We start from the raw sequence: 57,671 nt of genomic DNA, 5'->3' as shown, positions 1-57,671 counted from the left end.
GCGGGAGTATGTCGGCACGGTTCAGGCTGGCCAGCAGGCCAACCTCGGCCTAGAACTCGGTGGAAAGATTTCACAGCTTCTTGTCGATGTCGGCGACAAAGTAATAGCAGGCGATCCGCTGATCATCCTCGACAAGCAGCTCCTTCAGACCCAGGCTGACGAGCTCCGCGCCCAGCAAGCACAAATTACAGCCCAGCTGGAGTTAATAGAAGCCAACCTTAAACGACAAAAAGCACTGAAGAAGAAAGGCTTTAGTGCCGAATCTGAAATCGATAATCTGAACAGCCAAAGAAATGCCCTGCGGGCAAATTTCCGCCAGCTCGCAGCCTCTGCGGCAGCCAATCAGCTACAACAGCAAAAATCGACAGTGTTTGCACCGTACGACGGCACTATCAGTGCCCGCTTTGTCTCAAAGGGCGATGTCGTCAATACCGGCGCTCCAACACTGACTTTGCTTGCCAGTACCAATAAAGAAGCGCACATAGGCATTCCGGCTAAACAGCTGGCCAAGATGAGCGAAGAGGCGGACTGGACCTTACGGATCGGCAACCGCTCCTACCAAGCCAGCTTGCTCAATCCCGGTGCACGGGTAGACACCGGATCCCGTACCGTGAAGCTGCGATTTGGCCTGCCGCAGAATGCTAACGTTATTGATGGCGAACTCGCCTATCTGCTATTTAGTGACATCCGGGAAAAACCTGGCTACTGGATCCCACTGTCTGCAATGACTGATGGCATACGTGGTGTTTGGAATGTCTTTGCCCTCAACGAAAATAATCAGGAACTGCGCATTGAGCGTCGCTCGGTTCAGGTACTCTATGCCAATAACGATCACGCTTTCGTTACCGGAGCGATCAGCAATGGCGAGCGTCTGGTTTCCGACGGACTTCATCGCCTGGTACCGGGACAGGCAGTGATGCCGGTAAAGAAGCTTCCTTTGCCTCTAAATGATACGGATGACGAGGCGTAACCCATGAAGATAAACCACATTATCAGCAACACGCGGCTACTGGTATTGGCGGTGGCACTGCTTATTGTCAGTGGTCTTTCCGCCATCAATACTCTGCCCCGCGCAGAGGATCCGGTGATCCACAACCGTTTTGCCAGTGTGATCACCCATTTCCCCGGAGCAACAGCCGAGCGAGTCGAAGCGCTGGTGACGGAAAAGATTGAAACTAGCCTGCGCCAGCTTGATGAAGTGAAGCTGCTCGCTTCTGTTTCGCGGCCGGGGATCTCCGTTGTCAGGGTTGAGCTGAAAGATGAAGTAAACAACGCCGAGCCCGTTTGGTCACGGGCAAGAGACAAACTGGCCGATGCACAGCCGTTACTGCCACAAGGCGCATCTGTGCCCGAGCTGGATGATGACCATGGCTATGCCTTTACGGTGATCACTGCCCTGAGATGGCAAGGACCGACCGAGCCCGATTTGCTGACTCTGCGTCGCTATGCCATCGAGCTGGGTAACCGCCTGCGGGTATTAAATGGTACTGAGTTCGTCGATCTGTACGGGCTACCGGACGAGGAGATCCTGGTGACCATGGATCCGAGCGTCACCAGTGCCCTGGGACGCTCAGCGATTTCCCTGTCCAATGCAATCAACAATGCCGATGCCAAAAACTCCGCGGGTGAGCTGGTCAACGGTGCCAATCGCTTTACGCTGGAAGTGTCAGATTCGCTGGATTCACTCGACAGAGTAAGACGAGTGCCGGTAGCCATTGACGAAAGTGGCTATATGATCCGTTTGGAAGATATCGCCGAAGTCGAGCGCACACACGCCTCACCACCTGCTGAGTTAGCCGTCATTGACGGAAAGCCTGCCATTCTTGTTGCGGCCAGAATGCAGCCGACACTTCGTGTTGATCAATGGACCCAGCGGGTCAAAATACTACTTGATAGCTATCAGCAAGAGGTTCCTTCCAATATCAGCGTTGACCTTGTTTTTGAACAGCAAAGCTATACCGAGACTCGTCTATCAGAGCTCAATGAAAGCCTGTTGCTCGGGTTCTCCATTATTCTGGTTGTTCTGCTGCTGACGCTGGGAATACGCTCAGCCATCATTGTTGCGCTCTCTCTGCCGCTTACCAGTCTGGTTACCCTGACAATGATGAAATTTACCGGAATGCCGATTAACCAGATGTCGGTGACCGGACTGATTGTGGCACTCGGGATCATGGTGGACAACGCGATCGTCATGGTCGATACCATCCAGCACTATCGCCAGCAAGGCGTTGCCAAACTCAGTGCAGCCGTAAAAGCGGTGAACCACCTCTGGATCCCACTGTTGGGCTCGACGCTGACCACTGTACTGGCATTTGCACCAATCTTCCTGATGCCCGGCCCGGCAGGAGAATTTGTTGGCGCCATCGCCATCACCGTCTGCTTCTCGCTGATCGGTTCATACCTGATATCCCACACAATCGTGGCAGGATTCGCCTCCCGTTGGCTGCCCGCACAAAAAAGCGCACAGCGTTGGTACCACACTGGCATCTCGTTCCCGGCACTCAGTGCCCGGTTTGAAAAGTCAGTAAAGTTCGCGATTAAGCATCCAGCGATTACCGCGTTACTTGTCTGTGTTTTACCGTTTACCGGCTTCTGGAGTACATCTCAGCTCACCGAACAATTCTTCCCGCCTTCGGATCGTGACATGTTCGAAATACAGGTCTTCTTACCACCTCAGGCCAGTATTTATGCGACAGTCGATGCCACCAGACAGGTTGATCAGATCATGGCGGAATATGACACCGTCGAGCAAGTTAGCTGGTTGGCAGGCGGCAATTTCCCATCATTCTATTACAACCTTGTTAGCGGTCAGCAAGGTGCGCCCTACTTCGCCCAGGCAATGGTAAAAGCCACCGATTTCAAGGCCGCCAACAGCTTGATCCCGGAACTACAAACCAAACTTGATCAAGCCATGCCTCAGGCCCAGATCTTGGTCAGAAAGCTTGAACAAGGGCCTCCATTCAATGCGCCGCTTGAAGTACGTTTGTATGGCCCGAATCTGGATCGGTTAAAGTCGATTGGTGAAGATATTCGCCTGATCATGGCTGAAACACCAGATGTCACCCATACCCGCGAGACCTTGCAACCCGGCACACCTAAGGTCTGGATCAATGTTAATGAAGAAGCCAGCCAGCTTAGCGGTCTTTCCCTGAGTGAATTGGCAGACTTGCTACATGCCTCGCTTACCGGGCGCATCAGCGGCAATGTGATTGAAGCGACAGAGTCAATTCCTGTTCGTGTCCGAGTGAAAGACGAAAACCGCGAAAACATGGCCAACCTGAGTAGCCTGCGTCTGCCGGTTCGTTCCAGCGAAGGGCTGACAGGACTTCCGGTATTTGCCTTGGCAGATCTGGAGCTGACGCCGACCCGTGGGGCAATTCCACGCCGTAACGGACAACGGGTGAACGTTATCGAAGGGTATATCCGGGCTGGTGTTTTGCCACAAACGGCACTCGATCACTTCCAGGAAAATCTGGAGGCCTACGCCCAGACACTTCCGTCGGGCTACACCATCGAATTTGGCGGTGAGTCGGCAGAACGAAATGAGTCTGTCGGTAACCTGATGGCGAACCTCACCATGGTAGTAGCATTATTGGTGATGGTGGTTGTGATCTCGTTTAACTCGTTCCGACTAAGCCTGATCATTTTCTCCGTCGGCATTTTAGCGGCGGGACTGGGCATACTGTCGGTATGGGTATTCGGCTATCCGTTTGGCTTTACCGTGATCATCGGCCTGCTTGGCCTTGTCGGGTTGGCAATCAATGCCGCAATCGTGATTCTTGCCGAGCTCAAAGCCAGCCCGAAAGCCTTGCAAGGTGATACCGATGCTATTCTGATCGCAGTGATGAGTTGTACCCGCCATATCACCTCAACCACCATTACCACAATCGGTGGCTTTATGCCGTTGATTCTGGCGGGGGGTGGATTCTGGCCACCGTTTGCAGTCACCATTGCGGGCGGTACGCTACTAACAACCATCGTCTCGTTCTATTTCGTTCCGGCAGCCTACCGGCTTGCAGTCATCAAGAAACCACTGGGTGACGGAAAGCTGGTAGAGGCCTAATCGCTCACAGCGATAAGCCGATACACGAAAGCATCCACGTCAGAAAACAATAAAAAAGGCACATAAAGTGCCTTTTTTACTATCTCTATTTTAATATCGCATACATAGCATCTCGAGCTCTTGGTATGCCGCGGAAAACCCTTCATTCGGAAAGTACTCACCGTTTATCAGCAAGCTTTTGCTTTCTGCCCAGTTCCCGGCGAAGGAACCATTACCGTAAGGGATGTTGTAGACGAGGAAGTGGCGCTCCTTCCTGTCAAAAATCAGGTTTGCTGCCATTCTGCCTGAACGCAAATTCGAATTGCGGTAATACTGGAATTTAGCATCACAGCCTCTGACGATATAGGATCCCTTTTCACTTCGAACAGCGATGTAAGGACGGTTATTCTCTTCAAAATAACGTAGCTGCCATACCCCAACCGCTCTTTCCAACTGGATACGTGGGACAGGTACAGGCTTTGCTGGAGCAGCGCTAGTCGTCGTCACCGCAAGTTGATCCTGTAACTGAAGATCATCGGCTGGGTTACTATTGATAATCGTCACCTTCACTTCCGGCTCCGGCTGAGGCTCTTCAAACAGTGCCATCATCGCCAGCAAAGGCTCTTTGCCCAACGTAAACAGCAGGCCAGCAATAACCAGAGGCATCATCAGCATTAACCCGAAGCGGCGGAAATTAAAGTGGCCTAACGCCTTGATTTGGCTAATCACCTTGGGAGATATTTCGCTCAGGGGAGATGGCGATGACTCGGCCTTCATTCTCGGCGGCACGGTTGTTACCGTCCGGTTTGTATCACTGAGTTTCCGGCGAGCTTCTTCAAGCTGACTGTTCAGGCGTTTGTTTTCCCGTCGCAGCCATTTCAGTTCGTCCTCCGAAGCGCTCATATAGCGCTCGCTTTCCTTGGACAGCAATTGGCTCTTCTGCTGCTCGAGCTTAAGCTGACGGTCAAGCTCTTCATTAATTCGTTTAAGAGCCTGACAGTCTCGTTCAAGTTGCTGGAATTTCTGCTTGTCTGCTTCCGACGTCCCATTCTTGGTATAGATCGTTCGGACCGCTTCCTCGTGCCCCTTACCCTGACCTATTTTTTCGTAAGCTTGAACAAGCAATTGCATAATTGCTTTTGAGCCGCCTTTATCGGGATGGAGGCGGCTAGAAAGTAACTTGTAACGTCGCTTTACGTCAGCACTTGGAGTCTTGCTGTCTGTACCTAATATATCGTGAAAAGATGTCATTCTATCTGCAGATGCCGTTAACTACTGATTGTCTACGCGATACTGCGCATGTCCTGTAAAATGTGCAGCTTGCCTAAGTCCATATGCAATCAATATAGTCGAATATTATTCTCATGCGAGCTGATAATATACAGGCATGAAAACCGTATGTAGTCTGTTATCGGCAGATTTCTGCTAACTTGATACCTCCAGCACAAATTTAAAGGAAAACACAGCGATGCTTCCCTCATTGAGCCTCTTTAGGTATTCAAGTTGTGCTTTCTCATTCTGAACTCTCCCGGTGAGCACCCCATATGCTTCTTAAAAACACGGGAAAAATAGGAGACATCCTTAAAGCCAGCCGAGTTGGCAACCTGAGAGATTTTTTCCCGGTCCGAGCTCAACAACCCACAGGCCAGATCAAGCCGCTTTTTGATGATGTATTGCTTGAGCGTGACACCCATTATGCTATGGAACAATCGTGAAAAGTACGTTGGCGAATAATGGCAGGCATTCGCCAGATCTTCTTCTCGCAGCGGTGCACTAATATTTTCATCAATGATCTTGAGTGCAGGCCGTATCGATAACTCCCGGTGCTCGAACCCCGTATCGGCATCCGCTTCTACCTGATGGGTATGCAAACGACTGAAGCACTCGTCAAGCTCCTGTCTTGTTGCACTGGCTTCAATCACATCTTCGCCACCGGCCCGAAGTACATTCAGTGCCAGATTGGCATCCAGGCTGTGATAAACAATCACAACCTTTGCCAACGGAAAACGGTTCTTGATAGATCGCAATAACTCAAAACCTTCCGATGTGGAATCTACAACCTCAAGGAAAATCAATTCCTGTCCGGTCATTGTCGAAAGTAACTCAAAAGGCGAAACATCAACGACGTTATGTGATAGCTTAAGATTTTCTCTGGCGTCTGCCATTTTGTCGTAATGACTGCAACTAACCCAAATCACAAATTCACCTTACTACTAGTGTCATAAGTACATACAAAAAAACTGTATGCTGCGGTGAAACACTCCTTGTCGATGAATACCTGAATCTTTATAAGAATTGTTATGACCGCAACGTCAAAAAATTGACTTGCTATGAATAATTAACGTTCAGAAACCTAAATAATTCCAGCTGGCTGCTTTTGTTTCAAATTTAAGCAACAACGATCAGATTCTATGCTAGCTTTGTCACATCAATGGGTTAGCTGATAAAGTAGGCAGGAAACACTTTTCTAATATTTCTTTTAGCAATTAAAATCAATTTTTAATTTCAATTTATTCTATATTTTCTCCGTCACCAGCTGCCTACAAAATAGTATAGGTGAGCATAAAAAAATAACACTGCAACATTTTCCCCTCCGAGCTGGGTGCAAATTGAACGTTAAATAGCGTATTCAAATGCGGCTCCATACACCCAAAAAATGATTTAGCTGCATTGCTAAGAAAATTTTATCGTTTTGTGCGATTTTTTTGCAGACAATCACATTTTTATCATTTAGTATGTCGCCCGAAAATGAGTTCCGATGAAGACAGCAGGAGAGTGGCAAGATACGTTATTGTATCCGCCCGCCGAAGAAGTAAGCAGTTTAACTAACCAGAATCTTTCTGTTATTAAGTTGTAAATCTTTCAGGCACCGCAATGTTAATTCCTTGAGTTGATATTATGGTATGGACTGTTGTTGGAGGAGCCTCTGGAGAGATCCGTTAAATCGGACGCCGAAGGAGCAAGCTTCCACCCTCTGCCTTGCAGGAGTGGTTAGTGAAACTCTCAGGCAAAAGGACAGAGGAGATAAGATCAACAGCTTAGAAAAAAACTGAAAACAGCTTTTCTGTAACACCACCTTTCTGTTGTTTTTTATCTCTTCCTTTGATGTTTAAGGGGAGAAGAATAATGAATCCGCTACACAATTTACTACAAACTATTGATAACTTCGTCTGGGGTCCGCCTCTACTTATTCTATTGGTTGGTACCGGTCTATACCTGACTATCCGCCTTGGTTTTATCCAGATTCGCCACCTGCCTCTCGCGCTTAGCTATGTTTTCTCAAACAAGAAAAATCGCAATGGCAGCGGGGATGTTTCCAGCTTTGCCGCCTTGTGTACAGCGCTATCTGCCACAATAGGTACCGGTAACATTGTCGGTGTTGCGACAGCGATCAAGCTGGGTGGCCCGGGCGCGCTTTTCTGGATGTGGCTTGCGGCGCTGTTTGGTATGGCAACCAAGTACGCCGAGTGTCTGCTAGCAGTTAAATACCGCGATACGGACTCTAACGGCCAGATGATTGGTGGTCCAATGTACTACCTGGAAAAAGGTGTCGGAAGTAAATGGCTGGCCAAACTCTTTGCAATCTTTGCGCTTGGTGTTGCCTGTTTCGGTATCGGCACATTTCCGCAGGCCAATGCTATTGTAGATGCTGCCTACCTGTCGTTTGAAATGCCGCGAGAAATCACAGTCATCGTTCTTACGGTTCTTGTCGCGACAGTAACCCTTGGTGGGATCAAGTCGATTGCAAGTGTTGCCAGTAAAGTTGTACCTGTTATGGCCGCGTTCTACATTGTGGCTTGTATCACAGTACTGACCTCTCAGGCTGATGCACTGCCGGCCGCCGTCGAGCTGGTCATTACCTCAGCCTTTACCGGTCATGCTGCCGCTGGTGGTTTTGTCGGTGCCGGCATTATGCTTGCCATCCAGTCTGGTATTGCCCGCGGTGTTTTCTCGAATGAATCAGGTCTGGGTAGCGCACCTATGGCGGCAGCGGCAGCCAAGACTGACTCATGCGTGAAGCAAGGCCTGACATCGATGACTGGTACCTTCTTCGACACCATTATCATTTGTACCATGACAGGTCTGACTCTGGTTGTAACCGGTGCGTGGCAAAGCGATTACGCCGGTGCCGAGATGACAACTTTCGCATTTGCAAGCGGCCTGGATTCTGCCTACTGGGGGCCGTTGATGGTATCTGTCGGCCTGATGTTCTTCGCCTTTACCACTATCCTTGGCTGGAACTACTATGGTGAACGCTGTGTTACTTACCTATTTGGTGTAAAAGCGATTCTTCCATACAAACTGTTCTTCCTTGTCCTTGTTGCAGGCGGTGCTTTCATCAAGCTGGATATGATCTGGTTAATCGCAGACATCGTTAATGGTCTGATGGCTGTTCCGAACCTGATTGGCCTGATCCTGCTGAGAGAAGTGATTGTTAGCGAGACAAAGCAGTTCTTCGAACAACTTAAGCTCTCTCAGGACCAAAACGTCCAGACAGCCTAATATAGCTCGAAGCAAATTCCTTAAAAAAGGCGGTATCGGTAGATATCGCCTTTCTTTTTGCTAATCGCTTGCCTAGTCAAGATATCGCGTTAACTGCTGGTACAAATCAAAGCTACTGTCTTCAAGCCAACAATCGGTGATCATCCCCTCCTCCCGCTTGAAAAACACCATGCCTGTCATCTCTACATGCTGCTTTCTGGCCGGAATCCTCGCCCAGCCACCATTATAGGTCGCACTGCAATGGTACAGAGCTACGGTCTTCGTTTCGTCGTTTATCACATCTTTAATGGTAAAGTTGACGTTCTTGAACCGCTGGCACCAGATGGATATAAAGTTCAGGTAATCGACATGGCTAAGAGTAAGTACCCTGCCGCCGGGCAAATGAAAGTTAAAAGGATCAGTAGCATATTCTGCGAGTAAGCCGCCATCTGCCCTGCTCCAAACATCCGTAAACCAGCGAACTACCCATTCATTATCATTCATCATGCGCGATATCACTCCAACTGCTTTTTCTTGCGCTTCCATAAGCAAGACTAGACAAAAAAATGACACTTTGCTCATATCTTGACACTTTTGCCCTTCATACTGTTGGCAAAAATACCGCGACAATGTTTCAACATTAATGCTGGTGGAGGAGTAGGATCCCCAGGCATATTGCCAAAGGGGATCCGGCGATGAAAGGCTTTGCTGTTCGAGGTTGCCGTTAGGGATTACTGTAAGGCCAACTGGGAAAATGCCGCCTGGTAGTGGACAAGGTTCGGAATGTGATGATGATGCTGACCTTTATCGCCGACCTCGACAAAGTCATACCCTAGCTCTTGCGAGGCATGCTTGTTCCATGTCCCATGTCCGAACAAAACCCGGCGCTGGAACGTCGCACCTGAATCTTGCTTGGCCCTGAATGCTGCCAGCGCCATGATCTCAGTCCGGCTCATTGCGTCTGAAGAAGAAGCAAACGTCATGTTGGCGATATCAATACCCGCAGCACGCAGCTTCAGCTTGGCTGCTGATTCCCATCCGCCGGTGGCAATCGCCACATGGGTATCTTCTCTCTCTCGCATCTGATCGATGAAATCTTTGGCTCCCTGAATTTGGCTGACTTCTGACGGATTCTTGGCCAGGTAGTCCTGGATCAATTGTAGATATCTCGCTTCAACTTGTCGGTGGATCAGTGAACGGCTGTCAGTGATCTTATGCTTGGTTATGATCTCATCCAGTACACCAGAATCAGTCACATTCCGGTAGTGGCTCCAATCTTCCTCAATATGAATTCCCAACACATCCTGCACGGCCTGGGTGTAACACTTCATATCAACACTTTCTGAATCAACCAGCGCGCCATCAATATCAATAAGGAATAAGTTCATTTTCTCTACCTTTGTTCTTTTCGTCTTTGGTAAGGCGGTCATAGCATGCGCTTGTAAAGGAAATGTTGCAACAGTGGGGTTGCTAAATTTTGTGTTTTTTTGCTCAGACTCAAACCTTTGCTAGTCAAACACTTATTCTTGACAGGGCGACACGATTTTTATTAAAAATTTGTTAATAGATGTAATCCATTGCATACCTACTAGGTGATCGAGTCCTCTATATTCGCTCTTATTGCTAACTAATTAAGCACTTTCGCAAAAAGGAAAATGACGCCCGGCTATTTGCCTTCCAAACTTATCTAGCCAGCTTTGCTTGGTATCTAAATACAGGTGCCCGTCGCCTCATAATAAAAACGAGAAGCAATGTCGAAAAGCACAAGAAGGAAGTCACAATGAATGATCAATCGAATCGAAGAAGATTTTTAAAATTCACCCTCGCCGGTGTCATCGGAGTTACGCTGGGAGGGAAAAACCTAATCAAGCCGGCTCAGGCTTCTGACCTGCCCCACCTAGATGAAAGCGATGCACAAGCATCAGCACTCAAGTACACGCATAAGTCACCGTACGAGGACAGAAACTGTTCGAACTGTGTATTGCTTCAAGGTGAGGCGGGTGATGAATGGCGTCCGTGTCAACTCTTCCCTGGTAAGCTAGTTTCTTCAAGCGGCTGGTGTTCAGCCTGGGCTGGCTGATCAACACCTCTGATGAATCGTGTTTAGAGCATTCGAACATAATAAGCCCGACATTAGCGGGCTTTCTAGCGACAGCGCTTAGGCAAAACAGCGCTCTGCCCACCTTGCCAGGCCGGCAGTCACTGAGCCAAAATAGCTTCCGCTGACAACAGGGACATCAGGCAATTGTTGCTCGATACAGGCTCTGAGGATCGGCGAACGGGCCGTCCCTCCCGTCATGTAGACGACATCGGGCTTTTTAGCACTTTGCTGTATTGCTTCCGTTACCAGTTGGCTCATCTTAACCCTTGGCGACTCAATGGCAGCAGCCATATCTTGCTGCGTGACAGAAACATCAAGCAATTCCGACAACCCTTCAAGCTCAACACGGCAGGATGCCGCATCCGATAGAGCAATTTTGCACTCTTCCGCCTTTCTGACCAATTGATAGCCCAGTGTTTCGTGATAAACACGCAGCAAGTGAAGCAGCTTCTCCGGCTCAGCAGCATCACGTCGCAGCTGATCCAATACCGTTAGGTTAGACGCACTGTAGAACTCGGTCTGGGCAACAATGTTATTGATTGCTATCGGGTTCCAAAACTGGCTGATCGGCATATCAATCCCATTGCGGGTTTTGCTGCCGAGGCCGAGCATCGGCATCAACTGGCGAAATGCAAGGTGGATATCCAGATCATTACCGCCGACCCGAAGGCCGCTGTGCGCCAGCAGGCTTTCCTGACGGTCGGCCTTTCCTTGCCAATCCGGGCCCATCTCGATCATAGAGCAGTCTGTTGTACCACCACCGATATCGACCACCAGCACGGTTTTGTTTTCCGTCAGTGTACTTTCATATTCCAGTCCTGCTGCTACAGGCTCATACTGGAACTCAATGTGCTTGAACCCGGCACGCTTGGCAGCCTGGCTCAGGATCATTTCAGCCTGCTGATTGGCTCGTTCGCCTCCGGTTCCCTGAAAGTTCACCGGTCTCCCAATCACAGTGCTCTCGATAGAGCTATCGAGCGACAGCTCCGACTGCATCTTGATATTGCTCATCATGGCGCAGACCAGATCTTCAAAGAAACTGATTTGCACATCGCGCAGGCCATTTGCACCGAGGAAAGATTTGGGTGATTTTACGTAATACACCTCTTCGGGATCATCGAGGTACAAATCAAGCGCCGCTTGTCCGAAAAGCAGATCGCCCTTCTCGACAATAATGTCTTCATCACGGTTAAGAGCGATAGCCCGGCGAAGCACTTGCTCGCCAACCTTATCTCCCGGCTCCACACCCATATGGCGATAAAGGCATTCGCTGACCGCCTCCCGGGTTGGTGCGCACAGTGTGGAAGGTATGTACTTGTTGCCACTTTCAAGCGATAGCAGCTGCGGTTTTCCCTGTGCCATCATAGCGACAGAGCAATTTGCTGTTCCGTAATCAAAACCTATGTACATGCCGTACCTCCACACAGAAAAAAGCCGCTTATCATACAGAAATTTAAAAATTCTACAATCACTTAAGTGAACAATTGGCCTTGGCCCAGTATTTAGCCCTAATAGGTAAAACTATGTAAGTTTTGATGTATTACCACGTATTTTCCCCAGGATTCAGCCATAATTAATGATTACTTTTAACTAGTTAGTATCTTAACAATGCTTAAATCCATAATTCCTCTGTTTGTCGCCCTTCTTGCTCTGGCTGGCTGTAATGATGCTGCAACACCGAAAGAAGGTGTTAAATACAAAATCATTGCAGAAACGGTAGAGAATGCTGCGCCTGTTATCGAAGTCTTCTCGCTGGCTTGCGGGCACTGCCGTAGCATGGAGACAATGCTACCTGAGATCGAAAAACTAGCAGGCGTCGATATCGACAAAGTTCACGTCACGTTCAATAAAAGTGCTCAGATCGCAGCTTATATCTACTATACGGTCGCTATTCAGAACGATGGGGCACCTGATGCTGCGCTAATGGAATCATTGTTCGCCTACGTACAGGACACAGGTGACACTGTCACTGAAGGTGAGCGAAAAACACTACTGACCAAAATTTTCGCCACTCATAATCTGACTAGCCCTTTTGAACTGACCGAAGAACAGCACAAACAAGTGTATCAGAAGCTAACTGAAGCAGAGCAAGTCGTCACGAACGCCGAAATTGCCTCTGTCCCGGCCTTCCTTGTTCAGGGCAAGTATCTCGTTGAAAGCAGCGCACATGAAAGCCTGGAAGACATGGCCAATACAATTAGCTATCTTGCTAAGCTAGACGGCAAGTAAGCATCCCGGGGTAACACCTGGCAACCAACAAACAGCCTCATTCGGGGCTGTTTTTGTATCTCAGACTAAAATTAAAATCTCATAGCCTACCGGCACCTACATCTACACCTACAGACATTCAAACAATAAGATAACGGATTGATCAGATGATAAATTAATCGATGGTGAAAAGGGTGAAACTAAGATAACGGGGAATGAATACTGATTGGTGAGTTTAACGCGAGAAGATGGAGGCGCGTCCCGGAGTCGAACCGAGGTCCACGGATTTGCAATCCGCTGCATAGCCACTCTGCCAACGCGCCATATTTTGTTTCAAGGAAACAAGATAGAAAGTGAGGACTGGCCACTCTCTGAAGACGAGGCGAATTATCCATATCCTGACGTTGAGCACAAGCGTTTTCTTATACTCTTGACTCCCTTAAGCGCTGAACGATCAAGATTTACGCTATCTGTTTTCATATCCCCCACCCCAAGCTTGCAAAAGTGATTTCAATACCAATGCAAAACAATTTTTACACTTGTTGATCTTTGTACTTAACAGTCGGATCACATGGGTAGATAATATGGCTGTCAAGACTTGAAGATCATCATATATAGTGGTTTGATCTGCCACCTTGCCACAACATATTACGTTCAGGCTCAACGAACGTCATATGGATATAAAGCAGTTTTTTATGATTCTGAGTTATATCAATCGTGCAGGAATAAATGACAAACATTAAGGTGCATTCATAATGGCGAAAACCCCAACAGCTTCTGAAGTATCTCAAGCAATCGATATTGCATACCAATCTACCTCGATGGAGATCTGGGACAGCAAGTATCGTCTTAAGTCAAAGCATGGAAAAGCTATTGATGTCACGCTTGACGATACCTTCAAACGTGTTGCTCGCGCGTTAGCTGATTTAGAAGAAGATAAAGTCAAAGAACACTGGTACAACGAATTCCTGTGGGCACTTCGTAACGGCGCTATCCCGGCAGGCCGGATTACCTCCAATGCCGGCGCATTTGAACACAAACCAGCTACGTCGACGATCAACTGCACCGTTTCCGGCACTATTCAGGATTCGATGGATGATATTCTCGGTAAGGTACACGAGGCCGGGCTTACGCTAAAAGCTGGCTGTGGTATTGGCTACGACTTCTCTACCCTGCGTCCGCGCGGTGCGTTTGTCTCGGGTGCTGGTGCTTATACCTCCGGTCCGTTGTCATTCATGGATATCTACGACAAAATGTGTTTCACCGTTTCGTCGGCCGGTGGTCGCCGCGGTGCGCAAATGGGCACCATGGACATCCGCCACCCGGATATCATCGACTTTATCCGCGCCAAGCGAGAAGATGGTCGCCTGCGCCAGTTCAACTTGTCTCTGCTGATCACCGAACAATTTATCGAAGCCGTTAAGAACGATCGCGAGTGGCAGTTGATGTTCCCTGTTACGGCCAAAGAAGCCAAACAAGACGGACTGGATCTGCAAAATGATGAGTCTATCGTCTGGACTGACTGGCCGACAAAAGAAGATCTTGTCGAAGATAGCGAAGGTCGAGTTGCATGTAAGGTATTCCGCACCATGCCTGCCCGCAACCTGTGGAACGTTATCATGACGTCAACCTATGACTACGCCGAGCCGGGTTTCATCCTGATCGACAAGGTCAACCAAATGAACAACAACTGGTTCTGCGAAGAGATCCGCGCTACCAACCCATGCGGTGAGCAACCGCTGCCGCCTTACGGCGCATGCCTGCTGGGCTCGGTTAACCTGACTAAATTTGTTCGTGAACCATTTACTGACAACGCCCACTTCGACTGGGATGCCTACCGTCGTGTTGTGACTATTTTCACCCGTATGCTAGACAACGTGGTCGAAATCAACAAGCTGCCACTTGAAAAGCAACGCCATGAGATCGAGCATAAACGCCGCCACGGTATGGGCTTTTTGGGCCTTGGTTCGACAACGACCATGCTGAAGCACAAATACGGCAGCGCAGCCTCTGTAGCCTTTACCGAGCAAATTGCCCAGGAAATGGCGATCACCGGCTGGAAAGAAGCCCTTAGCCTTGCCAAAGAAAAAGGCGTGGCACCAGTAATGAATGAAGAGTTTGAAATCACTGCCAAGATGATGCGTCTGCGCCCTGAGATGGCAAAGGACGGTATCAAGGTCGGCGACAAGCTCAAAGGTAAAGTGCTGCATGCCAAATACAGCCGCTACATGCAGCAAGTCGCTGAAGTCGAACCAGCCCTTGTCGAGGAGCTAGCCAAGCACGGTGCGCGTTTTACCCACCACAGCTCCATCGCCCCGACAGGCACTATCTCGCTGTCGCTGGCAAACAACGCCAGTAACGGTATCGAGCCAAGCTTTGCCCACCACTACACACGAAACGTGATTGTGACGGGCAAGAAAACGAAAGAAAGTGTTGATGTGTACAGCTTTGAGCTGCTTGCCTACCGCGAGCTGATCAATGACAAAGCCATGCCATACAGCACCGAAGAAGAAGCAAAACTACCGGAGTACTTCATCACCGCCGATGATATTACCCCAAGCCAGCATGTCGAAGTTCAGGCCGCGGCACAACGCTGGATTGACTCGTCTATCTCTAAAACCGCCAACGTACCGACAGACTTCCCGTTCGAGGATTTCAAGGACATCTACATGGATGCCTATGACAAAGGTCTGAAAGGCTGTACGACGTTCCGCTTCAATCCTGAAGTGTTCCAGGGCGTACTGGTCAAAGAGCAGGATCTTGAGAACACCACCTATGTGTTCAACCTTGAAGACGGCTCCACCTTCGAAGCCAAAGGCAACGAAGAAATCGAATATGACGGCGAAACCCACACTGCAGCGAACCTTTATGATGCGCTGAAAGAAGGTTACTACGGTAAATTTTAAGGTTAGAGAATCATGGTCAAAAAAATTGACAGCAAAATTGTTGGTTTCAAAGTAAAGAGCCAGGAGCAAGACGCTCAGCCAGAGGCACCAGCAAAACCAGAAATTGAAGTTGTGCACATGCATGAAGATATGCCACGGCCAGAAAAGCTGTTGGGCACAACCTACAAACTAAAGACTCCGGAGCATATCTCTGAGCACTCCCTGTTCATTACCATCAATGATGTTGTACTGAATGAAGGCACAGAATATGAAGTGCGCCGTCCGTTCGAAGTGTTTATCAACTCGAAGAGCCTAGAGCACTATCAGTGGATTGTTGCACTGACGCGTATAATGTCGGCTGTATTCCGTAAAGGCGGCGACTGTACCTTCCTGGTTGAAGAGCTACGCTCGGTATTCGACCCTCGCGGCGGTTACTGGAACAAAGGCAAATATGTCCCGTCTCTGATAGCAGAGATTGGCAATGTCATCGAGCAGCACCTGACAGAAATCGGCATGCTGGGCAAGCCTGAGGTAGACGAACACCAGCAGGCTTTTCTTGATGCAAAAAAAGCTGAACTAGCAGCACAGGATGAAAAAGAAGAAGACAAGGGTAACTTCCCGCCAAGCGCGACCCTTTGCTATAAATGCCACACCAAAGCGGTAATCGTCAAAGACGGCTGCCAAACTTGCCTCAACTGTGGCGATTCCAAGTGCGGTTAAGTTATATAATTAATTAGACGCGATAATCTCGCTCTTTTTACTGAATTGATATTAAAGAGCCGATAGAACAGCCATACTTTTCGAATACTGGCGCTCAGACAAATCGTGCGGTCTGCGTCTGGAAAGCAAGCCGTTCGGTCAGGAGAAAAACAGGGGAAATATCGTTACCGACATAAACCCCAAAAAGGGCTGACACTTGGCCAGCCCTTCTCTACATTTCATCTATTACTCATAGTCAGAAGAATATGTCTCTTCATATGTGTGAGAGTACAGCTCAAAAAGGTTGCCAAACGGGTCTTCCAAGTACACCATTTTCGCAGGTTTGCTATCATCCTCCGGGTGGTAGCGCATAATATCCATGCGTACTTTTCCGCCAAACTTTTCAGTACGCTCGATAGCACCCTGGAAGTCATCAGTCTGAAGGCAAAAATGGAAGATGCCGATACGAGAGAAATCAACGTTATGGCGCTCCTGGCGCTCCTTCATTTCAAACAACTCAACGCCAATACCGTCAGTCGTGACAAGGTGAGCAATGTTAAATCCTTTAAAGCCCTCGCCAAAAACGGCCACACACATTCTGCCGATTGCGGTTTCACGCTCTTCTTCAACTTTGGTATTGCCCATAACGACTTCAAGGCCAAGTGCATTGGTATAAAACTCAACAGCTTTATCCATATCGCCGACCATAATACCCACATGATTCATTTTCATAACATACCCCAAACTCGGTTGATTAAATCGTCACTTGTTTTGATGGGGTCATTATATGGCGCCACTAACATAATTTAAAATTATCAATAATTATTAAAATAATAACTTGAATTTATTATCAACAATGGAGACTGGAAGCACCTCGGCAACGTCATTGTCCAGCTGTGCCAGCACGCTGTTGTAACCATAGCGAGGCTGCCATCCGAGCACCTGTTGTGCCATCGATGAGTCGTATACCCGATCGAGCGTTTTGGGCAATGTCCATCCCCGGCGCTGAAACGCCGCGGCGAGTTCAGGCTCGTACTGGCTGATCACGGCATCAGCCTGCTGGTATAGCGATGAACAGTCCTGGCGGCGGAACGGTGTTTTTGCCGACAGGATATAGCGGTTAAAACCCTCAGGACGTGTATTAATGGCACATCCATGGGCCGAGGCGACATCTCTGGCATCGATACCACGGGTCAGGCGGTAGACGGCCATCATATCGGCGGGTTCGGGAAAGCACCGCGACATCTGTAAGACGGTAACAGGCAGTGAGGTCTCCCTTGAGATACGCTGTAGCAGGTTCTCAGCCTGGATTTTGGTACGATGGTAGACGGTTCTTGGCTGCGGTGTCACTGTTTCGGTGATCCAACCGGTTCGGCCATTTGGCGTCGACGCATAACCGTATAGTGCGGTCGTACTAGTATAAATAAAGTGGCTGATGCCAAGCTCGATCCCCATTGCGACTAATTGCTCTGTCGCCTCTATGTTGATCTCGGCAAACTCTTGATCAGAGCGTAAGCCGACATGGGGCGCATGCAAAGATGCCGCATGCACAATGACATCAACCCCTTGCAGTGCCGAGCGAACAAAGTCGCGATCCCGAAGATCGCCAACAAAGTCGGCCGTTGAGCAGGGGACCATATCCAGTCCCACTACCTGGTGATGACGCATTAAGTGGATATAGATATGACGTCCAATCCGACCGGCAGAGCCGGTAACTAAAATTTTCATAAATGACTAGGGCGTGTTGATAGACAGGAATGGCGGCAATTATCGAATAACGAGATAGGCACCGGCAAATAAAAGTGCGATACCAAGCATCCGATACATCTCTAGCCCTCGTGCAATCGTGCCGAAAGCACCCAGATAATCAATAACGACCCCCGCAAGAAGCTGGCCGACAATGATTAAGGTGATGGCAGAAACGGCACCAAGTTTCGGGATGGTGTGGCTAATAGACAGATACAATACCAGGCCAAAGGCTCCGCAGCCCAACATATACCATGGCAATTCACGCCATTGGGCGATATCTTCTCCCCGTCGGGAGAGCAGGAGGATCAGCGAGGCGATTAATCCGCCCAGATGGACGATAAAGCTACTTGCTGCGCCACCGACACGTTGTGACATGGCACCTGCAATCGGAGCCTGGGTGCCAACCGCGATCCCGCCGAGCAAACCGATACCAATCGTTAATGCCAGTTCAAACATAATTCCTCCTTTAGGGTAGCTCTGTGCTCAGCGTGTACTGAGGTAATTTTATTCATGATACGTGGACGATGTTTGTCGTCATTAGAAGTGTAGAAAAATAGATGTATGAACAAAAATGATTTAAATTCACCATATGTATTCCCAATAAGAATAGATAAGGGATTAATAAGATGTCTTTTGAGAAATTAGCGAGACTCGATCTAAATCTGCTGGTTTGCCTGCATGTTCTGCTGGAGCATAACAATGTCAGCAAGGCATCCGAGCATCTGAATCTGAGCCAGTCTGCGATCAGCAAAAGCCTGGCCAGGCTCAGAGAGTTGTTTGATGACCCGTTGCTGCAACGAGCCGGTTACGGTATGGAACCAACACCCCGGGCCAAAGAGCTGAAGCCTATGCTGGCAAAGCTATTGTTTGACATCGAAAAGATGACAGCACCCACGACGTTTGAGCCGTCGCAAAGTACACGAAGCTTTCAGATGGCAGTAGTCGAAAGTATCTATACCCTGCTGTTTCCCCATTTTATTGGTGAAGTATTCTCAACCGCTCCCCATCTCACTATTGATACCTGTAGCTGGGGCTCTGACACGTTTGGGCAACTTCAAAGAGGCGAGCTGGATTTTGCCATTACAGGCAAGGATCTAAATCCGGAAGATGCAGAGCGAACACTCACCCCGCCAAAAGGAATACTTTCTGCCGAGCTGTATCAGGATAGACTGTGCTGCATCGTCAACTCGCGTCACCCGGTACTGTCAGAAAAATGGGATTTAGAGGCCTACATCGCCCAGCGGCATATAGTGACTAAATACTATAAAAATGAACGCTGGTTGTTAGATGTCAAACTAGCAGAAAGCCAGCTGGAGCGGGATGTTGCCCTGTTCGTGCCCGATTTTAATAGCGCGGCGGAATTGTGCAGCCACACCGATTTGATCCTGACCGCGCCCAGTCTATATGCCAGCCATATTGCCACCCAGTTGGATTTGACGGTGATCCCTCTGCCCTATTCACTCCCCCCACTCTCCTATACGCTTTTCTGGCATGAAAACAGGGAGAATGATCTGGCCCACCTCTGGTTACAGAAACTCTTGATATCCCGTTGCCAGAAACTGGCGACAGACCCGGAGTCAACAGTATCACCTTGACCAAAGCCATCTTTAATCACATCGACAGCCGCATTAGAGCGTATTTGTGACAACCTATAATCGGTTAAAAGAGTTTCGGCCCCATAAACACCCCACCCACATTCAGGCTTGCGACGATTTTGGTAAGCACATTGCGTTGCTCAGCCAAAGGTATATGCCAGATACTGTCCCATGCCGTGATAAAATCGTACTTTTCATCCAGTGAATACTCGCAAATATCTGCCTGAACAAAATTGATGTTCGGGTGTCGCTGACGAGCAATGTCCAACATGTCTGCTGATACATCTATACCAGAGGGGCTAAAGCCCTCGTCTAACAGCAACTCGATAAAACGCCCCGTACAACCACAGCCGATATCCAGCGCATGTCCACGCCCCTTTGCAAAAGTAACCGCTCTCTTGTGCTGTTCAATACCATTGTTGATATCGAAGTCATTACTCTCCCAAAGATGCGTTATTTGATTGTAGGCTTTTCCTATCTCTGTTGGTTTCACTTAAAAATCTCCTTGAGGCCTAACGCCGAACATCAGTTGTGCGACAGTGAGCGAACCAGGTACACCGTACTTTATTCCCAAACCGACGAGTGTAGAGAGTTACCGTTATTGCTTTGTTAGCTGAATTTTTCCATAACAAAATTGCAGAGCTTTTGGCCTCTAACTTCAACGAGTTGTTCTTGAACAACAGAAAAGCCAAAACGCTCGTAAAATGGTCTCGCAGTTATACTGACTTCTGAATAGAATCGCGTGATGCCTACTTGCTTGCCAAAGGCAAACACATGCTCCATTAATGCGCTTCCAACACCTTGCCCCTGGTATTTATGATGACAGAAGAAATGGTCAATGAGTCCGTTGCTTTGTAGGTCCGTATAACCGACGAGTGTCATGGGACACCTGAAGTGCTTAGCGCCTATTCAACATGCTTATTAACAAAGTCGTTTAATTCTGAAACTGTCTGAACTATGTATACCGTTTTGCTGTTCGACTTTTCTCTTAGCCTACGCATGAAGTCATCGTTCCAGAATTTCGGGCATAGCCTTAATACTTTGTAGCTTTCCATAGAACCTTTCAACACTGAGCTACCATCAGGCCAACCTTCAGGTTTTACGACTAGCCCTTTTAGAAGTCGCTTGGTCACAAACCAATAGCTAGTCAGGTATGGCAGATCAATGTAAACCAAGGTGTCCGCTGCTTCCAAACGCTTATTAAATGAATCCATTGGGCCGAACCCATCAATTATCCAACTGTCAGAAGACAAGATGTTTTGGTGTGCTTCATCGAATGCCTTGCGTTCTACTTGTTCACCATTCTTCTTATACACTATTGAATCTAGTTGGTATAACTGTATCCCAGTCGCCGACGCAAGCGCTTTGCTCATGGTGGATTTTCCGCTGCCGGGCTTACCGAAAACTGCAATTTTCTTCATGATATCTCCTTCCAATGAGAGTAATCCCATGAGGCAGATACAGAAAACCCACCTCTTCTGGGTGGGTTCGACAAATAAAACACATCAACAATCCCACCATTCCTATGGAATGATGATAATTCGTACTTGGTAGTGCGTAATATTCGTTTTCATGCAATCATCGTCATATATGGAAATCTGATTGTCAATCACAAATTCTAATTGGCTTACACTGTAACCTTTCTAATTCAAACTCCAGAGTGATGTCCATATTGGTCCCGATAGTGTTATCACTATATTCAACGCACTTCGTTCACACACTCTTCCACATCGGCAGATAAGTAAATAGAAATAGCGAGCTAAGCGCGTATAATTTTCTATCTGCCAACTTATTGCGAGCCGGAAAGCCTTTTGCATAGAGTAACAGCATCGGCCCCGTCGGATCTTTTATGATATTCCATGCCAACCGATATGTACCCAGACTTTAGCAATAAACAGAGCATGCCGGTGTTATCGGCAAAGACCAAGGCCTTGATATCGTGAAATCCGAGTCCCCTTGCCACTCGTGCAGCATGCTCAACGAGCTGTATGCCGACACCATTTCCCTTATGAGCTGGTAGAACTCCGAGGCCATAGAGTTCAAAGCCTTCTTTTGTGTTGACCTTCACCACCATGACGCCAAGAATATTATCCTGTTCGTCCAGCGCGCAGAAATACCGGCCGCCCAAGGCTTTGTGGTTATCGAACCAACCCTCAACCTGCTCGGACTCAAATGGGATCAATGTTGAAGACAGGTACTTGAGGTTTTCCGGGGCATTCCAGATCGAGAGAAACACCGGCAATAATGCCCCCTTGTCCTCGATGCTATCTTCAGGTGCAAACTCTCTAATTTTCAGGGTTAGCATCACTATACCCAAGCTACCTCAAGATGCAGGATTCAGAGTGAGACCAGCGGGTTCAGTTCAAGGAAAGTAACGGTAGGAATGGTAGTCCCTTTCAACGTTATTTGACACAGAAATGGGCACGCTGGCTCACTCACTCCCAATGGGCGAGTTTACTTGGCTTCTATGCGTTGTTACCGATTATTAATTTAGAGCCACTAGATTTTCTAATCGGTGCCTAGCCTACAAGCCAAGTAATTCTCGCTGAAACGAGCATCTTGAGGTAGCTTGGGTATATATCCTTATCTTACTGACATGAGTATAGATTGACTGCCTCAATTAACATCCTATCCTTCGATCAGCCTAATACAGCTTGAGCAAAATATGTAAAGCTATCGTAAAACGAGATGCCGAGCATCAGTGATGACTTGAATGGCTTCATTAAGCACAACATCTTGTTCTGATTTTAAGTGCTCTGGCATTCGTTCAATGAGTATATTAGGGCTGATACCGAAACCAACGAAATCTCTTCCGTCAGGGTAAGTATCTCGTTTGGTACACACTCTGAAAGAGCCCCCTCCGGGCAAATCAACGAAAATGGGTTGGCCTGTACTGCCATAAGTTCGCTCGCCGATCGTCGTGAAGTGCTGCAATTTATCGGCGTAGATCAAAAAGTCCTCTGCAGCAGACGCTGTGTGTCTGCCAATCAGCACCACGGTAGGTACTATGTGACTATCACTCTTGGCTTTAAGCATCGACATTGAGCCAGACTCCCACGCGTTGTCTTGAGCATACTCTTTATAACCCCATGCCTTGTAGGCCGCGATATGTTTCCTTGTTTTCCAAGCCGACCCAGATAAATATTGATTGGCAAAGTAGGATAATATCTCGGCACCTATACCAGAATTACCACCACCGTTGAACCTGATGTCAATAATGAGACCTTCAGATTGTTTTATATCTTTGTAAGCTAACTTAAAGTCATGCAAAATCTGTCTATCGCTGAAACTATTTAACGCCACGTAAGCAACTTGATTATCCAACCACCGAAACTCAAACAACTGACCATTAGAAGCTGGCAAGTTAAGTGCAACTGTCTCAGTTTTAATGTGTCGTGAGTTTCGCTTAAGTGTGATTGCTTTTTGCTCTCCCGAGGAGGATTGGATAATGAAATGAACTTGACTGCCAGGCGAGCCTTTTAACATATCCCTTACTGAATGACTCCACAAAGCTTGCTCTGTTGAACTTGAAAGGTAAGGCATAATATTAGTTTTTAGATGGGTATCTAAATCAACACCTTCGACTGATATGATCGTTGAGCCAAGAGGAATCTCAGCTAGTAATCTCTTATCTATTTCTGTGATTACTGCTTGGTGGTTAGCTTCCGTGACCTTTATTGCTGGCCAGTCAACATACCTATCAGAAAGTCCTTTGGGTAAATAAATATTGGTATGTCCATCATGCAATAATGCACTAAATTTCATCAATTCACGGTAATACTCATAAGTATTTTCAGTTGCTAATACCTTTGGTATAAATTCTCTGTAAGCGTTATCAAAATCTAGCTCAGGCACTTGATCAAAATAAGCAAAGTTGTAGCTGGCCTCTTTCCAAAACAAAGACAGGCCATACAACTTATCCTCATCAGATAGATTCTCAGGAGTATCCAACGCTTCTTTAGCACATACAGATGTGGATGCTATACCCAAGGCGATTAGCATTGGTAATAACACTTTTCTCATCATTTCAACCAATCCTTAGTTGTGTCGTGTTTTAAAGTACATCGCAGTGTTATGACGCCGGATGGTGCGCGTTAACTTGATGTTTTAGTAGTTATTGTTAGCGTGGTGATACTGTTAACTTCACCTTACGTACTTTTTCATAATCAGCAGATGATAGCTCAAGCAATTGTTCATCTGGGAAAGACTTGTTAACGGCATTGATGACTGAATAATCAAACCTTTCATCCCCACTGCTTTCGATGATTTCTGTTTTAATGATCTCTGTATCATCATTTAACAAAAATCGTAGCGTAACTGTCTTACCAATATCTGCGTTGCTAATGACCAAATGGGATTGAATATTATTGTGTATATGAGCGCCGCAAGACTGAATATCAACACATTGTTTGACATCTTGCGAAGAGCACGATGCTAACAGTAATGGTAAGAATGCATATAGGTACTTCATCAATTCCTCTTTGAGTAAAGCGTGTAATCTTGACTGCTCTGTTATGTCGATCAATGGTGTTAGGCTATTTCAACTGAATCTTACCTATCTCATTGGCATCTCCAGTCCGGTATTTGGGAAAATAGACCCAATACGCTTTACTGTCTATCGAGTCCCGAGCTAACTCCAAATATATAACGTCCTTAGCCGTTTGAAGTTCAAAACCAAACCTCTCAAGAGGGTGTGATTTTCTTCCTTCAGCATAGGTGATGTCTTTTAGTGCTGAGATAACTGCACTGTTATCTACAGGTCTTTCTGATGTTGTACTGATTACTTCCTGAGTGAGTCTATCCCGTAGTTCAGTGCGAGCAACGTTTGGAAACACATAGGCAGTTGCAACTGTAATGAGGATGATGGAAGCTACCCCTTTGGCAAATCTACGACTCAACTTTTTAAAAACTGCCATCACGATAGTGATTAAGGCTAAAACTAAAATGCTTGTACTACCTATTGTGTACATAGCGTCTAAGATGCTCAGATACACCTTTTATCCTTATAATCCAAACTGCACGGCCTGCATAATAACATAATCGGGCATAGCGCTTGTCGTTTTGAGTCAGTGAAGTACATCGAATCCATCAAATTCACCGGATTATACGTGTAACCCTGATTGCACTGTCAGAGCGCTTTAGCTTTAAGTGATTCTATGTATGCTTTTGATTCTGTCAGGCTTACTTCTGGCTTCATGTTTGATAGCAAGATTGCTGAATCAGTTGTGCATTGCCATAAAGAACAGAAACTGCTGGTTTTGGCGCCATGCTTTAATAAGGTTACCGCTATTTCATCATTGTTAAATAAAAGAGCTATTTGGATAGGTGTCATGCCATCTTCAGTAAAAATATTAATTCTAAAACCACGCTCTATCATTAATTCAATAATGTCTGGTGATGCCTTAGATGCTGCTACATGTAAGGCTGATGCACCGGTTGAAGTTCTATAGTTAACAACCGTTTTATCTCTTAGCAGTTCTTTAACCAAGTTAAACTTTTTCCATTCGAGAGCCACCAATAGCTTTTCACCGTTTGAGATACTTAAGGGCTCAATATCAGGTGTAAAGTCGACTATCTTACGTTCGTCTCCGGGGGCATAGCCAAGGATCAAGTTATCCTTATCATAGTAATGTGGTGGTACTAATAAGTGGTAAAACTCTTGAGCGTTTGACTGAACTATCCGGCCATCAGCGCGATACTCCGCCTTTGAGCAGGGATCGATAAACAGCTCTCTTTCGGGGAGATAATCTACGGCGCAGCCAAAGGTGGAAGAAATTCCCATTACAACAAGTACATCTGGGCGGATAGAACGTGTCGCTTCGCTTTCTAGGGGCAAGGTTCCCTTTAACAGAGCTGAGGCATATTCATTTCCACTTCTTCGCGCCGTATACTGAAGAATATGTTCTAAGAGTGGTAAGTTGGTACTGACTGAACCAAGGTTATTGAGCTCTTTGATACTCTTCTCGGATCGCTTATGAACGACAACCGGCGCCCCATCCCAAGACTCTATTCGAACTTCTCCTGGTTGCATTTCACCAACATTAACGGCCGCTTTACAGAAAACACTAAAAGTAAAGATGGTTAATGTCGTGACTAGTCTCCGAAGCATTTATTATCCTTTATAGCTCTAACGCCGAACATAAGTTGCGCCCCGCAAAACCAACAAAGCACACCGAACTTCGAACCTAAGGCGCCGAGTATAACATTGGTATGGTTCACATCACTGAACCATACTATTTAATTACAACATACTCTTTTAAACATACCCTAACTAAACAATCAAAGTTTTCATAATCAGTGTTCAAAACACAACTAATAACGATTTGCTTATGACAGGAATAATCATCATCACTTACACAGCTTGTTCATTTCAATAAGCGTTATAAAATACTGGTTGTAGCCATTGTTTGACGTTGATTTATATCAAATGATGGCCAGACTAAATAATAACTTTATAGGTAATTAAATTTCAGAGATGCATCACAAATATATTTATCAAACTGTAATTAACAACATTAATAATTGGACTTAGTTCAAACCTGATTAATTAATCATCACTGGCATAAATATAGAAAATCAAAGTCAGATTATTGATAGAACTATTCCCACTATCAATTTGTCACACAATTGCAATCCTTAATTAACAAAGACTTATCCTATCAAAATTAGAATCAGGCGCACTGCACACTTTGGCATACTGGCTATTAAATCCTTATATCTTTTAGGGTATTACTATTTATCAAGTTAAGGCGACATCCCAAATGGGCATACTACATCGACAACTCTGATAGCACTGTTACACGCAATTCGATTTTTCAATGTGGTATGAAGCAATGAATACAATGAGATTCCACCAGCTGTAGACAAAACTCCCTAACCACTCCTTTCGTTATCCATGCGAAATCAGTCTTTACTGAGTTCATAAGCCTACCCCTGGCGTCACAATACCGTCCCGTCGGATTGTTGCCACACACCTGCAATCATAAAAAATTTGCGGTGAACAGAATTTTTATTAACCAGGAGACTCACCATGAGTGACATTGCGCTCTCTATCAGCATTCTTGCGCTGGTAGCGGTGCTTGGGCTTTGGATTGGGAATTGGCGTATCTATGGCGTAGGTTTAGGGATAGGCGGAGTGCTGTTCGGCGGCATTTTCGTCGGTCACTTCACCGGCACCTGGGGCATCGCTCTCGATTCAAATACCCTGCACTTTATACAAGAGTTTGGCCTCATTCTCTTTGTTTATACAATAGGGATACAGGTAGGCCCAGGGTTCTTTGCTTCCTTGAGAAGCTCGGGGCTAAAACTAAATGGCTTTGCAGCACTGATTGTCTTGCTTGGCTGTCTCGTGACCATCGCACTGCACCAGCTGTTCGATGTGCCTTTGCCCGTTATTCTCGGGGTCTTTTCCGGTGCCGTCACCAATACGCCATCGCTAGGTGCTGGTCAGCAAATTCTCTCTGAGCTTGGCGCACAGGAGGGTATGCTCGATCTTACTGGTATGGGCTACGCCGTTGCTTACCCGTTCGGGATCTGCGGCATCTTGCTGACTATGTGGACCCTCCGCCTCGCCTTTCGCGTCAATGTCAACAAAGAAGCCGATGAGTTTGAAATTCATAATGGCCATAAGAAAGAGAGCCTTCACACCATTAACGTCGCGGTCAAGAACCCCAACCTAAACGGGCTGATGCTGATGAATGTCCCAGCACTAACCGAGGGTGATATTGTTTGCTCGCGTCTCAAGCGCGAAGACCACCTCTATGTTCCTAAACAAAACACGCATATCGAAACCAATGATTTACTGCACTTGGTGGGTGACAAGACTGCACTTGAAAAAGCACGCCTGGTTATTGGGGAAGAAGTTGACGCCTCGCTCTCAACCCGCGGCACAGAATTGCGTGTTCAGCGACTGGTTGTCACCAACGAGATCGTACTCGGCAAAAAGATCCGCGATTTGGATCTGAAAGAAAAATACGATGTCGTTGTGTCGCGTCTCAACCGTGCCGGCGTCGAGTTAGTGCCAACCAGCCAGTCAACCTTGCAGTTTGGTGACATTCTCAACCTGGTCGGCAAACAGGAAGCCATTGAAGCTGTCAGCGGTATTGTGGGCAACGCTCACCAAAAGCTTCAGCAAGTTCAGATGCTCCCTGTTTTCGTCGGTATCGGGCTCGGGGTATTGCTGGGATCAATTCCGTTCTATCTGCCCGGCTTTCCGGCAGCTATCAAGCTTGGCTTGGCAGGCGGACCGCTGATCGTCGCTCTAATCCTTGCTCGAATTGGCAGTATCGGCAAGATGTACTGGTTTATGCCGCCAAGTGCCAACCTTGCGCTGCGAGAGATCGGTATCGTGCTCTTTCTGGCTGTTGTCGGACTTAAATCCGGCGGCGGGTTTATCGACACCCTCGTCAATGGCGACGGGCTAAGCTGGATGGGATACGGCATTTTGATCACTGCGATCCCGCTAATCACAGTCGGCTTCATTGCACGCATCTTTGGCCAGCTTAACTACTTAACAATCTGCGGCATGTTGGCCGGTTCGATGACCGATCCACCGGCTCTGGCCTTTGCCAACGGCCTGCACCCAACGAGTGGCGCATCGGCACTGTCCTATGCCACGGTCTACCCGCTTGTTATGTGTTTACGAATATTATCCCCTCAGTTGCTCGCTATTCTGCTCTGGGCAATGTAAACCACCAGCGAGCTATCACAAATGTGGTAGCTCGCTGACAGCATCTTTTTTGCGATTACTGACCAGGCCAATTACCCGGAGCTATCGGTAAGGTATATCCACGACTGGCAATTTTTTCCTCAATAGTCGCGGTTCCATCTAAATCAGTATCCACTGGCTGCATCAAATCAGAAGTAACAGCGGCATGTGTTTCATCACTCAGATCGCCATCAGCATCTACATCATAAATAAAACTCCCGCTACCACCATAGTCACAGCTGTTCGTTGGTGCATAGGTAATATCGGCAGAACCTGCACCAATTGACGCATCAAACAAGCCAGTGGTTGGGTCTTGAGTTATAAACTGGCGCTGAGCAAGTTCTTGCAAAGAGTGACTATTACCTGGACCCGCCCAGTTACAAATCAGACCTTGTACTTCACCGACACTGCTGCCTACCCGCTCCCCATAACCTGCGTATGACTCACCATCTAGCGGTGAGTGGGCATTTATCCCTACATTAAATACCCTACTGTGGCTATCTCCTGCACCTGCTTGCCATACATAGGCGTATTGACCAGACAGTTGTGACGGGTCAAAGTTAGCGACAAAAATATTGAAGTTTTCGCTCCACCCATTCGGTGCACTACCAGCATCGTAATACAGTGAGGCATCGACCATATTATCGGTGTCATCGCCTGCTCCACTGGTTAACCCATTAACACCGCTACCGCAAAAAATCCCGGTTCGGCTTTGTATACTCATATCAGTCAAGCTATTACGGTCATAGCGTAATGAACCATTAAGGGTACGATCTGATGAAGTACAATTCCCTCCGGGGAAATCACTTTGATCACCATCAACTCTGTAAAATAGCACTCCACTGTATTGATTCCTGGTGCCACTGCTAGTGTGCTCTAAACCAATGATAATGTTATCGGCTACACCACTACGTGTATAAGTGAGATCAACTTCATAACTCCACTCATTCGTTGATGTTTGGCTAAGTGTCACGCTGTTAAAAGTTACATTGAGAACAGATAACGCGTTCATTTCTGATGTTAATGTAATACTCGCTCCCGCTGCGGGCAATGCGATACTATTGGCATTCGCGGTAGCGACCATGCTGGCAATCACCATTAAGGCCCCCATCGACTGATCTCTCGTTCCAGCAAGGCGCGAGTTCATTTGAGCTGCAGCACAGGCGTGACCAGTAGTATCTTCCTCTAACCACATGAGTAAATCACCACCAGGAAGCTCACCACTACCGCCGGCTCCATCAGGATGGTCTTGATATAGGAGATTTGGTCCATAACATGCTGCATTAGTACCCTGGCGATAGAAAAGGTTGGCAGTAAAAGTATTTCTTAACGGAGTCGAGCCATTTAAAATTGCATCAATACGTGCTGTTGCCCAAGAGTAAGTAGGTGAAGCTTTGGTTGATACCGCGCTGACTCGCTTTAACATCTGGGTAGTAGATTTAGGATTGGCATCATCTTGAGTCACATCAAACGGTGATACTACTACCGCTTCAGAAGGAACTAATGACAAGGTAATAGTAGAATTTGTAGCTGTATCGCCTGAATCAGAACCATTACATGCTGTGAGCAATAATATTGAGCCGAGTACTACAGTATTTTTGACCATTTTAGTTCTCTCTGTAGATATTAATATTTAGTGATTAACCTGGTTCGGAGTGAAAATTGAATTAATGTTCACCAGCTAACCATAACAATGATGTTTTTAAGTTTGTTTTTCTAACTGCCTTGATAATTCTCTAAGACTTATAATCCATTTTATAAATTAATGCTCAATTCTTACTGAGTTATTAGAGCGCCAAATTTAACTTGGTGGAATTATTTTAAATAAGATACCATTACCTAATAATTAAAGTCAGTGATATTGATTTAGCCAAGAGGAACTATTAAATTTGTGCTCTATCTGACGAAAGTTCCGTAATAACCGTTACAATTTTCAGATTAAATCTGCTCATAGCCATGATATATACCCAAGCAGCCTCTCGATGCTCGTTTCAGCGAGAATTACTTGGGTATATATAATTATTGTTATCTCCTCTGGAAAAAAAGCACTTAAGGTTTTGTCCTTAAGTGCTTTCAATTAGTAAGAGAACTGTCATTTATCAGACATCCAGTTCTACTACTGTGCGAGCAAGCGGATCCTGTCACCGTCATTCACCTGCAGGGCATCTGCCATTTCAGGTGAAATTCGCGCTTTAGCAAGTGTCCTGTTCACATCGACCTTGCCTGCAACAGCCCTGAAATGCTGAAACTCAGTATTACTGACCAAATAATCTGACTGGCTGCTATGTTTACTTATTTCGACATTACAATGAAAGGCCTGGTAGACAGAACGTATATTTACCATATCGCATTCTACTGTGGGCCCGGCATCAAAAATCGCCGCATAACCACGGTTAGTAAATCCTTCTTTCTCCAACAAACGCAACGCCGGGCGTGTTTTTTCGTGAACCTGACCTATTACCTCCTGCGCCTCGTCACTGAGTAAACTGACATAAATCGGCAATTTAGGCATAAGATCGGCAATAAACCCTTTTTGACCCACCCCGACCAAATAATCCGCATGGGTAAACTCAATGGAAAAGAAATGATCTCTCAGCCACTCCCAGAAAGGAGAGTGCCCCTCTTCGTCGGATACACCACGCATTTCGGCAAACACGGTTTTAGAAAAACGCTGCGGGTGCTCACCCATCATTAAAAACCGGCACTTAGATAACAGACGACCGTTGAGCCCTTCGCGCCACTGAGGGCGTAAAAACAAGGTACATATTTCACTGCATCCCGTGTAGTTATTGCCGAAGGTTAACAGCTCGACAATATTATGCACTCCCAACTTGCGTGAAGAATGCACCACTTTGCTTATATGGTAACTGTAAAAAGGTACGTCAAGCCCGACTGCGGCCTCGATACCTGTGGTGCCAACAACTTCTCCGGTATCAGTGTCTTCGGCTACCATCAGGTAACCTTCAATCCCCGGCGAGATCACCTCTTTAGAAAAGCTCTCTAGTGAGTGTTCAATTTTGCCCCGGAGCAACTCTTCATTTACCGGAAGCGAGGTGAACCCATGGCCTGACTCTTCCGCACAACGCATAAGCGCCGGAAAATCGGCCTCAGTAATCGGACGAATTACTAGCATCGAACATCCCTCCTGATGCAGAAAGTGGCCTCCTGGCCACTTGTTACTATAAGATCGCTAAGAAGATAGCTGACAGCATGACTGCTGAATTGATAATCGAAAAGAATACCAAGGAAGCGTAACAAATCTTACACGGAATAACTGTTATACCCCTTGCATATTTATAACAATCAAATCACTTTTGCGCATAAAGCGAACAGACTCGGATCTTTGCCTGCCTTTCTTTGCCTGTGGAAGCAAAATAGCGCTTCATTTGTGAGCTGTAGCCCATTTTTTTACTGACAGCTGTATAAATAACACAACATCCTGTAAAGAATTAAACGTCAAGGCCGACATACTTTATTGGGAAGTTCATAACCCCCCAAAATTATAATTATGAATGTAGAAGAGTCCGAGTCGCTATGAATAAATTACAGTTAAAAAGCAAACTATTGCTGCTAAGCATATTACCGGTTTTCATCATAATGAGTGTTGCGATTGGGATCATCGTGACACTTGAGAATAAAGCTGTAGATGAAGAGGTTACCCTTTACAAAGAACGTCTTATCCTCGAACGCAAAAGCCAGCTAAAAGATGCGACAACCATCGCCCAGCACGCTGTTGACGGCGTTCTTGCCGACAACACCAACTCTAGCGTTGCACTAGAGAAAGTCCGTGCCCTGCTTACTCCCCTTCGTTTTGCCAATGACCGCTCTGGTTACTTTTTCATTTATGATATGAAAGGCACCAACGTAGCGCATGCGACCGCTCCTGCCAATCACAACCAAAACCGACTAAACAACACTGATGTTAACGGTGTTGCCTACATCAAGGGATTGATCAAAGCCGCTCAGAGTGGCGGTGGGTTTGTTGCCTATAGCTACCCGAAAAGCAGCGGCGGCCAGCCACAGCCGAAGTTAAGCTACTCGACAGCGGTTAATAACGGACAGTGGTTCATCGGTACCGGTCTTTATATTGATGATATCGACACCCAGGTCGAAGCCTACCATACCCAGGCTTCTGCAAGCATGGCCGAGCGCTTTGAACTTGTCTTAATCAGCTCGCTAGTGCTTGGTGCGCTGAGTGTGCTTTGTATTCTGTTCATTGCCAACCGTATGACCCGCCCGGTTCAGAATATGGCCAAGACACTCAACGAGATCGCCGATGGTGAGGGTGATTTGACACGCCGTCTGGAAGTTCAGGGCCATGACGAAATTGCCGAACTCGGTAATGCCTTTAACCGCTTTGTAGCCAAGCTGCAAGGGATCATTACCCAGGTTTCTGATGTAACAGATAACGTTAGCGGCGCTGCCAACAATATCCATGATCAGACTATTCGTCTGACGCAGCAGCTTCAAGAGCACAACAACGAAACAGAGCAAATCGTCACAGCGGTCACTGAAATGAGCTCGGCAGCAAGCGAAGTGGCAATGAATGCCAACGAAGTATCGAATGCCACCAGCAATGCCAGCGAAGATTCCCATGTTGCCCAGCAACGTGTCGATACTTCTGTTGTTTCCATCAGCGCGCTCGTCGACGAAGTCGATCAGGCCGCCCAGCACATCCACTCTCTGAACCAGCAATCACAAAAGATTGATAACGTTCTGAAAGTCATCGGTGAAATTGCCGAGCAGACTAACCTACTGGCACTAAACGCCGCCATTGAGGCAGCACGTGCAGGTGAACAAGGACGAGGCTTCGCCGTTGTTGCCGACGAAGTTCGCGGACTGGCAAGCCGTACCCAGTCGAGTACCCAGGAAATCAAAGAGATGCTTGATGAGCTTCATGCCCTGGTTTCTCAGGCCGTATCATCAATGAGCAACAGCCAGTCAACATGTACCGAAGCGGTAGGTGCAGCAAACTCTATCACCGAAAGCCTGTCATCCGTTACCGGTGCAGTTGAAGCGATTAATGACATGACCAGCCAGATAGCAACAGCAGCTACCGAGCAGAGCTCAGTGACCGACGAAATCAACCGCAATATGGTAGCCATTCAAGATATCGTTACTGACCTTATCCATTCGAGCAGCAGCTCAGAGCAAGTAGTCAGCGAGCTGAACCATGCAGGTACCGAGCTTAAACAGCTGGTAGGTCAGTTCAAGACAAGCTAGATTTTCAACTCGGCTCTAGCATTACCTCAACAGCGGCTACCTTGAAAAAGGTAGCCGCTTTACGTTCCAGTTACTGTTATTGCGCAGTAAACCCAAACTTGCCGTTATTGTTCTTCCACTGATCTTTGGCCGGAATAGATTCGATCGTATCCCAGTGTTCGACGATCTTACCTTCATCGATGCGGAACAAATCGTAGTAAGAAACATGTTCACCACCCAGGCTGCCTTCGCTGATGCTCAGGACAAAGTTGCCCTCTCCTAGCACCAGGTGATTCTTGTCATACACCATCTTGATACCTTGTGCTGCCATCTGCTCCAGTGCCTGCCCCAAGCCACTCAGGCCATCGGCTATCACCGAGTTATGCTGCAGATAATCTTGCTCACCGCTATCAATAAAGCGTCCGAGCTGAGAATAGTCGCCCTTCATTAAGATCGTACTAACAAAGTCTTCCACCAGCACTTTATTCTGCTCGGTCTTTTCGAGATCCGTTACTTGTGTCTGGCCGTCAAGCTGCGTTCTGCCGCTTGGGTTTGGTTGAGTTTTCTCAGCCAGGTTATCCCAGTGCTCAACAATCAGGCCGTCTTCAAACCTAAACACATCAAAACCGACTTTAGGGCCGAAGAAGTTATAGTCGGCATGCGTAAAGACGTAATCACCATCCAGGAAGGCGCGTTTAACATCAACCTTTGCGCTGCCTTTAGGAAGCGCCTGGAGTACAGCACCAAACCCAGCCAGTCCATCACCTACCGCAAGATTATGCTGGGTGTAATTATCAGAATTCACATAGCTAATAGCTTGGTGATCCCCCGTTTCGATACTATTAAGCAGCGCAACAGCTTTGTCTTTATTTGAAAGTTTCATTTCCGCCTCTTCAGCTGAAATCTGACTGGTACAGGCACTACATAGGATGGCTGCGGTAACCAGTACGGCAGATAGACCTTTTTTCATTTTGTTCACCTCTTGTTGGAATGAGGAAATAGTAATGAAAACAAGGAAGGGGCACACGGTCAGTACCCGCTGAAAAATGGTCAATATCGAACTTCTATACCGAATCCAAAAACAGCTTCAAAACACAAGGTAAACCAGACTCCGCAGAAGGTTCAATTTGAAGTCACTTGGCTGAATACTGCTTCTGAAAGCGAGAGGGCGTTAGCAACGTATGCTTTTTAAAGTACTTTACAAAGTTACTGGCATCTTCAAAACCCAGATCGTAGGCCAGTTGCTGGGTTGGCAAACCATCTAGCACCAAGCGTCGTTTTGCCTCCAGAATCGTGTAAGCATCAATAAGTTGCTTGGCTGTCTGGTTTGTTGCCAGTTTACATATCTGATTGAGTGTCTTGTAGGTGGTATGTATTTGCTCTGCGTAATACGTTGCATCACGGGTACGATGAAAGCTTTTCTCCAGCAATTCAATAAAGCGGGAAAACTTACTTAGCTGATCTTTGCTCAACCTATCATGGCGGCTTTCAGGCATAGCGCGGCGAAGTATTAACGACAGTGAGGAAAATAGGAACATTGCAATGAGGGGATCCGCATTCTGATAACTCAGCTCTTTGACGATCTCTGCCAGAATACTTTGGCTGCTGCTCAACACGTCAGAGTCCGGCGTAAAAACTGGTTGATAAGCATGTTCGAGGTGGATGGGAGTAAATTCAGGCAGTCGCATATTAGCCAGCGCCTGATCGATAAAAGCCTGGGTAAACAACAGCACTTTTCCTTTGGGCCTGTGGCTAAAATCAAATGCATGAACCTGATTCTTCTGAATCGAAATAAAAGCCCCGGATTGATAAGGATAGTTTACAAAATCAATCAAATGGCTTCCCTCTCCTTCTTCAATATGAATGAGGAGATAGAAGTTAACACGGTGTGGCAGGGTTGGCGTATGGTTAAGGCCATGAGTGCGCTGGTATATTTCCTCCAGATCAATAACCTCGATCTCTCGGTTTGCCGTTTTTGCGTGGTTGAAGCCTACTTCAGGGATATTCATACAACTCTAATTATCTTCTTGTTTGTCATGAGCTTCTCCGACCACTATCGCATACTCTATACTCAAACGACCATACCAAGCATCTATGCTGCCTATGTAAAGTATTAGGCACTTAGTCCGACCACCAGATAAAATGCCAGTGACAATAAGGCCACTGCCAGCGTATAGGGCAGCTGTGTCGCGAAGTGTTTTTCCGGAGGACAGTCTGCAGCCGACGACGCAACAATCACCGAGTCGGAAATTGGCGAGCTTTGATCTCCAAATACCGCCCCGGAGATCATTGCCGCAATGCACAGCGGCACAGACGAACCAGTACTCACCGCCAGTGAAATCACTATTGGCGTCATTATACTGACCGTCGCCCCCGAACTGCCCGTTGAAAATGAAATCAGTATACACAACACAAAGATTGCAACAGGAACAAGCCCTAGAGGCAGCTCACCGGCGAACAAACTTGCCAGGTATTTTCCGGTTCCCAACTCGCCAGATACCCTGCTTAAGGAGAAAGCCAAGACCAGAATAATCGCAGCAGGCAGCATATTTTTCATACCTTGTAGGCACCAATCTATATATTGTTCAACGCTTACCTTATTGGCACGAAAATAAACACCTGAACCGATAAGCGAAATAAAGCCACTCAAATAGACTGCCGAGCTAATATCATCCGTCATGTAAGTTATTAAGCCAATCGGTGTTATTAACAGAGCAATGGGCACTAGCAGATAAAATGCAGTCGCTGATGAATGAGCAGCAGCCCGGTTGTTCATATTTTCATTATCGACGTTGACGGTTTCGCCTGTATTCGCAACAAGTCTCTCTTTCTTCAATAGTGCCAGCAACGGCACTAGAGCCAATATCACAATCGTATAGAACTGATAAGGCAAAGCGCTTAGTACATAGCTCACCGGTTGCTCAGACAACGTTCCCCTTTCAACTTCTGAAGTAATCAGGCTGGTCAGAAACACTCCGGCACCACTAAAAGGGACAAGCCAGGCCAGAGGTGCACCAGTGCAGTTGGCTACCAGTGCCAGCCTTTCATTAGAGATCTCGAACTTCTTGAACAAGGGTCTGCCAACCACACCAACCAACATCATTGAGCCAACACCTTCCAGACACATTAAGAACCCAAAGCCGAAAGTAACTAGCTGCGCACTAACTTTTGTTTTTACCGGGCCTCGTTGCCTGGAGAGCTGGTGAATAAGTGCTTCTACTCCGCCAGATTGTTGCATCACATTAATAATGGCACCAATCATCACAATAAAGATCAGGCTTTTCACCGAGCTCGGCGATGAAAAAGTGACGGCTATCGCATTGAAGCTATCTGCGATTCCACCAATCACTGTTTGTGAAAGCAGAATTGAACCCGCCATGATACCGGTAAAAATAGCGACGTAAACTTGCCGGGTAGTCATCGCAAGGAGTATTGATATACACGGGGGTAATAGGGTTAGCCAAGAGTCCATAAACGGCCTGTTCTGAAAGGAAGCTTGTAACAAACACGAAGAGATAACCCGGAAGTTACCTCTTCGCCATTAGCAAAAGAGATCAGTCCTCGAAGACAAACTCAGCGTCGTTCAACACTTCTTCCGGCCGTTTGCAGACATAATCAGGATAGAGTTCGCTGGTACGCAATGTCTGCTCGTTAAATGCAGCAAGCTTACCAATGACATAAATCGCGTAGTTGATCCCCCAGCGCTCTTTGTCTGTTTCCGATCCTTTTTTCGCCGTCACTTCATCACCAGCACTCTCTTTCATGGACGTAATATATTCTGAAGAGAAGTGTTCATACTCAAAGGAATGATCAGGCCAGTTTCGTTTAAGCTGGTCCAGCATCTCATGTTGGGAAAGCGCATTGTAATCAACCTGAACGCACTTGTTCAGAGTGCGCTCATCAGTTACCGCCAGTGCCGCAAGATAACCAATGTCTTCGATATCATGGGTATAGATAGGCAACTCAAGATCACCAAACGTGGTGATTTTTCGGAAAAAACGCAAATTAGGCAAGAAATAGTCAAAGATGCCGCCATTGTAGAATAGCGTCCAGTCAATGCCTGAGCTCATCAATAAATCGTGAAAGCGCTTCTTGTTGTCAAACACCTCACCATCTCCCATTTCAAGCGCTTGAGTATGACAACCAAACTCAGTCGGAACAAAGCGTTTCACGCCGGCTTTCACTGCAACCTCCAGCCAGACAGGCTCGGATTGCTCGATGATAGTTTTTGAACCCGGGACACTGGCAACCAGAGTATCAACACCCAGAAGTCTCTCTGCCATTGTATCCACATCATGCATATCAACACAGATAGAAATCGAAGCACCCTGTTGTTCAAAAGCCATCAGCTTAGCGTCTTTTTGCGCCTTGCGGGTAATGATGGTGACATCATGTCCCTGCGAGAGCAGACCTCGTGTTAATGGTGTCCCCACTTGTCCTGTTGCACCGATAACAGCCACATGTTGCTTTTTCATACCAAGCTCCTCTCACTTCATAAGATGCAATTTGTCAGGCACAATTCACAACGGCTCGGAGTAATAGCACAAGCCTGCCTGTACCTGAGGAGGAAATTGTAAATGTCCCCATATTGCATTTCATGGTCAGAGCCAGTCTTAAAATGGTAAATATCGAACCCGGCACTCTCTTTCTGATGATAATCGGTTCCTTTAAATCGGCTCACACATGCTTACATATAACCGCAACCAATAGCCTGCAGCTATACAGCATCTCTTTGATATAAAGGTTAAAACGGGCTATTAATATCCAAAGAAAATACTGTTGCCTATGCGAAGTAGGCTGTTATTCTCTAAATTGTATTTTCCGATAACGACGATCACTAAAGGCAGAGTAATGAGCAGTTCACACAGCTACCCGATAGGTACTCCAGGGCAAAAATGGAGTGATAAAGAAAAGGCCGTATGGCTTAAACAAGTTACGATCAAACGCTCTTACCAGGACGAAGTCGTTAAAAAACTCACCCCGCTCGGGGAACGCTTTGAATTGCTCCAGTATGGTGCGCTTTCTTATGATAGCGAGAAATACCCTCTCTTTGCGCTAAAAACCCGAAACTGGGACAGCAATAAGCCAACAGTCCTGATCACAGGTGGTGTTCATGGTTACGAGACCAGTGGTGTACACGGCGCTCTTCAGTTTGCCGCTACGGAAGCTGACAACTACAGCAATACATTCAATATCATTGTTGCGCCCTGCGTCAGCCCTTGGGGATATGAAACCATCAACCGCTGGAATCCCAATGCTGTCGATCCTAACCGCTCTTTCTATGAGAACAGCCCGTCAGAAGAATCGGCAGGCTTAATGCAACTAGTTGCCTCTCTCAATGACGATATTCTTGCCCACATCGACCTTCACGAAACAACGGATACCGACGAACTGGAATTCAGGCCCGCCCTCGCCGCTCGAGACGGCATTGAGTATGTCAAAGATATGATTCCGGACGGCTTTTACCTTGTCGGTGATACCGACAACCCTCAGGATGAGTTCCAGAAGGCTATTATCGAATCAGTCAAAAAAATCACCCATATCGCCCCGCCTGACGGGGAAGGAAAAATCATTGGTGAGGCAATAACTCAGGAAGGCGTGATTAATTACCCTACCAAGAAGCTAGGTCTATGTAGCGGCTTAACGAATTGTACTTACGGCACCACAACCGAGGTCTACCCAGATAGCCCACTCGTTAATGATCAGGAATGCAATGACGCACAGGTCGCGGCAGTTACCGGTGCACTTGATTACATTATCAAGCAGTTGTAGCAAGGCCCGGCATATTCTTAAACCCTTCATACACAAAATATATCGCATCAAGACAAAGCCAGGTTCTCAACCTGGCTTTGTCTTTTTACGTTGCCTGTCACGGTTGAGGCACGCCAAAAAAGTATTAACTAAAGATATTTGGTAGCTTACAGTCATAATCAAGCCAATAAGAGTAGCGCAACGTCGATGAAGCTATCCCAACTCAATGCATTCAAAGCAATTGTCGAATGCCAAACCGTTACCGCTGCAGCAGAGCGACTCAGCCTCAGCCAACCCGCCGTCAGCCGCTTGCTTTCTGGGCTGGAACAGCGCCTGGGTTTTCACTTGTTTATCCGCAAGGGAAACCGGTTAGTATTGAGTGATGAAGGACAGGCATTCCATCTGGAAGTTGCCAAAGTTTTCGATGCGGTAACCGGGCTCGACCTCGCTGCAGAATCCATCAGATCCAGTCACTTTGGTAGCCTGAATATTGCCGCTATGCCCTTGCTGTCCAACGCCTATCTTCCCCGTATTCTGGCAACCTTTCTCAAGAATGCCCCAAAAATGAAGGTCGGCTTCAAAACCTACCGTTCCGAAGAGGTGGTTCGCCGGATCCAAAGCCAGACCACCGATATCGGTTTTGCCTTCGTCGACGAACATCTGGCTGGGGTAAAAGCCCAAAAAATCGAGTGTGAATGCGTCTGCCTGATCCCCGCAGACAGCCCGTTAGCCAAGCGTTCGGTGATCGATATTTATGATATCGCCGACCAAATGCTGATCCGCCATGAAAAAGATGCCATCCAACGACGTATAGATGCCCTGCTCCGCCGCTATAACTTATCGACTGTAGAACAAATAGAAGTATCGTTGGCCAGCACAGCCGCAGTCCTGGTTCGTGAAGGGGTAGGAATTGCGATTACCGACCCGTTTACGGCCCACATGGAGTGTGAGCATCCCCAGGTTGTGATGCGCCCGCTGGTATTTAGTCTCCCTTTTGAGTTCGACATGCTCTACCCGGCACTCAAGCCAATACATCGGCATGCCGAGCAATTTATCGAGCAATTCCTGCTCCTTGCCGATGAACTGGATATTTACCTCAAAATCGGCTCGATGCGGGATCTTGATGAAGATGCAGATGCGCAATCTCACAGATAACCAGTAACTGTCATGATTAAACACAACCTTGAAAACAGTCAAACTATCAAACAGTTAAAACCAAACCCGATGACAACTATTACTTTTTTGCATGGTTGTTTGCGTCTTCTTCATTGGCTGTAAAAGCAGGTTCTTCCTTAGTCTGAAAACACCCAAACACGTTTCAAAAAGGAAGAACTATGGCACCTCGTGTATCTGTTATCGGCTCTGGCAATGCCGGGTTAACAGCAGCCTATCATTTCACACTTCAGGGAGCAGATGTCTGCCTGTACGGCGCAACAGGGTTTGACCAGCCTTTGGCTGATATCGAAAAGTGCGGCGGTATCAAAGCGCTCGCAAGCTTTAATGATGTCCCCCTCACCTATTCAGGTTTTCAGGCTATTGATAAGGTAAGCCGAGATCTTGAAGAGACCATCCTCTATTCGGATTTACTGGTCCTGCCTGTTCCTTCATTTGCCCAGGAACCTTTATTCACCAGCATGCTGCCGCATTTACGCGACGGCCAGATCATTATGCTGATGCCGGGTAACTATGGCTCATTGGTACTAAACCGGATCAAGAACGATCAAGGCTATAAGGATCTTAACCTCATCTTCGTCGATGCGATTTCCATCCCCTGGGCGACTCGGATTGTCGGCCCTGCCGAGCTGGCCATTCTCGGCATGAAGGAGTTTCTGCCAGTATCAGCACTGCCTGCCAGTAAGACAGCGGAGGCTATTAAAGCACTGCAACCTGTTATGCCGCTGCCACTAAAACCGTTGGATAATGTTATCGAAGCCGGACTGGAGAATATCAATTTTGGTGGCCATCCGCTTTTGACAACGCTCAATATGGGGCTGCTAGAAAATTATGACGGCCAGTTCAACTACTACAAGGATTGCTGTTCAATCTCAACAGCCAAAGCTGCTGCGGTGATGGAACAAGAACGCCTGGCCATCGGAAAGGCATTAGGGATTAGCCTGCTCCCGGAACTTGAGGCGATGAATGCCCTCTACGCCATGGACTGTGAGAGTGTGTACGAGGTAAACCGTACCTCGGAAACCCATGGCAAACTAAACAGTGCACCTAATTCGGCCAATAACCGATACATCACAGAGGATGCTGCCTACCTGCTGGTGCCTTGCTATGAGCTTGGTCAGTTGGCGGGTGTCGATACTCCGCTGATCACTTCCTGCCTGCACATCGACAATGCCTATAACGATACCGACTACTTTACCAGTGGCAGGACACTGAAAAAGATGGGACTGGCTAACCTGTCACCACAAGAAATACTCGAATTTATTGCTTAGCGTTCGAGACTTAGCTTTTTGCATCAATTAGAGGTGGTTACCACCCGTTCATGGGGCAGCTTGCCCCATCTGAAAAGGACATCTGTATGACTAGAATAAAATTTCCCTCGGCCTACACAATCTTGATGTTGCTTACCGTTGTCATGGCGCTGCTGACCTGGGTGATCCCGGCCGGGCAGTATCAGATGGAAAACAATGAAGTACTGGGTCGCATGGTGCCGCTTGTCGGCTCCTACCAGACGGTCGACGCAAACCCACAGGGCATCGTTGATGTACTCATGGCCCCCATTCAGGGCTTCTACGATCCGGCAAGCTACGCGGCACGCGCCGTTGATGTTGCCTTGTTCGTCTTGGTTATCGGTGGCTTTCTGGCCGTAGTAACAGAAACTGGTGCGATTGATGCCGGTATTGCAGGCACCATGAAGCGCCTTGCCGGGCGTGAAAAGTGGATGATCCCAATCCTGATGGGTCTGTTTGCCCTCGGAGGCACCGTTTACGGTATGGCAGAAGAAACGATCCCTTTTTATGCCTTGCTGATCCCTGTGATGATCGCTGCTGGCTATGACAGCATAGTCGGAGTCGCCATTATTATGGTCGGTGCGGGAATCGGCTGTCTCGGCTCTACAATCAACCCTTTTGCAACTGTGATTGCCTCCAACGCTGCCGAGATCAACTTCATGGAAGGCTTTGCGCTGCGTGCTGTTATCCTGGTGTTAGGTTGGCTGGCTTGTGTTATCTACGTCATGCGCTATGCCGACAAAGTAAAGCGTGATCCGATGCAGTCCATTGTTGCCCACCAAAAAGAAGACAACCTCAAGCATTTCCTTCATAGCAAAGAGCAGCAAGCCCCTGAACTGACAGGAAAACGCAAAGCAGTACTGGTGATTTTCGGCCTAACCTTTGCGGTAATGATGTGGGGAGTGTCTCTTGCCGGCTGGTGGATGGCAGAGCTATCGGCACTATTTATCGGCTCAAGTATTGTTGTTGGTTTCGTCGGCCGCCTGTCAGAAGTCGAGATCACCGACAGCTTTGTAAACGGTGCCCGTGATTTACTTGGTGTAGCCCTTATCATTGCTATCGCTCGTGGTTTGGTTGTCGTGATGGATAACGGCAACATTACCCATACTATTCTCAATTATGCCGAAGGTCTGCTGGGAGGATTACACGAAGTCGCCTTTATCAATGCCATTTATTGGGTTGAAGCGGTACTCTGTCTTGTTGTTCCCTCTTCTTCTGGCCTGGCAGTTCTGTCAATGCCGGTCCTTGCGCCGCTTGCTGACTTCGCCGGTGTTGGGCGTGAACTGGTCGTCACTGCGTTCCAATCCGCCTCTGGCCTGCCAAACCTTGTTACGCCAACTTCCGGGGTAGTAATGGGCGGATTGGCTATCGGCCGCGTCTCCTACTCATCCTGGCTGAAATTCATTGGCCCGCTACTTGGTGTGTTGACAGCCATGGTAATGATCTTGCTCAGCCTTGGCGTTATCTTCAGCTAGCGCTTTCAACACAGACACAAAAGCCAGACACAAAGTCTGGCTTTTCTCTTTATAGAAAGTCGAGCTATTTGGCCGTATTTAATAGCGACTCGATGCCATAGTCTTTGCCGTAGTTTTCAACGACAAAATCGATATCCTTGTCACCTCGGCCCGACAAATTAATCAAGATTGAGCCTTTCTCACCCTGCTTGGCCAGTTTCAGCGCGTAAGCCACGGCATGGGCCGATTCAATTGCCGGAATAATGCCTTCATGACGGGAAAGTTCGAAAAAGGCATCAATAGCTTCCTGATCATTCACCGTGCCATACTTGGCTCGACCTGTATCCTTCAGGTAGCTATGCTGCGGCCCGACAGACGGGTAATCCAGGCCACTGGCCACCGAGTACACTTCCTGTGGTTCACCTTCGGTATCTTTCAACATATATGACTTAAAGCCATGCATCACACCTGGCTCTCCCAGAGTAAGCGTTGCGGCATGCTCACCGACTTCGGTCAGCGAACGTCCGGCAGGCTCAACACCGTGAATAGCCACATCTGCATCTTCAAGGAAGGCAGTAAACAGACCCATTGCATTTGAACCGCCGCCGACACAGGCAACAAGATTCTCTGGCAGGTTACCAGTCATTTCCTTGAACTGGACGCGAGCCTCGTTACCGATAATAGATTGGAAATCCCTGACCATCATCGGGAATGGATGAGGACCGACAACTGAGCCTATCGCATATAGCTGGTTAATCGGATCTTTCAGGTAAGCCTCAAATGCTGCATCCACCGCTTCTTTCAGCGTCTTACGGCCATGGGTAGCTGGAATAACATTTGCCCCAAGGATCCGCATCCGTACAACATTCGGATGTTCTTTGGCAATGTCCACCTCTCCCATGTAGATATCGCACTCCAGACCAACCAATGCCGCTGCCGTCGCCAAGGCCACACCATGCTGGCCTGCACCTGTTTCTGCAATCAGTTTCTTCTTGCCCATTTTCTTAGCAACAAGCGCTTCACCCAAACAGTGGTTAATTTTGTGGGCACCGGTATGGTTAAGATCTTCTCGTTTAAGATAAATAGGCGCGCCATATTTGGCGGATAAGTTTTCAGCATGAAATATCGGGCTTGGGCGACCGACAAAATGCTTATACAAACGAGCGAGCTCATCCTGAAAAGCCAGATCCTTGCGGCATTCATCATAAGCGGCTGCAATTTGGTTCATTATTTCTTGTAGTTCTTCAGGAATGAAACTACCGCCATATTCACCAAAATAGCCTTCTGCATTCGGCAGAGCGTGGTCAAACGTATTCTTCATGGCATTCCTTGTCCTATTCAGTGAGTATACCCAAACTACCTCAAGATGCAGGATTCAGAGTGAGACCAGCGAGCTCAATTCAAGGAAAATAACGGTAGGAATGGCTTTTCCCTTTCAACGTTATTTGACACAGAAATGGGTTCGCTGGCTCACTCCCAAAGGGCGTGTTTACTTGGCTTCTATGCGTTGTTACCGATTATTAATTTAGAGCCACTAGATTTTCAAATCGGTGCCTAGCCTACAAGCCAAGTAATTCTCGCTGAAACGAGCATCTTGAGGTAGCTTGGGTATACACTCGCCTATCATAAAGACTTCGCGTTACTGATTGAATAGAAACCATGTGACTATCAAGGATAAATGTGATCCCTGTTAGCCAATTCGCCCAATAATCGACCAAACAGTCAAAAAATAAAAAACATCGTACAAATAATTATTGCACAGCGTTTTTAATGGGCGTACTATCCGCTCATCTTCTGAAGTCGACAACGAAAACAGTTTTCTTGTCGATGTATAGCAACTTTATTAGGTTTAGATAATGAAAAAATTCGCACTACTTCCCCTTGCTGCTATTTTGGCTACCACTTTTTCTGTGCAAGCGGAATCAACTGACGCTGCGAGCCACAACCTAACTCAAAACTTCAACTACATTTCAGGCGGCCTGCAGCTAAACTCGTACAACCACGACCTGCCTTCTTCTGTGTCGGTATGGAACCAGAATGCCTCTCTGACAGACAACACTGCAGGTATGTACCTTCGCGGTAGCTGGAACTTTACTGATAACTTCTTCCTGGAAACCCGTGGTGACGCGACAGCTAAAGATGATCTGACTATCTCTCACGGTTTGCTTGGTCTGGGTTACTTCCACCCAATCAACAGCGACCTGACGGTATATGGTCTGGCTGGTTACTCTCGCTCAGAAATTGAGTTGGATGTGCATGTATTTGGCTTCTCTGGCGCAAGCGCAACAGTAAGAGGCGACGACTCTGGTCTGACAGGTGAAATTGGTGCTCGTTACCAGCTAATGGATAAGTGGACTGTAGAACCAGCAATGCGTCTAGCAGACTACGACGACACCCTGTATGAGCTTCGCCTTGGCAACAACTTCAAGGTATCTGATCACATGAGCATCGAAGCCAACCTTCAGCACCGTGCCTTTGATGATCTAAAAGAAATGAGCTACCAGCTGGGTGCTCGCTATAGCTTCTAATTTGCGGGTGAAGGCAAAAACAGCAATCGCTGGTTCATAATAACTCAAGCGGTTTAGCGTTACGCTAAACCGCTTTTTGTTACGACTACTTGTACTCAAGGGATAGTTTGCCTACTGGCGGCCAGTCTCAATAAGTTGTTCAAATGCATCAATCTGCGCCGAGATCATATCGACGCTCTGCTGCCAAAACTCAGGCTGGCGGATATCCATTCCCAGGTGTTTCTGCACCACCTCTTCAGCGGTCATCGAGCCGGTATCCCGCAGCAAGGCTTTATAGTCAGCATAAAATTGCTCACCCTTTACTGCTCGTTGGGCATAAACACCCTTGCTGAACAGGTAACCAAACAAATAGGGGTAGTTATAGAAGCTGAGCTCCGGAATGCTGAAGTGCAGCTTGCTGGCCCAGAACATATCATTCGTTTCGTCCATCGCCTCGCCATACCACTCTCGCCATGTACCGGCCATCAGCTCCCTAAATTGTGCCGGGGTAAATTCACCCTGCTCACGCTGCTCGTAAAAGGCTTGCTCAAACTCAAATCGAACAGGAATATTGATCATCAGAGCCAATGTGGCCTGAGCTTCTTCCCATAGCATCATCAATTTATCCCGATCACTCTCTGCGTTCTCCAACAGCGCATCACGAACGATATTCTCGGCAAAAATTGACGCCGTCTCAGCCAGTGTCATCGGATACTCACTACGTACTACAGGCATATCCCGCATTACCCAGTTATGGAATGCATGACCAAGTTCGTGGGCCAGCGTAAGCACATCGGACATACTGCCGCCCCAGGTCATAAATACCAAAGGAGTTCTGGTGTTCACGAACTTGGTACAATAGGCACCCAGGCGTTTCGTTGGCTGAGGAGCGGCATCAATCAACTGCCTTTCAACCATCATATCGACAAAGTCTGCCATTTCCGGATCGACACCTGCAAACGCCTCGCGGATAATCGAGATCCCCTGCTCAAAGCTATAACTTTCGCTCTTCCCTCCCTTAATAGCCGGCATCGAGGCCAGCTCATCCCAGGGTTTAAGTTTCTCTGTCCCAAACAGCTTAGCCATCTGTAAACCCGCTTTTCGCCCTACTGCCTGGTTGTCTCTGGCTACCTTGAACATTGCCTCCAAGGTTTCCTTCTCAATACGGCTACTATGAAGACTGGAATCCAAAAAATGCACCTGCTCGGTATGACTCCGTTTTTCGTACTCAGTCAGCCTGCCACCAGCTAGCCCATTCAAAATCGCTGCAAAACTTTGCTCATGGAAACACATTACCTCTGAGATAGCTTTCCATGCCGGCTCACGACGCTCACTGTCGGGCCCATAGAGAATACTTGCCGCCTGAGAAAGCCCCATAGTCTCCTCGCTACCGTCCTTCAGCTTTAAGGTCACGGAAAGACTCCCGGTCAGGTTGTCATAGAGCCGGCCCCAAGCATTTCTGCCATCGACATTCATTGCCGAAAGTAACTGCTCTTCAGCAACAGAGAGGAGGCGGTTTCGTTTCAATCTCTCCCGTTCCAGCTTGAAACGGTAGGCTTCCAGTTCGCCCAGCTCGGCATTACCGGCAAGAACTGTATTGAACTCATCATCATTTAAATGGATCAAGGCCTGGATGAACGGATTGAACGCTTGCTCAAACTCTGAAAATAGTTTGTCGACGCTGCCAGCTAACTTTTTCGCTCCGTCGTCTGAAGCATCAACCGAAGACAGGCAGTTTGCGTAGCTAGATAAGGTTCTCACTATAATGGTGAGCTGATCGCTCAGGGCGATTGCCTTCATCAAATCACCAAGATCAGTAGGATCCAAGGCAGCAAAATCCGCGACTTTTTCCTTGGCAATTTTCATATCTTGGGAGATTTTAGGATCAGATAAACTTTCATAGGCAATGGCAAGATCCCAACTTGGTGCTCTCATTTGTCGTTCCTCAACAGTCAGCAGCATTCTTTCTGAAAATCAGAAATACGATTTAAATCATTATATTAGAGTAGCGTATCTAGCATTTAATTTCTGTCTTATCAAATTACGGTGATCAGCTATACGACAATTCGATATAGATTAGTTAAGCCTGCTAGATTGCGTGACAAACGCTGAGTACTGCAATTGATGAAAGTGGTGATGTGATCGCTGAATATTAGCCAGCTCCTGCATCCAATCCGAGTTTCTCTGTGCGGCACAGAAAGCACTGATATGACGAAACAGGTTTTCACTATGGTTATGCAACACTGATTCTAAGGATTGCACGATTGCGCAAGATTCTAACGTTAGGAATTGAAAGAAATTATAGGTGTCTGAAAGCAGGGTGAATGCTTCATCTTTCCTTCCCAGATGATTCAGTATTTCGGACTGGTTAATGCAAGCATTTCGATAGCCATCAAGCATACAGGCAAACTGGCAGGGTCTGGTATTTGGGCAGCTTACAGCGTGATGAATATAATTCGGCAAATGCGACAACACATCGTTATACAAATAATACGCCTCGGGCCAGTGCCCCTGCTGGATCAGCTCTTCCGCCTTTGTATAGTGCTGCCAACATTGTTCGAGTTTCATTTTCACACCCACCTTAAACATAAAGGCATATTTAAATGAAAAATAATAACAAATGCAAATAATTATCAATTGCGTTATTGGGTTGTGATTTCTGTACTTAGGTAGACTTGAAGATTTCCCCTTGCCACCAGATAAAAGAGCTAATCAATGAAAGGTTCTTTTGGGGCTAAACAATACACCATAAAAAGAACTGCATTTAAAACTTATCACTGATATCATCCTGAAAAATAGTTATTTACACGATAAAAATCACAAATATTAGAAATATAATCCATTCACGATAAAAATAAAGCTCATTCTATTTATGAAAAAATCATTTACTGCAGCGGCGATAATAACCTCATCAAACGAAATCACACCAGGAAACCAACAACACTCAGGTCACATTCAACTAAATGAGGCTCTTTCGTATGTTGTGTAGTGAATGCAAGGCATGTCAAAGCAAGAAAATAATTCACCGCGTCAAACGTTCATTTCTAGATAAATTTACAACCATCAAAGTAAGCTTTATCTGCCCGAGTTGCGGAAAGAAATACACTTTATAAAGCCCTAATACTATCTACATAAGTAATGATCACGCTAGACACTTGTCTAGCGTGATAACAGCAATTTAAAACCTTACTCTAACCACGTGACCTGTCGCCTCTATACGATGTTCGTAGTGCCATCCAAAGCGTTTTACCAACTTATCTGTAAGCTCCAATCCTAAACCAAAACCGAGATCACCCGTTTCGCCTGACTGGCTATCGCTATTGGTATTCATGATAAGCACCGAGTTTTCAACCTGAGTTATGACTACCCTGCCATGATGAGTATGTTGAAACGCATTTCTTATCAAGTTCGTAAGCACGATTCGACACCCGATCACGGGAAGCAATACCGAGTGTGGCGAGGTTTCTACCTCAATTGCGACATTTTTACCCTGAAGTAAGTAATGTAGCTCATCAATCAACTCTTCTATCAAAGCGCCCAAATCAACCTGCTCAGTCGGCAACGATGAATCGCTTTCCCGACTCATCCATAACAAGGTGTCGGTCAAATGCCCCATCGTCAAACTGGCTCGTTCAATACGCTCAACTATAGCCTGAGACTTTTCTGGATTACTTGTTCCGAGTTTTTTTAGCAGCTCTGTATTGGTACGAATAACGGCAATTGGTGTTCTTAACTCATGACTGGCATGTCGTAAGAAAACCTGCTCCCGCTCAAGACCATCCTGGACCGAATTCAGGCTATTTTTGATTAGCGTTGCCAATGTATTCAATTCGTTATAGCGAAAATCCGGAGCTGGATGTTTCAGGCTATCGGCACTTAATGATTTTGCCCAGTCACGTAGTCTCTCCACCGGTGATGCCACCGAGCGCATCATTAAAATCAATACCACGGAAAAAGTCACAATTCCTGTTATACAAAAAATTAGAATCCAAAGGAAATGGGAGAAATCTTCCTCGATTACGAAATCAGGTGGCGCGCCAACAAAAGAACGTGAGACGAAACGTCGTTCTCCCCGGCTATTGATCACTAACATTACAAAATAACCCGCCTCGGGCGGGCCGTAGAATAATGGGCCTTTAATATGCTTTTCCAGCACATAAAGTTCAGTTGGCGGGGTTGGTATATGTTGTCGGATATCTTCAGGAACATCTTGCCAATCACTGGCAACATTAAAACCAATCACTAGCTTCGGCAGACCTTGTCGAACTCCTTCTGCTTCAGCGGTATCAATCGCAGCGAAACGCATAGCCTTGTCCATACCTTTAATGAAGTAGCTGGCGGTCAACCCGGAAAACACCGTCACCAATGAAACACCAAGCAATAGCATCGCAGCCAGAAAGTACAGCCGGAGGCTAAGTCTGATTTTCATCTGCTCTCCTCAAGACAAACCCAAAACTAGTCATGGTATGGATCAGGGATGGTCCACCAGCCTGATCCAGTTGCTTTCTGATATTGAACACATGCACTTTCAAACTGTTGCTGTCTGGCTGCTCATCTCCCCAAACACGCTGCATCAACACCTCCCTCGAGACAGGGCTGGGACTCTCACGCATAAGCACCTCGAGGATCTTAATTGCAGTCGGTGATAACTTGAGCAACTGCTTGTTTCGATAAGCCATCTTCTGACTTAAATCTAGCTCGAGATCCTCGACAGTGAGCTTGTTTAACTGCCCGCTGCGGCGACGTGACAACACCTTGACTCTGGCAATTAGTTCTTCCATCGCAAAAGGCTTAACCAAATAATCATCAGCACCGGAATCAAAACCGACCAGCTTATCATCCAGGCTGTCTCGTGCCGTCAACATCAAAACAGGCGTGTCATTACCCAGCTCGCGCATTTGCCTGCACACCGTTAATCCATCCATTCGGGGCAGGTTCAAGTCCAAGATGATCGCCTGATACGAGTTCTTATTGATCAGGTTCAAACCAACCACGCCGTTAACGGCGTGGTCACACTGAATGGATTCGAGTTCCAGGTAATCGACAACAGCTGTTGCCAAATCCAGATCATCTTCTACCAGCAGCAGGTTTAGCATACTTCAGCAACCTTGTTTTCTTGCTTTGTCATATTGACCAGTTTAGCGAGTAACGACTTGATTTCACATTGAATCAATAACAAAGCCGGGATCAGGATCAGAGTGATCAAGGTCGCGAACAAAATACCATAGCCCAATGACGCTGCCGCCGGGATCAGGAACTGAGCTTGCATCGAGGTTTCTCCCAACAGTGGGGTTAATCCGGCAAAAGTCGTCACAGAGGTTAGTAAAACAGCTCGCAAACGCCCGGAGCAGGCCTCTTTAATTGCTTGCTTAACAGGAATACTGGCATCTTCCCTCAATTCGTTGAAACGTGAAACCAATAGCAAACTGTCATTAACCACGACCCCGCTCAACGCCAAAATACCGTTAAGCGACAAGATACTAATGGTCAAGTCATTCCACCAGTGACCCAGTATTGCCCCAACAATACCGAAAGGAATCGCTGTCATGATCAGCAACGGCTGAATATAGGACTTCAACGGTACAGCCAGCAGGACATAAATCGCCAGCAACGCAACAATAAACATATTGCCCATCGAACTGGTCGCTTCCTGCTGCTGCTCGGCCTCTCCGGCAAAATGCACACTCAAGTCCGGATACTGTCGCTGCAATTCAGGTACTATGTCTTGCTGCAATCGAGCCACCAACTCGTTGGGAGCAACAATCGCCTTATCGACAACAGCCGTGATATAGATAGCCCTCAAGCTATCAATGCGGGTAATTTCATCTTGCTGGTACTCTGAAACAACATTGGCAACTGTGCTTAACGGAACCACTGTGCCATCCGGGGTACGCACCCGAGACTGCATTATGTCGGCCATATTCTGACGTTTTTGCTCAGGGTATCGAACTCGAACTTTAACTTCGTCTTTGTTACGTTGATAACGCTGAACAATTTCACCACCAAAGGACTGCAATACCTGTTGTGACAAATTAGCCGTATCCATCCCCAATGTTCTGCCCTGCTCCGTGAGTTCAAACCGGATCTGCGGCAGGCCCGGATTCAGGTTGTCATCGATACCACTCACGCCCGGAGTCTGCGCCAGCAGGTCTTTAAACTTCAGCCCGGCCTGGCGGACAGTTGCATCATCCCACGCTTTAAGCTCCACCTTGAAGTTATCAACCATTTCAAAGCTGGACAAAAACTTCAGCTTCTTAACCCCTTCCGGCGATCCGCTAAGTCGCTCCCATTCCTGTTCGAACTCTGTCGAGGTATACAGCCCGTCAGATGTTAGCTCAACTTGCAATTTACCCGAGCTATCGTCTTCGGCAATAATCTGCAAACTTGTTATTCCACTTTTGGCAAGCAGGCCAGTATCTGATGAATTAGCAGTCGGGTTGCCATTTGCTTTTCGGGCAATGAGGTTACGGTCTGCCTGAAGAGCTGCTTGCTCAAGCTTCAATAGATTTCGATTCGTCTGTCCGAAACTCGCATCATTCTGCATTGACAGATCGGCCGTGACGACGTCACCCGGTATGTCCGGGAAAAATGCCACACGAACACTTCCAGTCATAGGCATTCCCGCTACCAGCACCATGAGGGCAATAAAGGCCAAAATGACGGCATAACGGAAATTCAATGCCCATTCAATCACGGGACAATAAATACGTCGGTTGAACCACATCAGCCCACTATCGGCACCATGCTGGATACGTGCCCACCAGCCTTTAATACCTTGTGGGATCTGGCGGTGAGTATTGAGGTGCGCCAGATGCGATGGCAGGATCAGCTTGGATTCAACTACCGACAACAACAAGCAAATGGTAACTACAGTACCGAACTGGGCATAAATCTGCCCTAAATCACCTGTGACATTCGACAAAGACATAAATGCTGCGACAGTTGTCAACACCCCGAACAGTGTAGGCACGGCGACCTTTAGCGTGCCTTTTATGGTATTGGCAAGGGTATCCCCATCCTGGCGCCGGGTAGCATATACACTCTCTCCAACAACGACTGCGTCATCGACCACTATCCCCAGCGCCATAATGAAACCGAATGTGGTCATTTCATTTATCGTCAATCCGGTAAAGCTGTCGCCCATAAAAAACAAGGTACCGAAAAAGACAAACGGCAGACCAGCTGCTACCCAGAAGGCCACGCGCAGATTAAGAAACAGGGCCAGAACAATAAACACCAATGCGATACCTGTCAGAGCGTTACTGGTCAGCAGTGACAGTCGATCTTTTATTAAAGTACTTTTGTCGTACCAAGTGACCAACTCGACGTTCGCAGGCAACAAACCACGCTGATGCCAGTTTTCGACCACTTGTTTAGCCTGCTCGACAATTTGGGTAACATCGCCATACTCATCCATGACGATCTCAATACCCATTCCGTTTGTTTGCTGATAACGAGACAAAGTAAACGGATCATCTTCGAATGCCTCGGTGACACTAGCAACATCACCAAGGGTAATAATGGTCCCTTGCGCAGTCGTGACTAACGGAATACGTGCAAATTCAGCTGCCTGGTATGCTTGTTCTGCCGCTTTAAGCCGTACCACCTTCTCACCGTTGCGCAGGCTTGTCGTCAAGATAGTAGATGATTCGGCATTGATCGCTGTTGCAATATCCGACAGAGACAGACCATAGGCCTGAAGCTGCCCTTCATCCACTTCGACAGAAATGATCGGCTCAGACTTACCTTTGATTTCCAAATCCCGGATCGATGACTGCGCCAGAAGATCAGCCTTTAACTTTTCGGCCAGTGCCTGCAGCGTTGCCCTGTCGGCATCGCCGTAAAGCTGAACCCAAAGGGCATGATCCTGCATTCTCGCTTTATCAATTACCGGATTTTCAGCATCGGCAGGAAAATTATATATGGCATCAACTTTAGTTTTGACATCAGTCAACAAAGTCTCAAGCTCGTAGTCACTGAGCTTCTCGATTCGTACCGAGCTTCCGTTGGCATCAGACGTCGATGTGATGCGCTTAATACCCGGCACCGTTTCCAATGCATCTTCAATTTTGATCGCAATACCTTCTTCGGCTTGCTTGGCATCGCCGCTGTCATAATTCACCGATACGGTGATGACGTTAGGCTCCATGCTGGGAAAGGCTTCCTTGCGAATAGAATTCAGCGACATGATACCAAGCACAATCATGCTAACCAGTAACAGGTTCGCCGCAACCGAGTTAATCGCAAACCAACCAATAATGCCGCCAGACTGCTTGGCCGCAGCTATATCCTGAGGAGATGTCATTGCTTACCCCTCCACAACCGGCTGAACATACATACCCTGTACGTAGCTGTTCAGCGGACGAATAACCACTCTGGCATACTCAGTGCCGTCAGGCGGAACCACATAGACATAGTTACTGTCTTCGAACTGTTTCTTGGCCTTGATACTGAACAAACTTTGGTTGTCATCGACGAGCCAAATCTCTCCTGTTTGCGAGATCACCGATGCAGGTAACTGCCACAGTTCGGATAAATCCCGGCCTTGCACTTTCGCTTCAACGAATGTACCTGCATACAAAGGGTTGGCTTGTTGCAGCGGCTGCTCGACCACAACTATCAATGAACGCTGCCGGCTTGCACTATCAAGGTGTTGCTCAACCCGTTCAACGTAACCTTGCCATTGCTTGTTCCCCTCGGTACTGGTTATTTCGACCGGCCATTGTTCATTACCGAGCGAATCTAGCGGCGGCAAATTCCCCCACTGATTGCCGGACAGCGGAATGCTGATTTCAACCCTGTCGGTACTGTAGAGCATAGCCACCTTGCTACCGGCCTGAATATAGCTGCCCGGCTGTACCTCCCTGGAAACAATTAAGGCATTGAAAGGGGCTTTGATTGTGGTCTTCCCCAAATCGCGCTTTGCTTTCTCCAGCTCCCGCTTGGCATTTTCCAATTTAGCTTCTGCTGCTTGTAGTTGCGGTTCGCGTAACACCAGGGATGAGTCCGGTTGGCCTTTGAGCCCGGATCGCTTCCACTCTTTCACGGCCTGCTGGCCCTGGCGCTGTTCTTCAAGCAACGCTAGCCTGGCATCAGCGACAGATGCCTTTGCACTGGCAACAGCCTGCTGGTAGTCCGTCTGATTCAATCTGACTAAGGCATCGCCCTTTTCAAACTCCAACCCCGTTTCAAAACGATCGGCCAGGCTCTCAACCTGTCCGCTAACCTCTGTGGTTAAATCAAGTTCATAGCGTGGTTTTGCTTCGCCATGCCCCGTTATCGTTGCCCTGTAATCACGTCGGGCAACTTCAACAATCGCAACATCAGGGTATTGAGGGCCGCGTGTTTCAACTGCGGGAGCAGTAACGGCACTCATCTGCTCGCCGTTAAAGGCTGCAACAGCAACAATACTGGCTGCAGAAGCAAGTGTTACTGCAATGGTAAGCATTTTTAGTTTCATGATGACACTCCAAGCCCTAGCGCCAGGCCTAAGTCAATTCGGTTTACGAGTCGGTTATACGTTATCTGTACCAGCTGAGATTGAAGATCAAACGTTTGTTGCTGTACCGATAACAGGTCAAGAATATCGACAAGCCCTTGTCGATATTTGGTTTGGTAATTAGTGACACTGCGAGAGGCGCTGCTTAGTGCTTGCTTCAGATGTAGCTGCTGTCGTTCCAGTGACTGCTCCTGACCCAAAGTGTTTTCAACTTCAGTGACAGCATTGAGCAAAGTTTCCTGATACGCCCAATAACTTTGTTCCGCTGTTAGCTCGGCAATATCAACCTGGGCTCTGAGCTTGCCCCCCTGAAACAACGGAGCTGTCAGTTGCCCTAGCAGGCTCCAGGCAGGACTTGTCAGTAAGGCATCACTCGGGCTGGAACCGATATCTGTCAGCGAAGCCGATAAACTGATCGACGGGAGCAGCGCTTTATAGGCAACAGAAGTTCGGTATTGCTCAGCGAGAATGGTGTAATAGGCAGCCTGCAAATCTGGTCGCCGCCCTAGATCTTGCTCGGGAAGTGACGCAAGTGGCTCGAGTACTTCCGGAAAATGCTGCTCTATATAAGGGGCCGAGGAAGATGGATCCCTGCCCAACAACTGATTTAGTGCACGGTATTCCTTGGCAAGCTGCTCTTTATAATCTGCCAGTATCGCCCTTGTCTGTGCACTGCTGCTACGGGCATTATCAAGCTCCTCCAGCTGCCCAAGCCCCACACGGTAACGCTCCAAAATAAAGGTTTCATTGTTTTCCAGAACCACCAGACGCTGAGTTTCGATGCTCAGCAATTGCTGCCTGAGATTAATCTGTAACCAGGCGCGCATAATATTCGCCGCCAGGGCATCCTGTGCAGCCTGAAAGTTAGCCTGTGAACTGGCTACATCCATCTGGGCAGCCCCGACGCCATCGCTGATCTTCTGCCACAAATCCAGCTCCCAGCTCACCGTCAGATCTGTGCTGTAACTCGTGTCCTTATCTTCTTCTCGTTTTCCACTGAACCCGGCACTCAGCGCCGGCAATTGATCACCAACGGCAAGTTTTTCCTGGGCATAGGCAATTTGGAGTGCCAATGCAGTTTGCTGAAGGCTGGGGTTCTGGGCCAACGCATCATCAACTAATTGTGTCAGCGTCGGTATGGCTACTAAATCGGTAAGCTGACTCGCCTGAGAGGCATCAGTTTGCTGATAACTCCATGCTTGGTGTTCGGCACGTGAGTCCTGTGCAGTTTGTTGGAAGTTCACACCGCCCGAGGTACTACAGCCGGTAATACCCAGTATCATGAGTGAAACAAGTGAGATCCTAAATTCACTTGGCAAAGTCATTAAGCCTGTCTCCTGAAATTTTCTGAAGCAAGCATAAAGATGAAGGCGTTAAGGCAGGGTTAATATAACGACGTATTTAATAAAGAAATTAATATATTCAACAGATAGAGTAACAGTGAATCCAATATAAGCATATTAGAACCTAATAATATTTATAACTATTACTATAAATGTTAAACGCTTTTGAAGAATATGAATTAAGTAAAAATATTTTAACTTTTTAAGTAATACATCCCCCTATCCAACCCAAAATAAGCCAAACAATCAACTGCAATAAGATCAAACATCAATACAAGCACCCAAATATGGAAAAACAACAGCCATAGCACCCTCAATGTTAATGAGTGGTTATCAGTAAATTGCTATTTGGTTGTCAGCAAAAGTTTGAATATATAAAACAAACAACTAGAGAAAATATAATACAAATTAAAAACTTAACATAATTAAAAATAAATCATTTGTAATATAAAATTTCTTTATGTGCATCTTGTTTATATGTTTACGTTGATTATGAGATCTGGGTCAAATTAAATATCAAAATATATTTCAATGTTTATATAAATATTTCAGACTTATTTAATACCTCTTTAGTAATATAACTATTATTAGCATCAAAGTGCATATATCTATTAATTTTTTGGAGTTGACATGAGTGTAGATCATGGGACCTATAAACAGCGCCGTAAAAAAGCCAGCGAGTTTGAATCGAGGGCGGCGTATTTAGAGCACGAGCTCTCAATTATGGATCTTAAGCGATGGCGAGTGCATTTGCCCTTTCGCGACTTTGGTATAGAGATCGAAGACTGGGTACCTGCCATTGCCGCAACCATAGGTAAAGTTGTCATGGTTACCGCCATGGTCGCCGCATTTGCTGCACAATTCGGCCTATCACAAGAGTTCGTGGCTGAAAACGTACGTTTTGAGCTATTGATTGCAGGACTTCTTTTTGTTGTTTTCTTCTCTGCCATCTTAAATCCGTTATCCAACCTGGCAGGTACTCATG

At 47.1% G+C, this 57,671-nt stretch carries 45 protein-coding genes, 1 tRNA gene, 1 pseudogene and 1 riboswitch (2 of these 48 cut by a window edge); of the genes and pseudogenes, 16 read left to right on the top strand and 31 right to left on the bottom strand.

What is annotated here, in order from left to right; translation table 11 throughout:
* Together EIZ48_RS11720 and EIZ48_RS11715 are read left to right on the top strand one after the other, a co-directional pair.
* Positions 1-970: the 3' portion of an efflux RND transporter periplasmic adaptor subunit gene (locus EIZ48_RS11720; RefSeq protein ID WP_160651339.1), read on the top strand. It extends 164 nt beyond the left edge of the window; 970 of the gene's 1,134 nt are visible here — the last part of the coding sequence; its start codon lies beyond the left edge, outside the window; its stop codon occupies positions 968-970.
* A gap of 3 nt (positions 971-973) precedes the next feature.
* On the top strand, positions 974-4,063 hold the full coding sequence (locus tag EIZ48_RS11715) for an efflux RND transporter permease subunit (RefSeq protein ID WP_192928550.1): 3,090 nt from the start codon (positions 974-976) through the stop codon (positions 4,061-4,063).
* A gap of 90 nt (positions 4,064-4,153) precedes the next feature.
* Here the strand turns inward: EIZ48_RS11715 and EIZ48_RS11710 are convergent, their stop codons facing one another.
* Both EIZ48_RS11710 and EIZ48_RS11705 read right to left on the bottom strand, forming a co-directional pair.
* Positions 4,154-5,293 (bottom strand): J domain-containing protein, encoded by a 1,140-nt coding sequence (locus EIZ48_RS11710; RefSeq protein WP_160651336.1) that lies wholly within the window; start codon positions 5,291-5,293, stop codon positions 4,154-4,156.
* A 239-nt stretch (positions 5,294-5,532) separates the two neighbouring features.
* Complete coding sequence (locus EIZ48_RS11705) at positions 5,533-6,240, bottom strand: AraC family transcriptional regulator (RefSeq protein WP_160651333.1); 708 nt, start codon at positions 6,238-6,240, stop codon at positions 5,533-5,535.
* Positions 6,241-6,958: 718 nt separating this feature from the next.
* Positions 6,959-7,071, top strand: a riboswitch (glycine riboswitch).
* 97 nt (positions 7,072-7,168) lie between these two features.
* Here EIZ48_RS11705 and EIZ48_RS11700 point away from each other — a divergent pair.
* Positions 7,169-8,545, top strand: a complete 1,377-nt coding sequence (locus tag EIZ48_RS11700; protein ID WP_160651330.1) for an alanine/glycine:cation symporter family protein — start codon at positions 7,169-7,171, stop codon at positions 8,543-8,545.
* A 72-nt stretch (positions 8,546-8,617) separates the two neighbouring features.
* Here EIZ48_RS11700 and EIZ48_RS11695 read toward each other — a convergent pair whose 3' ends face one another.
* Positions 8,618-9,031 (bottom strand): ester cyclase, encoded by a 414-nt coding sequence (locus tag EIZ48_RS11695; protein WP_160651327.1) that lies wholly within the window; start codon positions 9,029-9,031, stop codon positions 8,618-8,620.
* Between the two features lie 224 nt (positions 9,032-9,255).
* Complete coding sequence (locus tag EIZ48_RS11690) at positions 9,256-9,912, bottom strand: HAD hydrolase-like protein (protein ID WP_160651324.1); 657 nt, start codon at positions 9,910-9,912, stop codon at positions 9,256-9,258.
* Positions 9,913-10,304: 392 nt separating this feature from the next.
* Between EIZ48_RS11690 and EIZ48_RS11685 the strand changes: the two genes are divergently transcribed.
* Complete coding sequence (locus EIZ48_RS11685) at positions 10,305-10,604, top strand: high-potential iron-sulfur protein (RefSeq protein WP_160651322.1); 300 nt, start codon at positions 10,305-10,307, stop codon at positions 10,602-10,604.
* Positions 10,605-10,682: 78 nt separating this feature from the next.
* On the opposite strand, the gene yegD is transcribed toward EIZ48_RS11685, so the two are convergent.
* Entirely contained in the window at positions 10,683-12,035 is a 1,353-nt protein-coding gene (gene yegD / locus EIZ48_RS11680) for a molecular chaperone (protein ID WP_160651319.1), read from the bottom strand.
* 198 nt (positions 12,036-12,233) lie between these two features.
* Between yegD and EIZ48_RS11675 the strand changes: the two genes are divergently transcribed.
* On the top strand, positions 12,234-12,854 hold the full coding sequence (locus EIZ48_RS11675) for a thioredoxin domain-containing protein (protein WP_160651316.1): 621 nt from the start codon (positions 12,234-12,236) through the stop codon (positions 12,852-12,854).
* Positions 12,855-13,082: 228 nt separating this feature from the next.
* Here the strand turns inward: EIZ48_RS11675 and EIZ48_RS11670 are convergent.
* Positions 13,083-13,156 (bottom strand) — tRNA-Cys (locus tag EIZ48_RS11670).
* Positions 13,157-13,588: 432 nt separating this feature from the next.
* Here EIZ48_RS11670 and EIZ48_RS11665 point away from each other — a divergent pair.
* Positions 13,589-15,739 carry an adenosylcobalamin-dependent ribonucleoside-diphosphate reductase gene (locus tag EIZ48_RS11665; protein WP_160651313.1) on the top strand — a complete coding sequence of 717 codons (2,151 nt, stop codon included), beginning with the start codon at positions 13,589-13,591 and terminating at the stop codon, positions 15,737-15,739.
* Between the two features lie 12 nt (positions 15,740-15,751).
* Complete coding sequence (locus tag EIZ48_RS11660; protein WP_160651311.1) at positions 15,752-16,438, top strand: TSCPD domain-containing protein; 687 nt, start codon at positions 15,752-15,754, stop codon at positions 16,436-16,438.
* Positions 16,439-16,663: 225 nt separating this feature from the next.
* Here the strand turns inward: EIZ48_RS11660 and EIZ48_RS11655 are convergent, their stop codons facing one another.
* From EIZ48_RS11655 to EIZ48_RS11645, 3 genes are all read right to left on the bottom strand, one after another.
* Complete coding sequence (locus EIZ48_RS11655) at positions 16,664-17,149, bottom strand: VOC family protein (RefSeq protein WP_160651308.1); 486 nt, start codon at positions 17,147-17,149, stop codon at positions 16,664-16,666.
* A gap of 93 nt (positions 17,150-17,242) precedes the next feature.
* Positions 17,243-18,145: an NAD-dependent epimerase/dehydratase family protein gene (locus EIZ48_RS11650; protein WP_160651305.1), complete on the bottom strand. Its 903-nt coding sequence runs from the start codon at positions 18,143-18,145 to the stop codon at positions 17,243-17,245.
* Positions 18,146-18,184: 39 nt separating this feature from the next.
* On the bottom strand, positions 18,185-18,622 hold the full coding sequence (locus tag EIZ48_RS11645; protein ID WP_075762103.1) for a DMT family transporter: 438 nt from the start codon (positions 18,620-18,622) through the stop codon (positions 18,185-18,187).
* A gap of 170 nt (positions 18,623-18,792) precedes the next feature.
* On the opposite strand from EIZ48_RS11645, the gene EIZ48_RS11640 reads away from it, so the two are divergent.
* Positions 18,793-19,761 (top strand): LysR family transcriptional regulator, encoded by a 969-nt coding sequence (locus EIZ48_RS11640; protein ID WP_160651303.1) that lies wholly within the window; start codon positions 18,793-18,795, stop codon positions 19,759-19,761.
* Between the two features lie 64 nt (positions 19,762-19,825).
* Here EIZ48_RS11640 and EIZ48_RS11635 read toward each other — a convergent pair whose 3' ends face one another.
* The 8 genes and pseudogenes from EIZ48_RS11635 to EIZ48_RS11600 all read right to left on the bottom strand — a co-directional run bounded on the left by EIZ48_RS11635 (position 19,826) and on the right by EIZ48_RS11600 (position 25,870).
* Positions 19,826-20,254, bottom strand: coding sequence for a methyltransferase domain-containing protein (locus tag EIZ48_RS11635; protein ID WP_160651300.1), 429 nt, complete (start codon positions 20,252-20,254; stop codon positions 19,826-19,828).
* Positions 20,255-20,370: 116 nt separating this feature from the next.
* Positions 20,371-20,637 (bottom strand): annotated as a pseudogene (locus EIZ48_RS11630) (GNAT family N-acetyltransferase); the annotation flags it as partial.
* Between the two features lie 29 nt (positions 20,638-20,666).
* Positions 20,667-21,182 (bottom strand): P-loop NTPase family protein, encoded by a 516-nt coding sequence (locus EIZ48_RS11625; RefSeq protein ID WP_160651297.1) that lies wholly within the window; start codon positions 21,180-21,182, stop codon positions 20,667-20,669.
* 368 nt (positions 21,183-21,550) lie between these two features.
* On the bottom strand, positions 21,551-22,066 hold the full coding sequence (locus EIZ48_RS11620; RefSeq protein WP_160651294.1) for a GNAT family N-acetyltransferase: 516 nt from the start codon (positions 22,064-22,066) through the stop codon (positions 21,551-21,553).
* Between the two features lie 368 nt (positions 22,067-22,434).
* Entirely contained in the window at positions 22,435-23,787 is a 1,353-nt protein-coding gene (locus EIZ48_RS11615) for a S41 family peptidase (protein ID WP_160651292.1), read from the bottom strand.
* Between the two features lie 94 nt (positions 23,788-23,881).
* Positions 23,882-24,232, bottom strand: a complete 351-nt coding sequence (locus tag EIZ48_RS11610; RefSeq protein WP_160651289.1) for a cell envelope integrity TolA family protein — start codon at positions 24,230-24,232, stop codon at positions 23,882-23,884.
* 64 nt (positions 24,233-24,296) lie between these two features.
* Positions 24,297-24,755 (bottom strand): hypothetical protein, encoded by a 459-nt coding sequence (locus tag EIZ48_RS11605; RefSeq protein ID WP_160651286.1) that lies wholly within the window; start codon positions 24,753-24,755, stop codon positions 24,297-24,299.
* Between the two features lie 134 nt (positions 24,756-24,889).
* Positions 24,890-25,870: an ankyrin repeat domain-containing protein gene (locus tag EIZ48_RS11600; protein ID WP_160651282.1), complete on the bottom strand. Its 981-nt coding sequence runs from the start codon at positions 25,868-25,870 to the stop codon at positions 24,890-24,892.
* Positions 25,871-26,791: 921 nt separating this feature from the next.
* On the opposite strand from EIZ48_RS11600, the gene EIZ48_RS11595 reads away from it, so the two are divergent.
* On the top strand, positions 26,792-28,450 hold the full coding sequence (locus EIZ48_RS11595) for a putative transporter (RefSeq protein ID WP_075763456.1): 1,659 nt from the start codon (positions 26,792-26,794) through the stop codon (positions 28,448-28,450).
* A gap of 55 nt (positions 28,451-28,505) precedes the next feature.
* Here the strand turns inward: EIZ48_RS11595 and EIZ48_RS11590 are convergent, their stop codons facing one another.
* Positions 28,506-30,074 carry a hypothetical protein gene (locus EIZ48_RS11590; protein WP_160651279.1) on the bottom strand — a complete coding sequence of 523 codons (1,569 nt, stop codon included), beginning with the start codon at positions 30,072-30,074 and terminating at the stop codon, positions 28,506-28,508.
* Positions 30,075-30,584: 510 nt separating this feature from the next.
* The gene (astA, locus tag EIZ48_RS11585) at positions 30,585-31,601 is read right to left on the bottom strand and encodes an arginine N-succinyltransferase (protein ID WP_160651276.1); all 1,017 of its coding nucleotides are present in this window, start codon (positions 31,599-31,601) and stop codon (positions 30,585-30,587) included.
* 401 nt (positions 31,602-32,002) lie between these two features.
* Between astA and EIZ48_RS11580 the strand changes: the two genes are divergently transcribed.
* Positions 32,003-33,691, top strand: a complete 1,689-nt coding sequence (locus EIZ48_RS11580) for a methyl-accepting chemotaxis protein (RefSeq protein WP_160651273.1) — start codon at positions 32,003-32,005, stop codon at positions 33,689-33,691.
* A 76-nt stretch (positions 33,692-33,767) separates the two neighbouring features.
* Here EIZ48_RS11580 and EIZ48_RS11575 read toward each other — a convergent pair whose 3' ends face one another.
* The 4 genes from EIZ48_RS11575 to EIZ48_RS11560 form a co-directional block, all read right to left on the bottom strand.
* Positions 33,768-34,640 (bottom strand): nuclear transport factor 2 family protein, encoded by an 873-nt coding sequence (locus tag EIZ48_RS11575; RefSeq protein ID WP_160651270.1) that lies wholly within the window; start codon positions 34,638-34,640, stop codon positions 33,768-33,770.
* A gap of 163 nt (positions 34,641-34,803) precedes the next feature.
* A complete protein-coding gene (locus tag EIZ48_RS11570) occupies positions 34,804-35,679 on the bottom strand; it encodes an AraC family transcriptional regulator (RefSeq protein WP_160651268.1) in 876 nt (291 codons plus the stop codon).
* 104 nt (positions 35,680-35,783) lie between these two features.
* The gene (locus EIZ48_RS11565; protein WP_240152944.1) at positions 35,784-37,091 is read right to left on the bottom strand and encodes a Na+/H+ antiporter NhaC family protein; all 1,308 of its coding nucleotides are present in this window, start codon (positions 37,089-37,091) and stop codon (positions 35,784-35,786) included.
* Between the two features lie 133 nt (positions 37,092-37,224).
* Entirely contained in the window at positions 37,225-38,145 is a 921-nt protein-coding gene (locus EIZ48_RS11560) for an NmrA family NAD(P)-binding protein (protein ID WP_160651263.1), read from the bottom strand.
* A 376-nt stretch (positions 38,146-38,521) separates the two neighbouring features.
* Here EIZ48_RS11560 and EIZ48_RS11555 point away from each other — a divergent pair, with 376 nt between their 5' ends.
* The 4 genes from EIZ48_RS11555 (at position 38,522) to EIZ48_RS11540 (ending at position 43,358) form a co-directional block, all read left to right on the top strand.
* The gene (locus tag EIZ48_RS11555) at positions 38,522-39,442 is read left to right on the top strand and encodes a M14 family metallopeptidase (RefSeq protein ID WP_160651260.1); all 921 of its coding nucleotides are present in this window, start codon (positions 38,522-38,524) and stop codon (positions 39,440-39,442) included.
* Between the two features lie 186 nt (positions 39,443-39,628).
* The gene (locus EIZ48_RS11550) at positions 39,629-40,576 is read left to right on the top strand and encodes a LysR family transcriptional regulator (protein ID WP_160651257.1); all 948 of its coding nucleotides are present in this window, start codon (positions 39,629-39,631) and stop codon (positions 40,574-40,576) included.
* A 179-nt stretch (positions 40,577-40,755) separates the two neighbouring features.
* Positions 40,756-41,865: an NAD/NADP octopine/nopaline dehydrogenase family protein gene (locus tag EIZ48_RS11545; protein WP_160651254.1), complete on the top strand. Its 1,110-nt coding sequence runs from the start codon at positions 40,756-40,758 to the stop codon at positions 41,863-41,865.
* 86 nt (positions 41,866-41,951) lie between these two features.
* A complete protein-coding gene (locus EIZ48_RS11540) occupies positions 41,952-43,358 on the top strand; it encodes a YfcC family protein (protein WP_075763473.1) in 1,407 nt (468 codons plus the stop codon).
* Between the two features lie 64 nt (positions 43,359-43,422).
* On the opposite strand, the gene trpB is transcribed toward EIZ48_RS11540, so the two are convergent.
* Complete coding sequence (trpB, locus tag EIZ48_RS11535) at positions 43,423-44,658, bottom strand: tryptophan synthase subunit beta (RefSeq protein WP_160651251.1); 1,236 nt, start codon at positions 44,656-44,658, stop codon at positions 43,423-43,425.
* A 535-nt stretch (positions 44,659-45,193) separates the two neighbouring features.
* Between trpB and EIZ48_RS11530 the strand changes: the two genes are divergently transcribed.
* The gene (locus EIZ48_RS11530) at positions 45,194-45,865 is read left to right on the top strand and encodes an outer membrane beta-barrel protein (RefSeq protein WP_160651248.1); all 672 of its coding nucleotides are present in this window, start codon (positions 45,194-45,196) and stop codon (positions 45,863-45,865) included.
* 111 nt (positions 45,866-45,976) lie between these two features.
* Here EIZ48_RS11530 and EIZ48_RS11525 read toward each other — a convergent pair whose 3' ends face one another.
* The 7 genes from EIZ48_RS11525 to EIZ48_RS11495 form a co-directional block, all read right to left on the bottom strand.
* Entirely contained in the window at positions 45,977-47,779 is a 1,803-nt protein-coding gene (locus tag EIZ48_RS11525) for a M3 family oligoendopeptidase (RefSeq protein WP_160651247.1), read from the bottom strand.
* 141 nt (positions 47,780-47,920) lie between these two features.
* Positions 47,921-48,412 (bottom strand): hypothetical protein, encoded by a 492-nt coding sequence (locus EIZ48_RS11520; protein WP_160651244.1) that lies wholly within the window; start codon positions 48,410-48,412, stop codon positions 47,921-47,923.
* Between the two features lie 610 nt (positions 48,413-49,022).
* On the bottom strand, positions 49,023-50,273 hold the full coding sequence (locus EIZ48_RS11515; RefSeq protein WP_160651241.1) for a sensor histidine kinase: 1,251 nt from the start codon (positions 50,271-50,273) through the stop codon (positions 49,023-49,025).
* Positions 50,257-50,940: a response regulator transcription factor gene (locus EIZ48_RS11510; RefSeq protein ID WP_160651238.1), complete on the bottom strand. Its 684-nt coding sequence runs from the start codon at positions 50,938-50,940 to the stop codon at positions 50,257-50,259. Before EIZ48_RS11510 ends, EIZ48_RS11515 begins: the two co-directional genes overlap by 17 nt.
* Positions 50,934-54,149, bottom strand: a complete 3,216-nt coding sequence (locus tag EIZ48_RS11505; protein WP_160651235.1) for an efflux RND transporter permease subunit — start codon at positions 54,147-54,149, stop codon at positions 50,934-50,936. Before EIZ48_RS11505 ends, EIZ48_RS11510 begins: the two co-directional genes overlap by 7 nt.
* Positions 54,150-54,152: 3 nt before the next feature.
* Positions 54,153-55,304 carry an efflux RND transporter periplasmic adaptor subunit gene (locus EIZ48_RS11500; protein WP_160651232.1) on the bottom strand — a complete coding sequence of 384 codons (1,152 nt, stop codon included), beginning with the start codon at positions 55,302-55,304 and terminating at the stop codon, positions 54,153-54,155.
* Positions 55,301-56,668 (bottom strand): TolC family protein, encoded by a 1,368-nt coding sequence (locus EIZ48_RS11495; protein ID WP_160651229.1) that lies wholly within the window; start codon positions 56,666-56,668, stop codon positions 55,301-55,303. Before EIZ48_RS11495 ends, EIZ48_RS11500 begins: the two co-directional genes overlap by 4 nt.
* Before the next feature lie 648 nt (positions 56,669-57,316).
* Here EIZ48_RS11495 and EIZ48_RS11490 point away from each other — a divergent pair.
* Positions 57,317-57,671, top strand: the start of a protein-coding gene (locus tag EIZ48_RS11490; protein ID WP_075763438.1) for a DUF3360 family protein. It continues 1,100 nt past the right edge of the window; only the first 355 of its 1,455 coding nucleotides appear in the window; it begins with the start codon at positions 57,317-57,319; its stop codon lies off the right edge, out of view.

Origin of the sequence: Photobacterium alginatilyticum, assembly GCF_009910675.1 — a bacterium.
GTDB classification, from domain to species: domain Bacteria; phylum Pseudomonadota; class Gammaproteobacteria; order Enterobacterales; family Vibrionaceae; genus Photobacterium; species Photobacterium alginatilyticum.
The sequence above is the reverse complement of the archived record's forward strand: the minus strand, read 5'-3'. Positions and strand labels throughout refer to the sequence as shown.

What these genes read in the sequence shown, in the direction of transcription:
- EIZ48_RS11715 (WP_192928550.1), top strand. Translation starts at nt 974, where the DNA reads ATGAAGATAAACCACATTATCAGCAACACGCGGCTACTGGTATTGGCG.
- EIZ48_RS11710 (WP_160651336.1), bottom strand. Translation starts at nt 5,293, where the DNA reads ATGACATCTTTTCACGATATATTAGGTACAGACAGCAAGACTCCAAGT.
- EIZ48_RS11700 (WP_160651330.1), top strand. Translation starts at nt 7,169, where the DNA reads ATGAATCCGCTACACAATTTACTACAAACTATTGATAACTTCGTCTGG.
- EIZ48_RS11695 (WP_160651327.1), bottom strand. Translation starts at nt 9,031, where the DNA reads ATGATGAATGATAATGAATGGGTAGTTCGCTGGTTTACGGATGTTTGG.
- EIZ48_RS11690 (WP_160651324.1), bottom strand. Translation starts at nt 9,912, where the DNA reads ATGAACTTATTCCTTATTGATATTGATGGCGCGCTGGTTGATTCAGAA.
- EIZ48_RS11685 (WP_160651322.1), top strand. Translation starts at nt 10,305, where the DNA reads ATGAATGATCAATCGAATCGAAGAAGATTTTTAAAATTCACCCTCGCC.
- yegD (WP_160651319.1), bottom strand. Translation starts at nt 12,035, where the DNA reads ATGTACATAGGTTTTGATTACGGAACAGCAAATTGCTCTGTCGCTATG.
- EIZ48_RS11675 (WP_160651316.1), top strand. Translation starts at nt 12,234, where the DNA reads ATGCTTAAATCCATAATTCCTCTGTTTGTCGCCCTTCTTGCTCTGGCT.
- EIZ48_RS11665 (WP_160651313.1), top strand. Translation starts at nt 13,589, where the DNA reads ATGGCGAAAACCCCAACAGCTTCTGAAGTATCTCAAGCAATCGATATT.
- EIZ48_RS11660 (WP_160651311.1), top strand. Translation starts at nt 15,752, where the DNA reads ATGGTCAAAAAAATTGACAGCAAAATTGTTGGTTTCAAAGTAAAGAGC.
- EIZ48_RS11655 (WP_160651308.1), bottom strand. Translation starts at nt 17,149, where the DNA reads ATGAAAATGAATCATGTGGGTATTATGGTCGGCGATATGGATAAAGCT.
- EIZ48_RS11650 (WP_160651305.1), bottom strand. Translation starts at nt 18,145, where the DNA reads ATGAAAATTTTAGTTACCGGCTCTGCCGGTCGGATTGGACGTCATATC.
- EIZ48_RS11645 (WP_075762103.1), bottom strand. Translation starts at nt 18,622, where the DNA reads ATGTTTGAACTGGCATTAACGATTGGTATCGGTTTGCTCGGCGGGATC.
- EIZ48_RS11640 (WP_160651303.1), top strand. Translation starts at nt 18,793, where the DNA reads ATGTCTTTTGAGAAATTAGCGAGACTCGATCTAAATCTGCTGGTTTGC.
- EIZ48_RS11625 (WP_160651297.1), bottom strand. Translation starts at nt 21,182, where the DNA reads ATGAAGAAAATTGCAGTTTTCGGTAAGCCCGGCAGCGGAAAATCCACC.
- EIZ48_RS11620 (WP_160651294.1), bottom strand. Translation starts at nt 22,066, where the DNA reads ATGCTAACCCTGAAAATTAGAGAGTTTGCACCTGAAGATAGCATCGAG.
- EIZ48_RS11615 (WP_160651292.1), bottom strand. Translation starts at nt 23,787, where the DNA reads ATGATGAGAAAAGTGTTATTACCAATGCTAATCGCCTTGGGTATAGCA.
- EIZ48_RS11610 (WP_160651289.1), bottom strand. Translation starts at nt 24,232, where the DNA reads ATGAAGTACCTATATGCATTCTTACCATTACTGTTAGCATCGTGCTCT.
- EIZ48_RS11600 (WP_160651282.1), bottom strand. Translation starts at nt 25,870, where the DNA reads ATGCTTCGGAGACTAGTCACGACATTAACCATCTTTACTTTTAGTGTT.
- EIZ48_RS11595 (WP_075763456.1), top strand. Translation starts at nt 26,792, where the DNA reads ATGAGTGACATTGCGCTCTCTATCAGCATTCTTGCGCTGGTAGCGGTG.
- EIZ48_RS11590 (WP_160651279.1), bottom strand. Translation starts at nt 30,074, where the DNA reads ATGGTCAAAAATACTGTAGTACTCGGCTCAATATTATTGCTCACAGCA.
- astA (WP_160651276.1), bottom strand. Translation starts at nt 31,601, where the DNA reads ATGCTAGTAATTCGTCCGATTACTGAGGCCGATTTTCCGGCGCTTATG.
- EIZ48_RS11580 (WP_160651273.1), top strand. Translation starts at nt 32,003, where the DNA reads ATGAATAAATTACAGTTAAAAAGCAAACTATTGCTGCTAAGCATATTA.
- EIZ48_RS11575 (WP_160651270.1), bottom strand. Translation starts at nt 34,640, where the DNA reads ATGAAAAAAGGTCTATCTGCCGTACTGGTTACCGCAGCCATCCTATGT.
- EIZ48_RS11570 (WP_160651268.1), bottom strand. Translation starts at nt 35,679, where the DNA reads ATGAATATCCCTGAAGTAGGCTTCAACCACGCAAAAACGGCAAACCGA.
- EIZ48_RS11565 (WP_240152944.1), bottom strand. Translation starts at nt 37,091, where the DNA reads ATGACTACCCGGCAAGTTTACGTCGCTATTTTTACCGGTATCATGGCG.
- EIZ48_RS11560 (WP_160651263.1), bottom strand. Translation starts at nt 38,145, where the DNA reads ATGAAAAAGCAACATGTGGCTGTTATCGGTGCAACAGGACAAGTGGGG.
- EIZ48_RS11555 (WP_160651260.1), top strand. Translation starts at nt 38,522, where the DNA reads ATGAGCAGTTCACACAGCTACCCGATAGGTACTCCAGGGCAAAAATGG.
- EIZ48_RS11550 (WP_160651257.1), top strand. Translation starts at nt 39,629, where the DNA reads ATGAAGCTATCCCAACTCAATGCATTCAAAGCAATTGTCGAATGCCAA.
- EIZ48_RS11545 (WP_160651254.1), top strand. Translation starts at nt 40,756, where the DNA reads ATGGCACCTCGTGTATCTGTTATCGGCTCTGGCAATGCCGGGTTAACA.
- EIZ48_RS11540 (WP_075763473.1), top strand. Translation starts at nt 41,952, where the DNA reads ATGACTAGAATAAAATTTCCCTCGGCCTACACAATCTTGATGTTGCTT.
- trpB (WP_160651251.1), bottom strand. Translation starts at nt 44,658, where the DNA reads ATGAAGAATACGTTTGACCACGCTCTGCCGAATGCAGAAGGCTATTTT.
- EIZ48_RS11530 (WP_160651248.1), top strand. Translation starts at nt 45,194, where the DNA reads ATGAAAAAATTCGCACTACTTCCCCTTGCTGCTATTTTGGCTACCACT.
- EIZ48_RS11525 (WP_160651247.1), bottom strand. Translation starts at nt 47,779, where the DNA reads ATGAGAGCACCAAGTTGGGATCTTGCCATTGCCTATGAAAGTTTATCT.
- EIZ48_RS11520 (WP_160651244.1), bottom strand. Translation starts at nt 48,412, where the DNA reads ATGAAACTCGAACAATGTTGGCAGCACTATACAAAGGCGGAAGAGCTG.
- EIZ48_RS11515 (WP_160651241.1), bottom strand. Translation starts at nt 50,273, where the DNA reads ATGAAAATCAGACTTAGCCTCCGGCTGTACTTTCTGGCTGCGATGCTA.
- EIZ48_RS11510 (WP_160651238.1), bottom strand. Translation starts at nt 50,940, where the DNA reads ATGCTAAACCTGCTGCTGGTAGAAGATGATCTGGATTTGGCAACAGCT.
- EIZ48_RS11505 (WP_160651235.1), bottom strand. Translation starts at nt 54,149, where the DNA reads ATGACATCTCCTCAGGATATAGCTGCGGCCAAGCAGTCTGGCGGCATT.
- EIZ48_RS11500 (WP_160651232.1), bottom strand. Translation starts at nt 55,304, where the DNA reads ATGAAACTAAAAATGCTTACCATTGCAGTAACACTTGCTTCTGCAGCC.
- EIZ48_RS11495 (WP_160651229.1), bottom strand. Translation starts at nt 56,668, where the DNA reads ATGACTTTGCCAAGTGAATTTAGGATCTCACTTGTTTCACTCATGATA.